44 protein-coding genes and 2 pseudogenes (2 of these 46 running past the window's edge) are annotated in these 57,671 nt (G+C 71.9%); 19 read left to right on the plus strand and 27 right to left on the minus strand.

The genetic code is table 11. The features are described 5' to 3' along the window. Positions 1-1,113, minus strand: partial view of a serine/threonine-protein kinase gene (locus tag AB0J97_RS30880; RefSeq protein WP_364094992.1) — the 5' end (the start) only. 2,181 nt of this gene lie to the left of the window's left edge; only the first 1,113 of its 3,294 coding nucleotides appear in the window; its start codon is at positions 1,111-1,113; the stop codon falls past the left edge of the window. 199 nt (positions 1,114-1,312) lie between these two features. Here AB0J97_RS30880 and AB0J97_RS30885 point away from each other — a divergent pair, with 199 nt between their 5' ends. Next, positions 1,313-1,636 (plus strand): hypothetical protein, encoded by a 324-nt coding sequence (locus tag AB0J97_RS30885; protein ID WP_364094995.1) that lies wholly within the window; start codon positions 1,313-1,315, stop codon positions 1,634-1,636. Between the two features lie 212 nt (positions 1,637-1,848). Here the strand turns inward: AB0J97_RS30885 and AB0J97_RS30890 are convergent, their stop codons facing one another. Both AB0J97_RS30890 and AB0J97_RS30895 read right to left on the minus strand, forming a co-directional pair. Continuing rightward, positions 1,849-2,379: a hypothetical protein gene (locus AB0J97_RS30890; RefSeq protein ID WP_364094998.1), complete on the minus strand. Its 531-nt coding sequence runs from the start codon at positions 2,377-2,379 to the stop codon at positions 1,849-1,851. A 129-nt stretch (positions 2,380-2,508) separates the two neighbouring features. After that, positions 2,509-3,243, minus strand: coding sequence for a helix-turn-helix transcriptional regulator (locus AB0J97_RS30895; protein WP_364095001.1), 735 nt, complete (start codon positions 3,241-3,243; stop codon positions 2,509-2,511). A 67-nt stretch (positions 3,244-3,310) separates the two neighbouring features. Here AB0J97_RS30895 and AB0J97_RS30900 point away from each other — a divergent pair, with 67 nt between their 5' ends. The 3 genes and pseudogenes from AB0J97_RS30900 to AB0J97_RS30910 form a co-directional block, all read left to right on the plus strand. Then, on the plus strand, positions 3,311-4,696 hold the full coding sequence (locus AB0J97_RS30900) for an MFS transporter (RefSeq protein ID WP_364095128.1): 1,386 nt from the start codon (positions 3,311-3,313) through the stop codon (positions 4,694-4,696). A gap of 231 nt (positions 4,697-4,927) precedes the next feature. Continuing rightward, positions 4,928-5,485, plus strand: a complete 558-nt coding sequence (locus tag AB0J97_RS30905) for a GNAT family protein (RefSeq protein ID WP_364095004.1) — start codon at positions 4,928-4,930, stop codon at positions 5,483-5,485. Positions 5,486-5,567: 82 nt separating this feature from the next. After that, positions 5,568-5,744: pseudogene (locus AB0J97_RS30910) on the plus strand (GntR family transcriptional regulator); the annotation flags it as partial. 128 nt (positions 5,745-5,872) lie between these two features. On the opposite strand, the gene AB0J97_RS30915 reads toward AB0J97_RS30910, so the two are convergent. The 3 genes from AB0J97_RS30915 to AB0J97_RS30925 all read right to left on the minus strand — a co-directional run bounded on the left by AB0J97_RS30915 (position 5,873) and on the right by AB0J97_RS30925 (position 8,446). Beyond that, positions 5,873-6,817 (minus strand): hypothetical protein, encoded by a 945-nt coding sequence (locus AB0J97_RS30915; protein ID WP_364095134.1) that lies wholly within the window; start codon positions 6,815-6,817, stop codon positions 5,873-5,875. After that, on the minus strand, positions 6,814-7,146 hold the full coding sequence (locus AB0J97_RS30920) for a helix-turn-helix transcriptional regulator (RefSeq protein ID WP_357701430.1): 333 nt from the start codon (positions 7,144-7,146) through the stop codon (positions 6,814-6,816). Before AB0J97_RS30920 ends, AB0J97_RS30915 begins: the two co-directional genes overlap by 4 nt. Positions 7,147-7,282: 136 nt before the next feature. Then, positions 7,283-8,446 carry an MFS transporter gene (locus tag AB0J97_RS30925; RefSeq protein WP_364095007.1) on the minus strand — a complete coding sequence of 388 codons (1,164 nt, stop codon included), beginning with the start codon at positions 8,444-8,446 and terminating at the stop codon, positions 7,283-7,285. A gap of 73 nt (positions 8,447-8,519) precedes the next feature. Between AB0J97_RS30925 and AB0J97_RS30930 the strand changes: the two genes are divergently transcribed. Beyond that, complete coding sequence (locus tag AB0J97_RS30930) at positions 8,520-9,110, plus strand: XRE family transcriptional regulator (RefSeq protein WP_364095011.1); 591 nt, start codon at positions 8,520-8,522, stop codon at positions 9,108-9,110. Here the strand turns inward: AB0J97_RS30930 and AB0J97_RS30935 are convergent. Further along, positions 9,086-9,454 carry a hypothetical protein gene (locus tag AB0J97_RS30935; protein WP_364095014.1) on the minus strand — a complete coding sequence of 123 codons (369 nt, stop codon included), beginning with the start codon at positions 9,452-9,454 and terminating at the stop codon, positions 9,086-9,088. The genes AB0J97_RS30930 and AB0J97_RS30935 overlap by 25 nt on opposite strands. Before the next feature lie 45 nt (positions 9,455-9,499). Here AB0J97_RS30935 and AB0J97_RS30940 point away from each other — a divergent pair, with 45 nt between their 5' ends. The 7 genes and pseudogenes from AB0J97_RS30940 (at position 9,500) to AB0J97_RS30970 (ending at position 15,929) form a co-directional block, all read left to right on the plus strand. After that, positions 9,500-10,285 carry a hypothetical protein gene (locus AB0J97_RS30940; protein WP_364095017.1) on the plus strand — a complete coding sequence of 262 codons (786 nt, stop codon included), beginning with the start codon at positions 9,500-9,502 and terminating at the stop codon, positions 10,283-10,285. Positions 10,286-10,354: 69 nt separating this feature from the next. Continuing rightward, entirely contained in the window at positions 10,355-11,131 is a 777-nt protein-coding gene (locus tag AB0J97_RS30945; RefSeq protein ID WP_364095020.1) for a hypothetical protein, read from the plus strand. After that, a pseudogene (locus AB0J97_RS30950) lies at positions 11,128-11,273 on the plus strand (serine dehydratase beta chain); the annotation flags it as partial. The gene AB0J97_RS30945 and the pseudogene AB0J97_RS30950, both read left to right, overlap by 4 nt. 44 nt (positions 11,274-11,317) lie before the next feature. After that, a complete protein-coding gene (locus tag AB0J97_RS30955) occupies positions 11,318-11,464 on the plus strand; it encodes a hypothetical protein (protein ID WP_364095023.1) in 147 nt (48 codons plus the stop codon). Positions 11,465-11,507: 43 nt separating this feature from the next. Then, entirely contained in the window at positions 11,508-13,964 is a 2,457-nt protein-coding gene (locus AB0J97_RS30960; RefSeq protein ID WP_364095026.1) for a cellulase family glycosylhydrolase, read from the plus strand. A gap of 325 nt (positions 13,965-14,289) precedes the next feature. Next, positions 14,290-15,210, plus strand: a complete 921-nt coding sequence (locus AB0J97_RS30965; protein WP_364095029.1) for a PmoA family protein — start codon at positions 14,290-14,292, stop codon at positions 15,208-15,210. After that, entirely contained in the window at positions 15,207-15,929 is a 723-nt protein-coding gene (locus AB0J97_RS30970) for a cupin (RefSeq protein ID WP_364095032.1), read from the plus strand. The genes AB0J97_RS30965 and AB0J97_RS30970 overlap by 4 nt, the downstream gene beginning before the upstream one ends. A 54-nt stretch (positions 15,930-15,983) precedes the next feature. Here the strand turns inward: AB0J97_RS30970 and AB0J97_RS30975 are convergent, their stop codons facing one another. The 5 genes from AB0J97_RS30975 to AB0J97_RS30995 form a co-directional block, all read right to left on the minus strand. Next, positions 15,984-16,985, minus strand: a complete 1,002-nt coding sequence (locus AB0J97_RS30975) for a LacI family DNA-binding transcriptional regulator (protein ID WP_364095035.1) — start codon at positions 16,983-16,985, stop codon at positions 15,984-15,986. Between the two features lie 119 nt (positions 16,986-17,104). Further along, complete coding sequence (locus AB0J97_RS30980; RefSeq protein WP_364095038.1) at positions 17,105-20,233, minus strand: glycosyl hydrolase; 3,129 nt, start codon at positions 20,231-20,233, stop codon at positions 17,105-17,107. Between the two features lie 4 nt (positions 20,234-20,237). Then, the gene (locus AB0J97_RS30985; RefSeq protein ID WP_357701414.1) at positions 20,238-21,116 is read right to left on the minus strand and encodes a carbohydrate ABC transporter permease; all 879 of its coding nucleotides are present in this window, start codon (positions 21,114-21,116) and stop codon (positions 20,238-20,240) included. Continuing rightward, positions 21,113-22,000, minus strand: coding sequence for a sugar ABC transporter permease (locus AB0J97_RS30990; RefSeq protein WP_357701412.1), 888 nt, complete (start codon positions 21,998-22,000; stop codon positions 21,113-21,115). Before AB0J97_RS30990 ends, AB0J97_RS30985 begins: the two co-directional genes overlap by 4 nt. Next, positions 21,984-23,363, minus strand: a complete 1,380-nt coding sequence (locus AB0J97_RS30995) for an extracellular solute-binding protein (RefSeq protein WP_364095042.1) — start codon at positions 23,361-23,363, stop codon at positions 21,984-21,986. Before AB0J97_RS30995 ends, AB0J97_RS30990 begins: the two co-directional genes overlap by 17 nt. Before the next feature lie 210 nt (positions 23,364-23,573). Between AB0J97_RS30995 and AB0J97_RS31000 the strand changes: the two genes are divergently transcribed. Beyond that, a complete protein-coding gene (locus AB0J97_RS31000) occupies positions 23,574-24,608 on the plus strand; it encodes a LacI family DNA-binding transcriptional regulator (protein ID WP_357701408.1) in 1,035 nt (344 codons plus the stop codon). Here the strand turns inward: AB0J97_RS31000 and AB0J97_RS31005 are convergent. Next, the gene (locus AB0J97_RS31005) at positions 24,589-27,558 is read right to left on the minus strand and encodes a glycoside hydrolase family 38 C-terminal domain-containing protein (RefSeq protein WP_364095046.1); all 2,970 of its coding nucleotides are present in this window, start codon (positions 27,556-27,558) and stop codon (positions 24,589-24,591) included. The two genes, AB0J97_RS31000 and AB0J97_RS31005, sit on opposite strands and share 20 nt — an antisense overlap. 18 nt (positions 27,559-27,576) lie before the next feature. Then, entirely contained in the window at positions 27,577-29,808 is a 2,232-nt protein-coding gene (locus AB0J97_RS31010; protein WP_364095049.1) for an FAD-dependent oxidoreductase, read from the minus strand. A 128-nt stretch (positions 29,809-29,936) separates the two neighbouring features. Between AB0J97_RS31010 and AB0J97_RS31015 the strand changes: the two genes are divergently transcribed. Further along, positions 29,937-31,226, plus strand: coding sequence for an ROK family transcriptional regulator (locus AB0J97_RS31015; protein ID WP_364095052.1), 1,290 nt, complete (start codon positions 29,937-29,939; stop codon positions 31,224-31,226). A gap of 3 nt (positions 31,227-31,229) precedes the next feature. Here AB0J97_RS31015 and AB0J97_RS31020 read toward each other — a convergent pair whose 3' ends face one another. The 3 genes from AB0J97_RS31020 to AB0J97_RS31030 are packed head-to-tail and all read right to left on the minus strand — an operon-like array spanning position 31,230 to position 38,224. Beyond that, entirely contained in the window at positions 31,230-33,089 is a 1,860-nt protein-coding gene (locus AB0J97_RS31020; protein WP_364095054.1) for a glycoside hydrolase family 97 catalytic domain-containing protein, read from the minus strand. Between the two features lie 42 nt (positions 33,090-33,131). Continuing rightward, on the minus strand, positions 33,132-36,743 hold the full coding sequence (locus AB0J97_RS31025) for a beta-galactosidase (protein ID WP_364095057.1): 3,612 nt from the start codon (positions 36,741-36,743) through the stop codon (positions 33,132-33,134). Continuing rightward, positions 36,740-38,224, minus strand: a complete 1,485-nt coding sequence (locus AB0J97_RS31030) for a twin-arginine translocation signal domain-containing protein (protein ID WP_364095061.1) — start codon at positions 38,222-38,224, stop codon at positions 36,740-36,742. Before AB0J97_RS31030 ends, AB0J97_RS31025 begins: the two co-directional genes overlap by 4 nt. Before the next feature lie 142 nt (positions 38,225-38,366). Between AB0J97_RS31030 and AB0J97_RS31035 the strand changes: the two genes are divergently transcribed. Next, complete coding sequence (locus AB0J97_RS31035) at positions 38,367-39,110, plus strand: polysaccharide deacetylase family protein (RefSeq protein WP_364095064.1); 744 nt, start codon at positions 38,367-38,369, stop codon at positions 39,108-39,110. A 107-nt stretch (positions 39,111-39,217) separates the two neighbouring features. Here AB0J97_RS31035 and AB0J97_RS31040 read toward each other — a convergent pair whose 3' ends face one another. The 9 genes from AB0J97_RS31040 to AB0J97_RS31080 form a co-directional block, all read right to left on the minus strand. Beyond that, positions 39,218-42,358, minus strand: coding sequence for a hypothetical protein (locus AB0J97_RS31040; RefSeq protein ID WP_364095067.1), 3,141 nt, complete (start codon positions 42,356-42,358; stop codon positions 39,218-39,220). Then, positions 42,358-43,065: an RraA family protein gene (locus AB0J97_RS31045; RefSeq protein WP_364095070.1), complete on the minus strand. Its 708-nt coding sequence runs from the start codon at positions 43,063-43,065 to the stop codon at positions 42,358-42,360. Before AB0J97_RS31045 ends, AB0J97_RS31040 begins: the two co-directional genes overlap by 1 nt. 70 nt (positions 43,066-43,135) lie before the next feature. Further along, complete coding sequence (locus AB0J97_RS31050) at positions 43,136-46,288, minus strand: sugar-binding protein (RefSeq protein ID WP_364095072.1); 3,153 nt, start codon at positions 46,286-46,288, stop codon at positions 43,136-43,138. 23 nt (positions 46,289-46,311) lie between these two features. Continuing rightward, positions 46,312-47,157, minus strand: coding sequence for an NAD(P)-dependent oxidoreductase (locus AB0J97_RS31055; RefSeq protein ID WP_364095075.1), 846 nt, complete (start codon positions 47,155-47,157; stop codon positions 46,312-46,314). Beyond that, positions 47,157-48,011 carry a carbohydrate ABC transporter permease gene (locus tag AB0J97_RS31060; RefSeq protein WP_357701386.1) on the minus strand — a complete coding sequence of 285 codons (855 nt, stop codon included), beginning with the start codon at positions 48,009-48,011 and terminating at the stop codon, positions 47,157-47,159. Before AB0J97_RS31060 ends, AB0J97_RS31055 begins: the two co-directional genes overlap by 1 nt. Continuing rightward, entirely contained in the window at positions 48,008-48,946 is a 939-nt protein-coding gene (locus AB0J97_RS31065) for a sugar ABC transporter permease (protein ID WP_357701385.1), read from the minus strand. The genes AB0J97_RS31060 and AB0J97_RS31065 overlap by 4 nt, the downstream gene beginning before the upstream one ends. Next, a complete protein-coding gene (locus tag AB0J97_RS31070; RefSeq protein ID WP_364095080.1) occupies positions 48,943-50,289 on the minus strand; it encodes an extracellular solute-binding protein in 1,347 nt (448 codons plus the stop codon). Before AB0J97_RS31070 ends, AB0J97_RS31065 begins: the two co-directional genes overlap by 4 nt. Before the next feature lie 127 nt (positions 50,290-50,416). Beyond that, positions 50,417-51,667 carry an enolase C-terminal domain-like protein gene (locus AB0J97_RS31075; protein WP_364095083.1) on the minus strand — a complete coding sequence of 417 codons (1,251 nt, stop codon included), beginning with the start codon at positions 51,665-51,667 and terminating at the stop codon, positions 50,417-50,419. Between the two features lie 15 nt (positions 51,668-51,682). Next, positions 51,683-53,287, minus strand: a complete 1,605-nt coding sequence (locus AB0J97_RS31080) for a hypothetical protein (protein WP_364095086.1) — start codon at positions 53,285-53,287, stop codon at positions 51,683-51,685. Between the two features lie 89 nt (positions 53,288-53,376). Between AB0J97_RS31080 and AB0J97_RS31085 the strand changes: the two genes are divergently transcribed. Genes AB0J97_RS31085 through dgoD form a run of 3 tightly spaced genes read left to right on the plus strand, consistent with a single transcriptional unit; the run spans position 53,377 to position 56,738 of the window. Then, positions 53,377-54,501: a GntR family transcriptional regulator gene (locus tag AB0J97_RS31085; protein ID WP_357701377.1), complete on the plus strand. Its 1,125-nt coding sequence runs from the start codon at positions 53,377-53,379 to the stop codon at positions 54,499-54,501. A gap of 18 nt (positions 54,502-54,519) precedes the next feature. Next, positions 54,520-55,599 (plus strand): Gfo/Idh/MocA family oxidoreductase, encoded by a 1,080-nt coding sequence (locus AB0J97_RS31090; RefSeq protein WP_364095090.1) that lies wholly within the window; start codon positions 54,520-54,522, stop codon positions 55,597-55,599. After that, positions 55,596-56,738 (plus strand): galactonate dehydratase, encoded by a 1,143-nt coding sequence (gene dgoD, locus AB0J97_RS31095; RefSeq protein ID WP_364095093.1) that lies wholly within the window; start codon positions 55,596-55,598, stop codon positions 56,736-56,738. The genes AB0J97_RS31090 and dgoD overlap by 4 nt, the downstream gene beginning before the upstream one ends. 192 nt (positions 56,739-56,930) lie before the next feature. Here the strand turns inward: dgoD and AB0J97_RS31100 are convergent, their stop codons facing one another. After that, positions 56,931-57,284, minus strand: a complete 354-nt coding sequence (locus AB0J97_RS31100) for a hypothetical protein (RefSeq protein WP_364095096.1) — start codon at positions 57,282-57,284, stop codon at positions 56,931-56,933. A gap of 32 nt (positions 57,285-57,316) precedes the next feature. Here AB0J97_RS31100 and AB0J97_RS31105 point away from each other — a divergent pair, with 32 nt between their 5' ends. After that, positions 57,317-57,671: the 5' portion of a hypothetical protein gene (locus AB0J97_RS31105; protein WP_357701369.1), read on the plus strand. Its footprint extends 116 nt past the window's final position; 355 of the gene's 471 nt are visible here — the first part of the coding sequence; the start codon lies at positions 57,317-57,319; its stop codon lies beyond the right edge, outside the window.

Raw genomic sequence — 57,671 nt, forward strand, 5'->3', positions numbered from 1 at the left:
ACGCGGCCAGGCCTGGGGCAGCGCCGGTCTGGCCAGCCGTACGCCGCCGTCCTGCCTGGCCAGGAGGTAGCCGAACACGGCGAGGATCCTCCGCACGGCGGCCACCTCGTGCGGCCCCCGCCCCTCGACGAGCTCGGCCAGCTCGGCGTGCCGGGCCGACAGCTCGCCCGCCTCGTCCACGGTCACCAGCCGCAGGAACACCTCGGGGACCAGCTCGCGCTCGGCCGGATCGAGCATCGTGTACGCCTGCTCGGCCAGCGTGCCGAGCGCGGGATCGTGCCCCTGCGCGCCGATCCCGGCGGCCCGGTGGCCGCCCTGGGCGAGCAGGCGGGCGGTGTCGAGGTCGCCGTCGCCGCTGACCAGCGCCAACAGCAGCTCGCGGGCGGTCGGCCGCTGGGCCGGCTCCTTGGACAGTGCCGAGGAGACCAGCCGGCGCAGCGTCCTGGGCAGCGCGGACAGGTCGGGGGTGGCGGACAACACCTGGTGCATGACGCTTCCCAGGTTCTCGGCGTGGAACGGATCACGGCCGGTGGCGGCGAAGACGATGACGGCTCCCCAGGCGAACACGTCCGCCGAGGCGTCCGCCCGCTGGCCGATGAACACCTCGGGGGCCATGTAGGTGGGCGTGCCGCTCACCACGCCGGTCGCGGTGAGCGACATCTCGGCGGTCCTGGCGATACCGAAGTCGATCACGCGGGGACCGTCCGGGCCCAGCAGCACGTTGTCGGGCTTGAGGTCGCGGTGGATCACCCCGGCGTCGTGGATGGCGGTCAGCGCCGTCGCGATGGCGGTGGCCAGGCGGTGCAGGTCGTCGCCCGCGAAGGTCCTGCCCGCCGTGCGCAGGCTCGGGCCTTCCACGTACTCGCTGACGATGTAGGGGCGCGGGCCCTCCAGTTTGGCCTCGATGATCGGCGCGGTGCAGAACGAGGCCACCCGCTGGGCGGCCGCCGCCTCCCGGCCGAGCTGGGCCACCTGATCACCGTGCAGCACCTTGATCGCCACCCGGCGGCCGTCCTCGGCGTAGGCCTCGTACACCACGCCCTGGCCGCCGGCGCCGAGCCGCCCGGCCAGCCAGTAACGACCGAGCCGCTGAGGGTCTCCTTCGATCAACACGCTGGGTTTGATGCGCTCATCACGGACGAAGTTCCGCCCAAAATACCTATTTGCGGAGCACCGGCTTGCCGGCTCTCTTTGAAGGGCGTCTTTCCGAGGGAGCCGGCCCCTTCCCGGGAAGCACGCCGGCCATGTCCAGGCTGGGAATCCTCTGGTCCTGCCTGAGAACCAACCCACGAACCTGATCATCACACCACGCATGAGGTCATTTCAACGCGCGAGCGCGTGGCTTGCCGCGTACGTCATGGGCCTGCCCGCGCTGGGCTTGGTCGCGCTGATCCTCGCGTTACGGGGGCGGTCGTGGTGGTATGTCGCAGTGCCCTACCTGGGGCTGTTCATGCTGGCCTACCTCATAGGCCTGATCCTGCTCGCCCTGCTGCACTTCCGGCCGGACTGGCTGCGCGCGCTGGTGGCGGCGGTGGTCGTGTATGCGATCGCCTCGGTCACGCCGTTGATCGACATTACCCGTACCACGTGGTCAGATGCGGCGGCCTGCCGGTCATCGGCGACGGCTTCGGCATGAGCTACGACGTCCCCGGCGATGAGTACTACTCGGTGACACCGTTCGATCACAGGTTCTACTGCAAGGAGAAGGAGGCCGAAGCCGCCGGCTACCATCACTTCGTCTGACCCGGATCCGGCCCGGCGAGGTCCGGGGAACGGCTGGTGCGAGGGCGCGAGCGCGCCAGTAGAGGCATCGCTGCTCAAGCCTTCAACCGAGGGCTGGGATGACCCTCATCGCCGGAGGCTCCCATCCCCTGGCTCCCTGGAAGCGCGGGCCATGTCGAGAGCCAGATGCGAGCGGCGCAGGCGGCCGGTCCTCACCAAGTGGCCCAGGTCAGCGCGAGTGTCATGCATGAGCTGCAGATGGAAGTAGTTCACGTGCTCAAGCAGCGCGAACACCACCAGCGCCACCCCCGGCCAGACCTGCGCGCCGGAACCGCCCATGACCAGGCCGGCACCCACCACGACGGCCCCCGCCACCAGCAGGCAGACATTGATCCGAGAGATCACGCGATACATCCCCATCCCTGCCGGAACGGGTGCTCGGGAAGAGAGCTGGGCGAACTTCAACCACCAGTACACACCGCCCTCAGCCAGGACGAGCAGGACCAGCACAAGCCCTGCCGAGTTGGCTACGGTCAGGGGCATGCCCAGCAAACCGGTCAGCACCCCGGCGATCAGCGGAATGTTGACGAACTCCAGAACTGCCAGAGTCCTCGTTCGGCGAAGCAGGGACGCACGGGGAGACAGCACGAAGGCCATTCTCTCCGACTTGCGCTGAGCACCGGGTCCAGGCCTCCCGGGCAGCGCGAATCCGCAGCACTTGGCAGACAGGCATGCAGCGATCCGCCCAAGTTCGCCAGACCGGGCCGGCGAGGAGGGAGATCAAGGTCAACGACTGAGCAGGTAGCGCCGGGGCGTGGTACCGACCGTACGGCGGAAGGCCGCCAGGAACGCGCTCGCCGTGGCGTATCCGACGTCGTGCGCCACCCGGGACACCGGCTGCCCCTCGGCCAGCAGCGGCAGGGCGGCGCGTAGCCGTACCTGCGTGCGCCATTGGTCGAAGCTCATGCCCGTGTCGCGCGCGAACAGCCGCGTCAACGTCCGCCTGCTGACGCCGGCCGCACGGGCGTGAGCCTCCAGGCTGCGCGGGTCGGCCGGGTGCGCCAGCAGGGCGGCCGCCACCACCTGGACGCGCTCGTCGGTGGGCTGCGGCACGTCGATGGGCCGGGTGGGCAGCGGGCGCAGCAGGTCGGGCAGCACCGCTTCGGCGCGCAGCCGCGCGTCGTCGGGGAGATCGGTGCGGGCCAGGTACCCGATCAGTTCGGCGAGCAAGCCGTCGACGCCGACCGCCGTCGGCTCGGGCCAGTCCAGCGGGCAGCGCTCCGGCGCCAGGTACAGGCTGCACAACACCGCGTCGCGGGTCGCACCGGTGGCATGGGTGACACCCGCGGGCAGCCACAGCGCCCTGGTGGGAGGCAGGACCCAGTACACCTCGCCCACGCCGACGCTCAGGACGCCGCGCCGGGTCCAGGCGAGCTGGTGGTGGGTGTGGCTGTGCGGGGGGATCCACTCCCCCGAGGCGAGCGGGAAGTGGCCGACGATGATCGCGCTCATGTCCTCCATGCGACATAGTCTGGCCTCATCGCGGATTGTGGCCAAATGTGGCGGGTCATAGCGTCGTCGGGTGCCGATGATTGTGTTGTGTCTTGTTCAGTTCATGCTCGTGCTCGATGACACCGTCGTGAACGTGGCCCTGCCCAGCATCCGCGATGAGCTGGGCTTCAGCGCGTCCGGTTTGCCCTGGGTCGTCAATGCCTACTTCCTGGCCTTCGGCGGGCTGCTGCTGCTGTGCGGCCGGCTGGCTGATCTGCTCGGCCGTCGCCGCGTCTTCCTCATCGGGGTGGCGCTGTTCGGGGTGGCCAGCCTGGCCTGCGGGCTCGCGCAGGAACCGTGGCAGCTCGTGATCGGGCGGTTCGTGCAGGGCGGCGGTGCTGCGATGGCCGGCCCGGCGGCGATGTCGATGATCACGTTGCTGTACCCGGGGCCGGCGGAGCGAACCAAGGCTCTGGGCATCTGGGGCGGTATCGCGGCCCTGGGCGGGACCTCGGGCCTGGTGCTGTCCGGGGCGCTGACCGATCTGGTGTCCTGGCGCGGGATCTTCCTGATCAACCTGCCCGTCGTCGCCGTGGCCCTGGCGCTGCTCCCCCGGCTGGTCCCCGAGTCCCGCGCGCCCGGCCGGCGCCGCCTCGACGTTCCCGGCGCGGTCCTGGTCACCGGCGCCGCGGTGTCGCTGGTGTACGGGCTGCTGCGGGCCGGAGAGACCGGCTGGAGCGACCCGATCGCCATCGGTGCCGTCGTGCTGTCCGCTGCCTTGGGGGCGGCGTTCCTGGTGGCCGAGTCGCGGGCGGCGGCACCGCTGGTGCCCGCATCGTTCCTGGCCTCGCGGACGCGGGCGGTCGCGGGCGGCGCGACCCTGCTGTTCTCGATGGCGATGTACGCGATGTCGTTCCTGCTGATGATCCAGGTGCAGACCGTTCTGGGCTACAGCCCGCTCCTGGCCGGCATCGCCTACCTGCCCTACGGCGCCGGCATCCTGGCGGGCATGTGGCTGTCCTCCCGCGTCTCACTCAGGATCGGGACACGCTGGGCGCTCCTGCTGGCGTTCCTGGTCAACATCGCCGGCCTGCTGCTGCTGTCCGGCGTGGCGGCGGGCGACTCCTACATCGCCCACGTCCTGCCCGGCATGCTCATACTGAGCGTGGGCAACGGGCTGAGCCTGCCCGTCATGGCGGTGGCCGCGGTCGACGGCACCACCGAGGAGGACGCCGGTCTCGGCTCGGCCCTGTTCACCTCCGTCCAGCAGATCGGCGGTGCCGTCGGGGTGGCCGCGTTGGCCGTCATGGGCTACTCAGGCGGGCTCATGGCGGGCGCGGTCTGCGTGGCGCTCGGCGCCGTACTCATCGCCGTGCTGCTGCCCTCGCGTGCCGGCGCCCCGCAGCAGCCAGCTGGTACGTCCGAGACGGAACGTTTCGGGGAAGCGCGTCCAGCGCTGAACCGGCTTGATCGGCCAAGGTGACCGCGACCAGGCAAGCCTGCAGCGGCGGGATGTTGCATTCCCCTTCGGTCTCCTCCTGCGGCTTGGATTGGGCGGCACGAAGCGGGGCGGCCGGATCCTCGCGGGCGGTGCGCTCCCGACCGCCTTCCTGCTCGGCAGCCTGCCTTGGTACGTTCGAGCGCCCGCGGGCATCCCCTGGCCCTGCCCGGCGCGGGCCTGCGCGGCGCAGGCCGGCCAGTAGGGTCGGCGTCCATGTACCCGGTAACGTTCTCCTCCCCGAGGCTCACCCTCCGGGAATTCGTCCCGACAGACGTTGACGGGCTTCTGGCCATCTACGGCGACCCGCGGGTCACCGAGCACATGAGCTTCGAGCCCCGGAACCGTGAGCAGGTCGAAGGCGCCATCGCCGGCGTGGTCGAGTCGGCCCGGAACGAACCGCGGACGGACTACTCCCTCGCCGCGGTGCTGCCGGACGGCGGCGAGCTGGTCGCGTTCGCACGCCTCTCGATCGACCTCGGCCATCCGCTCCAGAACAGCGCCCAGATCGGGTTCGCGCTGCGCTCGGACCGGTGGCGGCAGGGCCTGGGCGCCGAAGTCGTACGCCTGCTCCTGCGGCTCGGGTTCGAGCAGCTCGACGTCCACCGCATCTGGGGCGCACGAAGCCCGGTCAACGAGGCGTCCGGGCGGGTCATGAGCAAGCTGGGGATGGTCGAGGAGGGCGTCATCCGCGGGCACCTGAAACTCGCATCCGGTTGGCGGGACTCCGTCGTGCATTCGATTCTTGCCCCGGAATGGGAGCAGACCAGGTAGATGAGGTTGGTCCAGGAGGACTCACCCCAGCGGCGTTGTTCCCCCGGTGTCACGCCGGACTGTGCCCTGGGACCCTCGGGTCATGAGTGCAGGAGGGGCAGGTGCCCAGGATGTCGTGATCGACTTCGGGGCGGACCGGCCGCTTCACGGGCAGCCGGCCGACATCATCCGCGCCGACATCAAGGCCGGACGGTTGAAGCCCGGGGACAGGATCCCGTCGGAGACGCGGCTCCAGCAGATCCAGGGGGTCGGGCCGATGGCCGTACGGCAGGCCCTGCGCGGTGAAGGGCTGATCGTGACGATCGAGGGCAGCGGGGTGGCCGGCGGGCCGTACAAGGTGAGGGCCGTTCCAGGCTGCCTGGTCGTTGATGCGCTGGACGTTCTTCCTCAAGTGGCCGGGGCTCGTCTCTGGCCGCTCCGCCGCCGGGTCAGGGCAGCCGCGGCGGCGAAGGCCAGCACCGCACACCCGAGCTGGGCAAGGGCCGTGGAGGTGGGCACCGACGGCAGGTCCCCGAGGTCGCCCAGGGCCGCTGCGGGCAGGAACAGCAGCAGCGCCGCCCGCCGACCCACGGTCGACCGGCACGCGTACCCGGCCGCCAGCGCGACCACGATCAGCCACGGCACCGGCTTCCAGCTCGTGATCACATGGTCGGCGATCGCGTCCACCCAGCGCGCGCGCACGACGGCCTTGCCGGCGATGAGCCCCACCAGGGCGAGCGGCCCCCACAACAGGAAGGCGCCCCGGGGGATCAGCCCGACCGCACGGTAGGCCACCGGCATGAAGGCGATGACCAGCGCCATCACCTCGGCCACCAGAAGGGGACCGTGGTTCGGGAGGAACAGCAGGTCCAGATTCAGTTCAGGGCCCGGATGGCCGGCCTGACGCAGCGCGAACGCGACCACGGCGAGCACGGCGATCCACCGGCGGCCGAACAGCACGGCCAGCGCGGGCAGGGCCGCGACCAGGGCCGGCTCGGTCAGGAAACGGATCGAGCTTGGTTGCTCCAGAAAGGCCGCGCCATGACGCAGGGACTCGGCCGCCCGCAGTGACACGGTCGCCACCTCGGAGACCAGCATCAGGAACGGCCACAGCGCCACGGCGACGGCCGGCCCGTCACGCCAGGCGCCCGCCGAGACCGGCCCGAAGGCCCGCCGGGCGTGCACCAGCGCCGCGCCCCGCAGCAGGTCGGCCACGTCAGCCAGGTCCGGGCGGGTCTGTCCGGGCCGTGCCCCTGCCTGCAGCACGCCCATCATCTCCGCTTCGTGCCGCGCCCGGTGGTCGCGGGGATAACAGGCCAGCAGCCGCCGGTAGCGGGATTCGAGCGGGCTCATGCCGCGCCTCCCGAGCCGATCGCGCGCAGGCGTGCGGTGGCAGCTTTGGCGTGCCTGCGCATCCGCTCGGCCTCCGCCGCCAGTCTCGCCGCGCCGTCGCCGGTCAGCCGGTAGTAGCGGCGTACCCGGCCGTCGACGATCTCCTCTCGGTCCTCGGTGATCAGGCCCTCTTCCTGGAGCCGGTCGAAAGCGGCGTACAAGGTGCCGGCGCGCAGGCGAACCTGGCCCTCGGAGATGCGCTCCACGTCGGTGATGACGCCGTACCCGTGTTGTGGACCGGCGGCCAGCGCGGTCAGGATCAGGAAGGTCGGCTCCTGCATCTGCCTCATGTGATCAATATATGCCGGTCATCTATCTATGGGCGAGCGATCGTCGCAACCGTTCAGGGGGCAGGACGGATCACATGTCGACGTCTCCGCGAAAGGCATGGCCGGCCTGCCGGCCGTACGGCCGGGCAGAGATCGGTCAGCTTGCGGCCGACCGCGTTGCATCTGCGTACCTGATGGCCAGGGGTGCGATGATGCCTGCGGCGACGAAGAGCAGCGCCAGGACGCCCCAGGTCCAACCGCCCACCAGTTGGAGCATGCCGGTGATCAAGACGGGGCCGAGAACGTAGCGGCTGACCGAGCGACCCATGCCGAACGCCGCCAGGTACTCGCCTCTCTGATCATCCGGAGCGAAGGCGTACGACAATGTCCAGGACGCGGGGACAGCGATCAATTCCGCCGCGGTGAGCATCACCAGCGCAGCACAGAAGAGCGCAAGAGGTATCGACTGGGCCGCGTACCAGAACAACAGACAGGCAGCCGCGGCGAATGCCGCAGCGACGGGCTGACATCGCCGCGCAGCTCTGAGGCTTGTGATGTGGCGTGCAATGAGAGCTTGAAAGGCGAGCGCGAGGACTGTGTTGATGGCGTACAGCACCCCGAGTAAGCCGTCCGGCAATGTGGTCGCTTGGGCGAGCCACAGCGGAAAGGCGAGGTTGAGGATCGGTTGCCAGAGCTGCAGTACGCCATCCACACCAGCCAGCGAGAGTAGCCGCAGGTCACGTAGCACGCCCAAGCCTCGCCGGACCGGGGCGGGCTCTTCGGTTCGAACCGGTTGGGGCAGGGTGGCGAAGGCCGCGGTGACCAGAAGATAGGCTGCCGCGTTGGCCAGGATGATGGTCCGGAAGAGACCGGTGCCGGCCAGCAGCCCCCCGAGTGGACCGCCGACGCTGATCGCCAGATTGATCACAGTCCGATACGAGGCCAGCACCTTAACCCGGCTGTCTCCTTCGACGATCTCCGCCACGTACGCCTGGGTCAGCGCAGTCGCGATCTGGTCGGCGACCGTGATGATCGTGACGACCACGAGGTACCCCCACCAGTCTCCGACAAAGGCGTAAGCGGCGGTTCCGGCAGCGCGCAGGGCATGCACCAGCACCAGTGCCCGCCGGACACCGTAGCGGTCGGCCGCCCGGCCCAGTGGTATCGCGGCGGCTATGGCCGCGGCCCCCGCGATGCTCATGCCCAGCCCGACCTGGCCTGCGGCGAGCCCGACCACGCCGGTGAAGTAGACGGCCGAGAAGGCCAAGAAGAGCCCTGAGCCGAGGAAGTCCACGAAGCTGGCGCCGAGCAGCCGCCGCACCGCTCGACGCTCGGTGCGACCAGTATCTTGTGTCATAGTCGCACTATTTTGCACTCTAGGGGAGCATTGCGCCATGACCGATCCCGCCGAGGCCGTAGGCCACACCCTCGCCGCAAACCTGCGCGCCGCACGTCAAGACCGAGGCTGGCGGCTGGAAGAGCTGGCCACACGGTCCGGCGTCAGCCGCGGCATGCTCCAGCAGATCGAGACCATGCGCACCAACCCCAGCATCGCGACGCTCGCTCGGATCAGCGCCACGCTCGGTGTTTCGATCGGCGAGTTGGTGGAGCCCCCGGAGGAGCTCGGCCTCGTCTCCCGTGCCGCCGACGCCGTGGTTCGCTCCGAAGGCCGAACCAGGCTTTTGATCAACGACAGCCAGCCGCCTTTCACCGAGCTCTGGGAGTTCCGGCTGCCTGCCGGCGACAAGATCTCCACGCCCGCGCATCCGCCCGGCACCCGGGAACTGCTGCAGCTCCACTCGGGCAGCGTCGCGGTCACCGTCGGCGGGGCACTCTTTCAACTCGCCGCGGGAGACGCACTCCGGATGCGGGGCGACCGCCCGCACGCCTACAGCAGCCAAGGCCCGGAGCCGGCCCACTTGACGATGGTCGTTGTCTATGCGGGCGCCCGAGACCCTCGCTACGCGGGCCTCGTCCCCGGCTGATCCGACGGTCTGGCGTGCTCCCAGCGTTCGACGAGGAGGGCGGGAGGGGGCGTGGTCCCGGGCAGTTGGGGGTGGCCGGGGCGGAGGCCGTCGAGAGCGATGGCGATCGCACGCTTTCGGGCGTTGCGGGCCGCGTCGATCAGGTCGACACGGTCCTGCCGGTCGAGTTGTTCGATCAAGGGGGACTTGCCGAGTTGTTCGATCAGTAGCGAGATGTCCATGGCCGTGGCGTCCGGTCTGAGCACTCCGGCGGCGTGCGCGCGGGCCACCAGATCCCGCATCAGCTCGTCGGACCTGGTGAACTTGGCGGCCATCTCGTCGGTGACGGCGATCGTGCCGGCCAACGGCCCGAGGGAGCCGCCGCTGAACTCGATGCAGGCGCTGACGTAGTGAGCGAGCCCTTCCCAAGGGTCGTCGTGTTGCAGGCCGCGCTCGGCGCCGTCATCGTCGCCGACCGGGCGGGAAAGGGGCTGCGTACCGCGCCGCGCGACGCGCTCATCACCCTGTCGGCTCCCGAGCCGCTGCTCGGCCGGGCCTTCGGCATCCACCGGGCGATGGACAGCATGGGCGCGTTCGCGGGGCCGCTGGCCGCGCTCGGCGTCCTGACGGCCGTCGGGGCGGCCACCCCGGCCGCGTTCGACGCGCTGTTCCTGACCAGCTTCTGCGTCGCCGTCGCCGGGTTGCTGGTCCTGGCCGCCTTCGCCCGCGACCGCCGGGACAGGCGGCCCGCGGCCTCCGCCGTCACCCTCCGCGCCGCCGGCGGCCTGCTGCGGGCCGCCGGGGTCCGCAGGCTGCTCTACGCCGCCGGCCTGCTGGGACTGGCCACCATCGGCGACGGCTTCGTCTACCTGCTGCTGTGCAGCGCCCTGCCGGCCGCCCTCGTGACCGTGGCCGCGCTCTGCTGCTACGGCGCCTTCTACGCCGCCACCGACGGCGTGCTGATGGCGCTGGCCGGTCCCCTCCTGCCCGCGGACCTGCGTACCACCGGGCTGGCCTGCGTGCAGACCGTGCAGGCCCTGGCCTACCTCGGCTCCTCCCTCGCCTTCGGGCTCGCCTGGACGAGCTGGGGCAGCGCCGCGGCGACCGGCGCCGCGGCGGTCGCCGCCGCCGTGGCCGCCACCGCCACGGCCGCCCTCCTGACGGGCCGCCGCACGACCGTGGAGGACGCGCCGTGACCGGCCGCGTACGGCTCCTGATCGCCGGCATCGCCGGGCGACCCCGCCGGAGCGCGCGCGATCTCCACCTTGTCGTGCGCCAGGCTGTACGCGGCCGGCAGCACCGGGCTGTGCCTGCGCGTGGACCCCGGGCTGACGACGTACCAGCTCGCGGTCCTGGACGCGCACCTCCGGACGGTCAGGGAGATCCCCCTGGTCGGCGTGCCCAACCGGGCCAGGGTCTCGCCCAGCGGCCGGCTGGTGACCTGGACGGTCTTCGTCACCGGCGACTCCTGCAACGGCGGCCGCTTCTCCACCCGCGTCGGCATCCTCGACACCCGTACCCAGGAGCTGATCCCCACCCTGGAGGACTGGCCGGTCACCGTGGACGGGAGGCCGTACCGGGCCAGGGACCTCAACTTCTGGGGCGTCACCTTCACCTCCGACGACCGCCGCTTCTACGCGACCATGTCCACCGCCGGGCACCGCTACCTGGTGCTCGGCGACCTCGACGGCCACCGCCTGCGGGCCCTGACGGACAACGTCGAGTGCCCCTCGCTCTCCCCCGACGGCACCCGGATCGCCTTCAAGTCCGCGCTCGGCGGCGATCCGGCCCGTGGCTGGCGCCTGTCGGTGCTGGACCTGGCCACCCGCCGGATCACCCCGCTCGCCGAGCCCCGCAGCGTGGACGACCAGGCCGCCTGGATCGACCAGCGAACCGTCGCCTACGCCCTCCCCCGGGGACGGGAGCACGCCGACGTCTGGACGGTCCCCGCCGACGGCACCGGCACCCCGCGGATTCTCATCCCCGACGCCGCGTCCCCCGCCGCCCTCGGTGGCGGCGCCATCGGCCCGGAGGCCCAGTGATCAGCGCGTTCGAACTCTTCAGCATCGGCATCGGCCCCTCCAGCTCGCACACCGTGGGACCGATGCGCGCCGGCTCGGGCACGGCACCGGCAAGGCCGTGCTCCTCGGCCTGATGGGCGAAGAGCCCGCGACCGTGGACGTGACCACCGCCGACGAACGCGTCCGCGTCCTCTGCGAGGACCGGCGGTGACGGCCGCGCGGATGGCCGTCCGGGGAAACGGGCAGCACATCGTGTCACTCGACACGGCGATCAGGAGCATGCGCGAGACCGGCGCGGACATCACCGCCGAGCACGACCCGGTGCCGTCGTGGTTCTCAGCCCTTCTTTTATGAGCAATGCTCATGTATGGTCGCCGACACTATGAGGAACCGCTGGTTGTCACCGATCGCCGTCGTGGTGCTGGCCGCCGTCATCGCGGTGGGGGCGGCGTTCGATCCGTCAGGGCTGGCCGCGCCGTACACCTGGACCGGCGCCGATCTGCTGCCCGTCGCCGGGCTCTGGCAGGTGGCCGCGCCGGCCGTCTACGTGCCGCTGCTGCTGACGGGGGTCGGAGTGCTCGCGTGGACGGTCGCGCGCGGACGTGCCCCGCTACGTACGGCACTGCTGGTCTGGGGCGCGGTGGTGTGGTCGGCGATGGCGGCGAAGCTGGTGATGTCGCTGGTGATGGCCTTCGGCGATGTGGTCTACCTGGCGTGGTCGACCGGCTTCACCGGCGTCAAGGCGGCGATCTTCGGTCTGCCGGTGCTGGTGGCCGCCTGGCTCGCCCAGCTCCTGCACCGCCGCCTCGCCCCACCTCCTCCTGCGTCGGCCTCTTCACCGTCCCCGGGGCCGGAGGCCAACCCCGCCGCGGCCGCGGGGACGTTCTTCCCGCGGGCTTCCGGGCCCGGATGGGCGGCAGCGGGGGTGGCCGTGGTCCTGGCCGCGTCGGTCGGCCGGGTGTGGTGGGGCGGCTCACCCGTCGGGTACGCCATCGGCGACTCCCCGCTGGCCCCGGCGCCCGAGGCGGGACCGCTGGGCTGCCTGGCCGCCGTCACTCTGCTGGGCGTGCTGACCTGGGCACTGAACCGCGGGCTCGGTGCCACCACGTCGCCCCGGGCCGTCGTCGCCGGACTCTCCGCTCTGGGCGCGGCCGCGACGCTGGGCCTGGTCGAGGTGGCCATCGGGATTTCCGGCGACCTGGCGGGCGGCGACCTGTTCTGGGCCCCGGCGATCATGCTTCGCCTCGCCCCCGCGCTCTCCTTCGGCGCCCTCCTCGCCCTCGGGACGGCGACGATCGTCGCCCTCCTCCAGCCGGTGCGAAGAACCGGCCTTCTCCCGCCGCGCAAGGGCGTCGCCTCTTCCGTACCGGTCCGGACGGCGGTCGTCGTGGCCGCGGCGGCGCTCGCCTTACCGCTCCTGCAGCCCGGCGCCACCGCCGCACCGCCACCGCGCACCAAGGCTCTGGGGCTCTCGGCCGACCGCAGGATCGTCGACGCCGACGGCAACGAGGTGCTGCTGCGGGGCGTGAACGTCAACCAGCTCGAAGACTACTTCCAGAGGCGTCCGGACAAGGCGGTGACGCGACCGCTCACCGAGGCCGACTTCGCCGGCATGGAGCGGATGGGCTTCAACGTCATCCGCCTGGCTCTGTCCTGGTCGGCGCTGGAGCCCCGGCCCGGCCACTACGACCCGGCCTACCTCGCCAGGATCTCCTGGGCCGTCGAGACCGCGGCCCGGCATGGCATGCGCACGGTCATCGACATGCACCAGGACGCGTGGGGCAAAGGCGTCGACGCCGCCCCAGGAACCACCTGCCGGAACGGTTCCCCGATGCACGGCTGGGACGGCGCCCCCACCTGGGCCGACCGCTTCGACGGCGCCCCCAGGTGCGAGTTCACCGGACGCGACATCTCACCGGCCGTCGCCCGCGCCTTCACCAACTTCTACCAGGACAGGGACGGCATCCAGACCCGCCTGGTCGCCGCCTGGGGCATGCTGGCGGAGCGGTTCGCGAACGAGCCGATGGTCGCCGGATACGACCTGCTGAACGAGCCGGGCTTCGGCGAGGCCCCGCCGATCACCTCCGGCGTCCTGCTCGGCCGCTACTACGACCGGGCGATCAAGGCCATCAGGGCGGGCGAGCGGCGCGGATTTCCGCACCTGATCTTCTTCGAGCCGTCCGTGCTCTGGTCGGGTCTCGGCTTCGAGGTCTCGGTGCCCAAGGACTTCACCGACGACCGGCTGCTCGTCTTCGCTCCCCACCTCTACAACGAGTCCATCACCATCGACCAGGGCACCGGCGTCACCGTCACGAGCATCGAGCGCGGCTTCGAGCTGGCGAGCCGGGCGGCGCGGTACTACGGCGCCGGGCTCTGGTCAGGAGAGTGGGGTTGGTTCGGCGACCCCGCCTCGGCCCCGATCGCGAGATACACCGACCAGGAGGATCGGCACCGCATCGGGGGCGCGTTCTGGGTCTGGAAGCAGTCCTGCGGCGACGCCCACGCCGACACCGACTCCAGGACCGGCGGCAACCTCATGATCGAGGACTGTGCCACCGGGAAGGACCTGCCCCCGCCCGCCGAATACGTCACCGAGCTCTCGCGTCCCTACCCCCGCTCCGCCCCCGGCCGCCTGACCGGCCTGACGTCGGACCGGGCGAGCCTCACGGCCCGGGGCGAAGGCAGCGGGTGCGGCCTCGACGTCTGGTTCCCCGGCAACGCCCGGCCGTCCGTCCATGGCACCGGGCTCAAGGACGTCGCCGCCCGGCAGGCGCCGGGCGGCTGGCGCATCACCGGCTGCACCACGGGCCCCTACGACCTGACCGCCCAGGCCCCCGCCGAGGGCACCCGATGACGGCCACGCCGACTTCGGCGCCGTCGCGACCGGCGCGACGGTCGCCGGCGGCTCTGCGCCCGGCCTGCCTGACCGTCACGAACGCTTCCGCCGCAGTGCGCTGCCACCCGTGAGCGATCGGGACGAGAACGCAGAGATTTGACCCCGAGGGGCGGTCGGCATAGCTTGATCAAGCAAAAAGTGATCGATCACTCTTGGTCTCTCCCCCCGAGGCTTCGTGGCGCGGCCGACGGGAGACCGGGAGCGGCGGTCCGGCCATGCACTCCCCCGGGCGGCGGCCACGCGCCGGCCGCCGCCGCCCGCTCCCAGCAGAAGGACCCGCCCCATGCCCCACACCATGCCCGACACCACGCTCGCCGTTCGCGAAGAGGACGACTCCCTGGCCATCACCGCCGGCGACGTGCGGATCGCCCGGTACGTCCACCAGCCGGACGCTCCCGACGCCGAGTCCCCCAAGCCCTACCTCCACCCCATCCGCAGCCTGTCGGGCGCGCCCATGTCGGTCTACCGGCCGCACGACCACCGCTGGCACAAGGGCCTGCAGATGACCTGGGCGCACCTGTCGGGGCAGAACTTCTGGGGCGGCCCGACCTTCTCGGTGGAGCGCGACTACCACTGGGAGGACAACCACGGCCACATCAACCACCTCGCCTTCACCGACGTCACCTCCGACGGAACGCGGGTCGTGGTCGAGGAGAGCCTGCACTGGCTCTCGGCCCGGGGCGAGCACTGGATCACCGAGCAGCGCCGCCAGGTCTTCCACGGCGTGGACGGCGCGCGCGGCATCTGGGCCCTGGACTTCACCACGACGCTGCACAACGTCCGCGGCGCCACGCTCGACTTCGGCAGCCCCACCACACACGGCCGGCCGATGGCCGGGTACGCGGGCTACTTCTGGCGCGGCCCCAGGTCCTGGACCGGCGGCACGATCATCGGCGCCGGCGGTCTGGGCGGTGAGGAGATGATGGGCGTCGAGGCACCGTGGCTGGCCATGGTCGGGCAGCACGACGGGATCGACGGCGGCGGGACCGTGCTGGCCGTCGCCGGGCACTCCAGCGCGCCGGCGCCGATCAAGTGGTTCGTCCGCAACGAGGCGTTCGCCGTGATCAGCCCCTCCCCCTCCTTCGACGAGGAGATCGCTCTGGCCGACGGCGACACCCTCGAACTCGCGCACCGTTACGTCTTCGTCGACCACATGTGCGACCGGGCCGAGCTCGACGAACTCGGCACGGAGTTCGCGCTGTGACCCCGTTGTTCCCCGGCGGCACCTCGATCAGCGATCTGGCGGTCTACGACTGGGAGTGCGCCGACGGTGTGCACGGCGGCACGCCGCACCTGCACACGGTCTCGACCGAGGCGTATGTCGTGACCGCGGGCCGCGGGGAGGTGCACACCCTCAGTGCCGCCGGCTTCGCCCGCGACCGGCTCGAAGCGGGCACGGTCCTGTGGTTCTCGCCCGGGACGATTCACCGCCTGGTCAGCGAGGACGGGCTCCGGCTGCTGGTGATCATGCAGAACGCGGGCCTGCCCGAGGCCGGCGACGCCGTGCTCACCTTCCCCGCCGACGTCCTGCGCGACCGCGACGCCTACCTCGCCGCGGCGACGCTGCCGGTGGGGGTTTCGGAGGACGAACGGGCGGCGGCCGCACGGGTCCGCAGGGACCTGGCGGTCGCCGGGTTCCGGCGGCTGGTGGCGGACGCCGAGGAGCGCGGCGGGCAGGCGCTGGCGGACTTCCATCGGCTGGCGGCGGCGATCGTGCGCCCCCGGGTCGCGTCCTGGAAGGAGTTGTGGGACGGGACCGTCGCCGCCGAGACCGAGCGCACGGGGTCACAGCTCGACGCGCTCGCGGGTGGTGATGCCGCCCATCTCGGGCAGGCCGCCGTGGTGCGGACCACGCCCGGGCCGCCGGGCCCTCGCGCGTTCGGCATGTGCGGCCGGCTGCGCACGTGGGCGCCGCGTCCCTGATCGGGCGGCCGGCGGGTCCTGTGGCCGGATCGGCGCCGACGTGCGGGCCGGTCCTCAGGCGGGCGCCGGACCGGCCGTCTCTCGGACGATGACCCGGTTGATCGACCGGTCGGACGGAGGCGGCGCGGGCTCGCCGCGCACCGCCGCGATGAGCCGGGCCATCGCCTCCCGCCCCTGCACTTCCCGGTCGACCGCCACGGTGGACAGTGAGGGGGTGGCGAAACGTCCCAGTTCCTCATCGTCCCAGCCGAACACGCTGACATCGCCCGGGACCCGCCAGCCCCGTGACAGCGCCGCGCGTACGGCCCCCATCGCCACGTGGTCGTTCACGGCCACGATGGCGGTCACGCCGCAGCCGTCGGGCAGACCGCGAACGGCGTCGTAGCCGGACCGGGAGCTCCAGTCACCGAGCGCGACGCCGTACGAGATGAGCCCGCGGCGCTCGATCGTCTGCTCGAAGACGAGCTTGCGGTTGCGGGCCGAGGCCCAGCTCTGCGCGCCCGCGATGTGGAAGAAGACCCGGTGGCCGAGCGAGGCGAGACAGTCGATGATCTCCTCGACCGGGGAGGCGTCCGCCAGCTCGTTCGTCCCGCGCAGGTGGTCGTCGTAGTCGCCCGTGACGACGATGGGCACCGGCGAGGCGGCGAGATCGGTCTCCAGAGGCGTCAGCGACAGGACGCCCTCGACCTGCCCGGAACCGGCCAGCTCCAGCACCCGCTCCGCCCTGGCCCGCGGATCTCCCTCGACACTGAGAACCTCCAGCTGGAAGCCCTCGGCGTGCGCCGCGGCCGCGGCGGCGCGGAGCATGCGCGCGGGCCACAGGTAGTCGGAGGCGGGCAGGGTGACCGCCAGCCGGTTCGTGTGCCGCGTGCGCATGGAACGCGCGACGAGGTTCGGCCGGTAGTTGAGCTCCTGGACGACCAGGTCGATCTTGGCGCGGGTCGCCGGTCTCAGGGTCTCGTTCTTCCTGAAGTATCGGGAGACCGTCTGGTGCGACACGCCCGCGCGCCGGGCCACCTCGTGGATCGTGAGGCGCGGCGTCTCGGCCTCGTCCAAGGGCCCCCTCTCCTCGCGCTGCGCGTCACAGCCTAGCCGGTCGCCCGTTCGCCGGGCGACGACGAAGTGATCGATCACCTCGTCGTCATCCCGGGCCCTCCCGGAGGAAGGGGCGGCCCTCAGGAGCCGGACGACCCCTGGAGCCCGCTGGTGAGTCGTACGGGGAAGTGCCGCCCGGTGTCCTTGCTGTGGCCGATGCCGGACGACCACTCCAGATAGCCCTTCCTGCCGGGGCCGTCGTCGTCGTTGACCAGCAAGGACAGCGCGAACACCCCGGCCGGAGGGCCGTTGAGTCCCAGGCTCTGCCAGGGCAGCACCACGTCGTAGGTCGTGGTGCTGCCCGTCCGGGTCACCGCGAGCCGGTCCGTCGGGGTCGGGCCGGTGATCGCGATGCCGAAGGCGGCGAAGGTGTAGGCGGCCGGCCCGTCGGGCGTCAGCGCCAGGCCGATCTCGGTGCGTTCGGTGGAGGCGCCGGGGAGCGCGGGCGACAGGGAGAGCTGGATGGAGTCGCCGTTGTACAGGTTGCCCGCCGGGTTCTTCTGGGTGAACACGTCGTCCTGGACCGTCGCCTGCACGCGCAGCCCCGTCGGGGTCTGGGTGATCCGCACGGGACCACCGAGGTCGGCGGCCCCGCCCCAGTCGGCGGTGTAGCGGAACCAGGTCGCGTCGGCCGCCAGGTCGATCGGCGCGGCCGTGGTGGCGGTGTCGGGCTCGATGGGTCCCGCGCCGACGGACTGCCGCAACCAGAGGGCGTCACGGCCGCGCAGCCCGATGGACACCTCCAGGTAGCCCTGCTCCCACACCCGCAGCGACGGGAGCGGGATGGTGTGCGCGACCTGCTCGCCGGGCTGCAGCATGGTGGTGTCGGCGATCGTGCCCGACTGCTCGCCGAGGGTCCAGGTGAGGCCGTCGAGGGTCACCGGGGTCCTGCGGGAGGTGTTGGCCAGCGAGACGGACGCCCGCGCCCGGTAGCCGCCGTCGCGGACGAGGTCGACCCCCACGGCGGCGACCACGGGGGTGGTGACCCTGATCGTCGGTGTCGCCAGCCGTGCCACCTTCTCGTGCCCGGTCGCGGCCCAGCCGGTGACCCAGCTCGCCTTGCCGCCCGCGGGGGCGGGGAGGTCGAAGACGGTCTCGGCGGTGCCGCACCCCTTGACCTTGACGTCGTGGCGCCGCCCGTCCAGGGTGATCGTCACCTTGGCGGGGACGGCGCGGCAGTTGCGGCCGGTGCGGTCGACGACCGCGCGCACCTCGATGCCCTCGCCGTCGGCGACGGTCGGCGACGTCCTCAGTGTGATCGCGGGCGCGGGGTCGAGGACGAGGGAGTCGACCTGGCCCCTGACGTAGACCGGGTGCTCGGTCAGGGTCACCTGGATGGCTCCGGCGTGCGGGGTGAGGGTGGCGGGCACGCCGTACTGGTCGGTGAGGGTGAGCGGCTGGGCGGTCCGCAGCGTCACGGTCCTCGGGCCGTCCGACGCCCACATGACGCGGACGAGGTCGCCCGCGGCGCTCCTGAAGGGGAAGGAGTACGTGGTCGCGTCCAGCGTGTCCCGCTGGGTGATCGTGCGCCCGGCGAGTTCGGCCGCCATCACCGCCTGCGCGACCGCGGCCGGCTTGGGCTCGGCGGCGTAGCGGGCGGTCGCCCGCCGGACCTCGAAGACGCCGAAGTTGTGCTCCTGGTTGTTCGGATCGGTGCCGTCGTCGCGGGCGTCGTACCAGTAGAGGCGGTCGGCGCCGCCGGCCAGGGAGAGCACCGCCGAGCGGACCAGGTAGTCGGCCTGCATGGCGTCGGTCGTGCCGCCCGCGGTGTGGGTCGGCCAGCCGTACTCGGTGAGCCACAGCGGGAGCGAGCGGCCGGCGGCGGCGTCGACGGTCTGGCTCAGCGACGCCATCTGCGTGTCCATGCCTTCGGGCGGCGTGGGGTGGCGGTAGGGGTGGACGGACACCGCGTCCAGCGCGTCCGCGCCGCCCTGTTCGAGCACCTGGCGCACGTAGTCGGCCGAGGCGCCGGAGATCGCCGGGCCCACCAGCCGCGCTCCTTGCGGCTTGACCGCGGCGGCCGCCTGGAGGAGCTGGGCGTAGCAGGCGGGCGTCCGGCCGCACAGGCCGTCGTTGAAGTTGATGTTGAACTCGTTGTAGACCTCGGTCGCCCGGGTGTAGCTCGCGAAGTGCTGGTTGACGGCGGCCGTGAAGCGTCCGTAGGCGGCCAGGCCCTCGGACGAGCTCGGCGTACGGTTGCCGTCGTAGAGCGGGTTGCGGTAGGCCGAGATCGGCAGCGGCTCGATCCCGGCGGCGTCCAGCGCGGCGAACCCGGCGTCGTAGCGGTCGAAGGCGTAGACGCCCGCCTGCTTCTCGACCGCGGACCAGCCCACGTCATTGCGCGAGTGGGTGTAGCCGATGCGCGCGATGCCGTCGATGAGCTCCTGCTCGTAGCCGTGCAGCCCGACCCCGAACGGCGAGTCGGCCGCGGCGGCGGGCATCGACGGGACGATGCCGAAGCTCGTGCTCAGCGTGCCCGAGGTGAAGGTGTAGAAGCCGTTGGGCAGCGAGGCGAGGTTCACCACGCTGTTCCCACCGGTGAAGGCGGCCGTGCCGCTCGCGACCTGCGTCCCCCGGGCGTCCTGGACGGTCCAGGGGGCGGGGGCCGGGTCCCGGGCGTCGGTGAACAGTTCCAGCGCGGCCTGGCCGGGGTCGAAGAGCAGGGAGTCGTTCATGACCCCGAAGTAGGTGGAGTGCTCCTCGAAGCCGGGGTTGGCCAGCAGGTTCTGCGCGGTGCCGTCCTCGGTCATGGTCAGGTCGTCCAGCCGTACGCCGGGGGTCACGTCCTGGGAGATGATGCGCAGGGAGAAGCTGGTCTGGGTGGCCAGGGTGGTGTAGGTCCAGGAGACCTGGCGCCAGTCGTAGGCGCCCATCGGGAAGTTGAAGCGCCGGCTGCTGTCCGGGCTCAGCACCGCCTGCAGCGCGGCCGCCTTCGACAGCCCCTCCGAGGCGACCCAGGCGGTGAACCGGTAGAGCGTGCCCGGCTTGACCGGCACGGTCTGGGCGAGCTGCCCGTAGGTGTTCGGGCTGCTCGGAGTCTGGTTGACGATGCGTACCGCGGACCCGGTGTGGCCCTGGGCGGTGGCGGTGAAGGCGACCTCGGCCGAGCCGCTCCTGCTGATGGCCCACGGGTCGAAGGTGTTGGAGTACGGGAGTTTCGGGGCGGCTAACGCGGTGGCGAGGAGGAGGAGCGCGGACAGTGTTTTCATCGGGTCACCCCTTGACCGCGCCGGCTCGGCCGGCGCTCCGGAGGAACTGCTTCTGGAACAGCAGGAAGAAGACCAGCGGGAGGATCACCGCGATGAACATGGCGGCGACGAGCGTGCTGGTCTCCGCGGTGGCCGAGATCTTGTAGAGGACGACGGACAGCGGCTGCAGATCGGGCGAGGGCAGCACCAGGAGCGGCCACAGGAACTCCTTCCAGGCCGACACCAGCGTGAGCAGCGAGACGACGGCGATGATCGGCCGCGACATCGGCAGCACGATGCGCCGGAACACCTCGAAGGAGTTGGCCCCGTCGACCTTGGCCGCCTCGAAGACCTCCTTCGGCAGCTCGGCGAAGAAGTTCTTCACCAGCAGCACATTGAAGGCGTGCGCGGCGGCGGGCAGCCAGACGGCCCAGTAGCTGTCGATCAGGTTGGCCCCGACGCCCGGCACGTCGATCACGGTCAGGTACAGCGACACGAGGGAGACGACGCCCGGGATGAACAGGGTGGCCATCACCGCGGCCGAGACGACCCCGGCGTACCTCGGCCGCAGGATGGCGAGGGAGTAGCCGCCGGTCAGCGCGACCAGCAGGCCGAAGAACCAGTTGCCGGCCGCGATCCAGACCGTGTTGGCCAGGGCCCGGCCGATGTCCATGCCGTTCCACGCCCTGACGAGGTTGTCCCACCGGATCCCGCTCGGCCACCAGCCGAACGGGTCGCGCAGGATGTCCTGCGAGGTCGACACCGCCGACTTGGCCAGCCAGAGGATCGGCCCGGCCGCGACGACCGCGAGGCAGGCGAGCACGGCCACGATCAGCCCGGTGAACACCACGCGGGTCGCCGGCCTGCGGCGTTCGCCGCTGGACAGGATGCCACGCTCGTTCATGAACGCTTCCACCCCCTCGTGGCTCGCAGGTACACCGCGGACAGGGCGGTGAGGAAGACGGCGAGCATCAGGCTCAGGGCCGTCGCCTTGCCGAAGTCGCCGGCGACGAAGGCGTACTTGAAGATCAGCATGAGCAGCGTGACCGTGCTGTTGTCCGGCCCGCCGCCGGTCATGACGTAGGGCTCGGTGAACACCTGGAACGTGCCGATCACCTGGAGGATCAGCATGAGCAGGATGACCGGGCGCAACTGCGGCAGCGTGATGTGCCACACCCGGCGCAGCACCCCGGCGCCGTCGAGCTCGGCCGCCTCGTAGAGCTCGGGCGGCACCGACATCAGCGCGGCGACGTAGATGATCGTCGTCGTGCCGAAGCCCGCCCACGTCGCCTGCACGACGATGCTGGGCATCGCCGTCTCGGCGCTCTGCAGCCAGGGGAAGGGCCCCAGCCCGGCCCAGCCCGCCACGGTGTTGAGCAGGCCGTGCTCGCTCGGATCGTAGAGCTGCTTCCACAGCAGCACCGCCACGACCGGCGGGATGATGATCGGCACGTAGACGAGCACGCTGGCGATCGTCCTGGTCCGGCGCAGCTCCCCGATGAACACGGCGAGCAGCACCGGCACGGGGAAGCCGACGACCAGGGCCAGCACGGTGAACCACACGGTGTTCCAGGCCGCGGTGGCCAGCAGCGGGTCGGCGAGCACCCTGCTGAAGTTGCGCAGCCCGACCCAGGTCGGGTCGGTGACCAGGTTGGTGCGCTGGAAGCTGAGGACCAGGCTGCGCAGGATCGGCCACCACGAGAACAGCCCGAACACGATGAGCATGGGCGCGGTGAACAGAAGTTTGCCGAGGCCACCGCGCTGGGTCCACCTACTGAGCGGCGGCATCGATCAGCGCCTGCGCGTCCGTCCGGGCCTGGGTGAGCGCCGCCGGGATGTCGGCGTCCTGCTTGGTGAGGACCTGCTGGGTGACGGCGTCGAGAAGCGCGTACGTCTCCTGCGCGGCCACGGGCGGCTCGCCGAGTATGGGCAGCTTGCCCAGGCTGTCGAAGTAGGCCCGGTAGTTGTCCCGCTTGACGTTGACGTAGGCGGAGACCCAGGTCAGGTAGCGGTCGTAGATCTCCGGCGAGAACAGCGGCACCTCGGGCGCGCCCACGGGCAGGCCGCCCGCCTTGGACGTCTCGGCCCATTCAACCGCGGCCCGCTGGTCGAGGAAGCGGTTCAGGTACCGGAACTTCACCCACTCCAGCGCGGCGGCCGCCTCACTCGGGGCGGCCTTGGGGCTGACGACGGCGATGTCGCCGCCGCCCAGCGTGCCGATGCCGGTGGCCGACTGCGGGAGCGGCGCGATGCCCAGGTCGTCGCCGGGCATGTCGCGGTTGCCGACGAGGTCGCGGTAGAGGTCGGCGCCGAGGACGGTCTGCCCGATCCGGCCGGCGGCGATGGAGTTGCGCATGTCGTCCTGGCTCAGCAGGAAGTTCTTGCCCGCCGCCTGGTCGGTCCACCGGACGTCGTGCAGGAGGGTCAGCGCGTCCTTCACGCCGACCGCGTCGATCGTGGATGTGACGGTGTCGCCCTCGCGCCGCTGGATGGCGCTGCCGTTGGCGTAGGCCATCGTGGTGAGGATCCAGCCGCCGGAGTTGGTCGTGGTCGCGATCGTGAAGCCGGCCGCGTCGCTCGACCTGCCGATCGCCCTGGCGTTGGCGCGCACCTCGTCCCAGGTCTTCGGCGGGGCGTCGGGGTCGAGGCCCGCCTTCTCGTACAGCGCCCTGTTGTAGATGAAGGCCATCGTGTACGCCGCCGAGACGACGCCGAAGGTGTGGCCTTCCGCGTTCTGCGTCTGCTTGGCGACGGCCGGGTTGAGCTTGGAGAGCACCGCGTCGCCCTTGACGAGGTCGGTGATGTCGCGTACCTGGCCGTTGAGCGCGAGCTGCTGGATGTTGGTGTACGGCACCTGCATCGTGGTGGGCATCGAGCCGCCGGCGACGAGGGCGGCGAACGTCTGCGGGTCGAACTTGGTCTCCTCGCCCACCACGGTGATGTTCGGGTGGAGCTTCTGGAAGGCCGCGACCTGCTTGTTGAACAGGGCGAGATTGTCGGCGTTGTCCTTGGTGGGCATGTTGCCGACGTGGATCGTCACCTTGGCGTCCGGGTCCGCCCCGGCCTCGGGACGTCCGGACGAACAGGCGGTGAGAGCTATGATTCCGGTCATCGCGATACCGGCGAGCCGCCAGTTCTTGTGATGCAGCATGACGAATCCCTCTTTGCGGGCATGGTGGCGATCGAGCTCGGGCGGTGTCGTGACCGCTGGGGGCTCACGCGGGCAGCAGTGGCGTGCCGGCGGATTTCATGGCGATGGTCAACCGGTTGACCATCGCCATGGTCTTGCTGATCCTGGTACTTTGTCAAGAGTCCGGAGAAACGTGGAAGTAACCTGTTGTCACCGGGAGGGAAGGAACTGATGGCGCGCAAGGCCACAACCCTCGCGGACGTCGCCGCTGCCGCCGGGGTCTCGGTGTCGCTGGTGTCGAAGGTGCTCAACAACACCGGACGCGCCTCCGAGGAGACCCGCAGGCGCATCCACGACGCCGTCGAACGCCTCGACTTCCGGCCCAACGCCCTGGCCAAGTCCTTCGCCAGAGGGCGGAGCGAGCTGGTCGGGATCATCATCGAGGACGCCTCGGAGATCTTCAGCAGCATGGTGCTGCGCGGCGCCGAGCGCAGGCTGGCCGCGGCCGGGCTGGCCACGCTCGTGTGCGACGCCGCCGAGAGCGACCAGCGGCGCTCCCAGTTCGTCCGGGCGCTGGAGGCCCGCCACGTCGACGCCGTGCTGGTCATCGGGTCCGGGCCGTCGGGCCTCTACCCGTCCGTCTCCGACCGGCTGTCCTGCCCCGTCGCCTACGCCTTCTGCGAGTCCGACGACCCGGCCGACGTCTCGTTCCTGCCCGACGACCACGGCGCGGGGCGGCTGGCCGCCGAGCACCTGCTGTCACTCGGCAGGACGAGGATCGCGCACATCGGGGAGGGCAGCGAGAGGGGCGCCGAGCTGCGCACACGCGGGTTCGTCGAGACCCTCGCCGCCGCCGGGCACCCGGTCGAGCCGATCTTCGGCGACTGGTCCAAGGCGTGGGGCCTCCAGGCCGTCAACCGGCTGATCGAGGCGGGCACCGACGTCGACGCCATCTTCTGCGCCAACGACTTCATCGCCTACGGCGCCTACGTCGGCCTGCGCGCCCACGGCCTGCGGATCCCCGAGGACGTCGCGCTGGTCGGCCACGACCACTTCTCCATGGACCCGCCGCAGCGCAGGTCGGGGTTCCTGACGACCATCGACCCCAACCTGCCCGCGCTCGGCGACGCGGCGGCGCGACACCTGATCGCGCCCGGCACGGCGGCCGACTTCGCGCCGAAGCTCGTCGTCGGCCGCACGACCGCGGGCGGTCAGGCCGCCCCCGACCTCGCCACCCTCCTGGAGTTCATCGACCAGCTGCTGTGAAGCGCAGGGTGACGAGCTGGAACGGGCGCAGCGTCAGCGACACGGCCCCCGGCTCGAACTCGGCGCCCGCGGGCGGCTCGACGTCGCGTTCGATCAGGTCCACGAAGCGCGCGTCCCCGACGCACTCGACGCGCACGGACGCCCTGGTCCCCTCCGACTCGTACAGGCGGACGATCACGTCGCCGCTGCGGTCCTCGGCGAGCTTGACCGCCTCCACCATCACGGCCGGGTGCGAGACCCGTACCAGCGGCTCGACCTCCCGCGCCCCGCGCACGGCACGCGCCGGCACGTTCGCGCGGTACCCCTCGGCGACGGCCTCGCGGATGCCGGCGTTCGGCCTGATGGAGTAGGCGAGCGTGTGCCTGCCGAGGTCGGATCCGGGATCGGGGAACATCGGCCCGCGCAGCATGGACAGGCCGACCGTCGTGGTCGTGCCGCCGTCCTGGCGGGTGTGCCGCACCACGTCGTGGCCGTACGTCGACTCGTTGGCGATGGCCACGCCGTACCCGGGCTCGCCGACGTGGATCCAGCGGTGCGCGCACACCTCGAAGCGGGCGGCGTCCCAGGAGGTGTTGGTGTGCGTGGGCCGGTACACGTGGCCGAACTGGGTCTCGGCGGCGAACCTGTCGGCGTGCACGTCCAGCGGGAAGACGAGCTTGAGCAGCGCGTGGCGCTCGTGCCAGTCGACCTCGCAGGCCAGGTCGAGCGCGGCCGATCCGGGGCGCAGCCGCAGCGTCTGCCTGATCGTCGAGTCGCCGAAGCGGCGGGTGACGACGACCTCCCCGTCGCCGGTCTCCAGGCTCTCGACCTCGTCGACGTCGCGGGAGACGCGGCGGTAGTGCTCGTCGATGTCCCAGGCGTCCCACTCGTTGGGGATGTCGCGGTGCAGCACCAGCCGGTGGCCCGCCGCTCCCGGCGCGATCGCCTCGCGGCCGGTCGCGGCGTCGCGCAGCGACACCAGGTGGCCCCGGCGGTCGATCACGGCCCGGACGAGCCCGTTGTCGAGCACGAATCCGGCGTCCTCCTCGGTGAGGGAGACGTCCGCCGGGTGCGCGGCGGGCTCCCGGATGCCGAGCCCGTCCGTGGCGAGCTCCAGGTCGCCTTCGCCGACGAGGGTGCGTACGCTCTCGTCGATGACGCGGCCCAGGCTCTCCCGCAGGCGGGCGTCGTTCTGCTCGACCTCGTCGTGCACCCAGGCGATCGAGGTGCCGGGCAGCACGTCGTGGAACTGCTGCAGCAGCACGGTGTGCCAGCTGCCGGTCAGCTCGTCGTAGGGGTAGGCGGCCCCCTCGCGGACGGCGGCGGTCGCGGCCCACAGCTCGGCCTCGCGCAGCAGGTGCTCGTTGCGGCGGTTGCCCTGCTTGGTCAGGTGCTGGCTGGTCAGGGTCCCGCGGTGCAGTTCGAGGTAGAGCTCGCCCGACCACACCGGCGGGCTCTCGTACTCGGCCTCGGCGCGTTCGAAGAAGGCCTGGGGCGAGTCGATCGTCACCACCGGCGAGCCTTCCAGTGACCCGAGCCGCTCGGCGGCGGCGAGCATCTCGCGGGTCGGGCCGCCGCCGCCGTCACCCCAGCCGAACGGCACGAGCGAGGTTCCGGCCACGCCCTTCTCCTTGTAGCTGCGCGCGGCGTGGGCGAGCTCGGCGCCGGACAGCTCGGAGATGTAGGTGTCGGCGGGCGGGAAGTGGGTGAAGATCCGGGTGCCGTCGATGCCCTCCCACAGGAAGGTGCTGTGCGGGATCTGGTTGACCTGGTTCCAGGAGATCTTCTGGGTGAGGAACCAGCGGCTGCCGGAGGCGGCGATGATCTGCGGCAGCGCGGCCGAGTAGCCGAAGGTGTCCGGCACCCACGCCTCCAGCGTGTCCACGCCGAACTCCTTCAGGAAGAACTGCTTGCCGTACAGGAACTGGCGGGCCAGCGACTCGCCGCCGGGCATGTTGATGTCGGGTTCGACCCACATGCCGCCGACCGGGATGAACTGCCCGGCGGCCACCTTCTTCCTGATGCGCTCGAACAGCGCTGGATAATACTGCTTCACCCAGGCCAGCTGCTGGGCGGAGGAGCAGGCGAAGCGGTACTCGGGGTGCTCGTCCATGAGCGTCACCGCGCTGGCGAACGTGCGCGCGCACTTGCGGATCGTCTCGCGCACCGGCCACAGCCAGGCCGAGTCGATGTGGGCGTGCCCGACGGCGACGATCCGGTGGCTGCTGGCCGCGGCCGGGCTGGCCAGCACCCCGGCCAGCGCCGCGCGTCCGGCCGCCGCGGTCGCCGAGACGGCGGCGGGGTCGACGGCGTCGAGCATCCGCTCCAGCGCCCGCAGGATCTCCCAGCGGCGCGCCGAGTCCGGGCTCAGCTCGCGCATCAGCCCGTCCAGCGTCCAGATGTCCTGCGCCAGCTCCCACACCCCGACGTCCAGCAGCGCCACGTCGAACGCCCTGGCCGTGTAGAGCGGCCCGCTGCCCGCCGTCGCCCGGTCGCCCAGCGGCGTCGGCTCGTAGGTGTTCTCGCCGGCGAGCTCCGGGTTCGCCGCCGCCTCCACGTACAGGTCGATGGACGGCCGGGCCGGGTCCCACGGCAGGTGGGAGCTGCGCGGCGCCACGGCCTTGATGAGCGTGCCGTCGGGCAGGTACGCGAGCCCCTCGGCCTGGAACCCGGGACGCGGCCCGGAGAAGCCCAGGTCGACGACGAGCTCCAGCCGGGTGCCCGGGGGAATCTCCTCCGGCACGCGGCCGGTCACGTGGAACCAGGTCGTGCCCCATGGGTCGCCCCAGGGGTGCGGCAGCGTGACCGGCTGGTAGCCGGCCGCGAACGCCACCGGTGCGGGCACCGGCTCGCCCGGCACGTTCCACGCCTCGACGGCGAGGGGCCGCCGTTCCCGGTAGAGGGCGCCGGGCAGGAACTGCTGGACGAAACGCTCCAGCCGTCCCTCGACGATCAAACGGTTGTCATGCACGATGCACTCTCTCCAAAGTCAGGTTTCGAAGACCCGCACGGCGACGATCATGGTTCGTTCGTCGCCGTTGGTCGCCGTGACGACGACCCGCAGGGCGCCCGCCCGCGTGGCGGGGTCAAGCACGTGGACCCGGCGCCGCATCCGGTTGCCGGTGACGGACAAGGCCGTCTCCCGGCCGCCCGTGCGCTCCACCTCGATCCGGTAGTCCTTCACCAGCTCCGGCGGCACGAGGTACGGCGTACGGTGGTGATGCAGGTTGATCAGGTCCTCGTCGACGTCGTCGTTGAAGATCAGCTCCACCCGGCCGATCGTCCGCTCCTCGCTCCAGCGCAGCTCGACGTGCTGCTCGCCGCCGCCTTCGGAGACCCACAGGTTGGGCCCGTCGTACGGCCTGGCCGGCCCGCCCGCGACCTGCTCGGGCCGGTAGGCGGCGGTCGCGGGTTCGACCTCGAACCGCGGCGTGCGCCTGCGCAGCTCGAAGGCCGACCACGCGTTGCTCTGCGGCTTGCCGGTGTCGAGCGCCGGTTCCCTGCTGAGCAGCCCGAGGACGCCGTACGGCGGGCGGCCCGCGCCGGCCAGGACGGCGAGGTCGGCGTTCCGCCGGACGACCACGACCACCTCGCCCCCGCCGGGGGGCACGTCGTCGAAGCGGGCCTCCAGCAGGCCGCGCCCGGCCTCGACCGGGACCTCGCGCCGGGCGAGCGGTTCCACGGGGATGTGGTTCAGCCCGCCGCCCGTGCCCCACAGCTCGACCGTCGCGGTGGTGGCGCGGGCGGCGTCGACGCCGATCCGCACGACGTCGATCCGCGGGTCGGCGGGCAGCAGCAGCCCGAAGTCGGCCTCGCCGATCGGGAACGGTTCCGGCTCGCCGTCTGCGCCGCCCGCCAGGCGGGTGAGCGTGGACGACGCCGTCACCACGGCCTTGAGCGCCAGGTCGGACGGGTCCTGCCAGGGCACGCCCAGCAGGGAGGCGTCCTGCCGCAGGAGCATCGACTGCAACTCGTCCATGTGCGAGGCGGTGATCTCGCGCGGCGTCACGCCCCTGCGTACGGCGAGCGCGGCCCCCGCGCCCGCGGCCTCTCCCACGACGGCGCAGGTGGCCATCACCCGGGTGCTGCCGAAGGCGACGTGGCTGGCGGAGATGTCGCGGCCGGCCAGCAGCAGGTTGCGCACGTTGGCGGAGTACAGGCAGCGGAACGGGATGTCGTACAGGCCGGGGCCGAACAGGTGCTTGGAGGGGCTGTCGTCGGCGTAGATACCGCCGGGCGGGTGCAGGTCGATGGACCAGCCGCCGAAGCCGACCGCGTCGGGGAAGCGGGTCTGGCCGGTGATGTCCTGCTGGGTCAGGACGTGGTCGCCGAGGAAGCGGCGGTACTCGCGCTTGCCCGGCAGGCTGCCCACCCACTCCAGCGTCAGGTTGTCGGCCTCGAAGCGGCCGGAGTTCTTGATGTGGTCCCAGATGCCGAAGACGATGCCCCACAGCTCGTCCCGGATGCGCTCGTTGTCGGCGACCGCGTCGAGCTCGCCGCCCCACTCGATCCACCAGTAGTCGCAGCCGTTCATGCCGGGGTCGATGTGGCGGCGCAGCGGCAGGTCGAACGCCTCGATGTCCTTGGTGATGCCCGGCGGGACGAAACGGACCGGGTGGCCGGTGTCCTTGGTGTAGAAGAGGATCGTGCTGCCGAGCATGTCGTCGTCGGCCACCTCGGGGGCCCACTCCTCGCCGTACGCGCCGCGGTCCTCCCTGCCGGTGGCGAACCTGGCGCCGGCGAGCAGGCCCACCAGGCCGTCGCCGGTGCAGTCGAGGAAGATCGGCGACTCGAACGTGATCAGCTTCTCGGAGCCGGACTGCCAGCCGGTGACCGAGCGGATCACCCGGTCATGCTCTTCGCCGTCGGCCTCGACCTCGCGGACCTCGGTGTTGAGGAAGAGGGTGATGTTCGGCTCGGCGCGTACCAGGTCGAGGACGACGTGGTCCCAAAGGATCGGGTTGCCCTCCGGGTTGCGCCACTGGTTCTCCGCGAACAGCTCGCCCATCAGGCCGGTCTCGCGGGCGAACTTCTGCGCGCCGTGCGCGGTGGCGCCCACCACCCACACCCGGATCTCGCTGCTGGAGTTGCCGCCCAGCACTCCCCTGTTGTTGATCAGGGCCACCTTCGCGCCGTTGCGCGCGGCGCTCACCGCGGCCGTGACTCCGGCCAGGCCGCCGCCGACCACGGTGACATCGGCGGCGTGTGCGAGCTGCATCATGGATGCCGACTTTCTGGGGTCGAATCAAGCAAAGCGGATCTACAATATTTCCGACGTCTTGAATAAGTCAACGACGGGTTGGCTAAGGTAGGCGCAGAGCGCGACGACAGCGAGGGGAACGGGGATCAGTGGCAGCAGCCAGGCGGGAGTCGACCACGGTCGGGAAGGCAGCCAGGCGCGAGGGCGGGCCGCCCGGCCGCTCCTCCGGGCTCCGGCGCGGCTCCAACCTCGAACACGTCGCGGACTTCAACGACTCCGTCGTCCTCGACGCGATCAGGCGCGCGCGGACCGGGAGCTCGCGGGCGGAGCTGGTCGTCGAGACGGGCCTCGCCGCGCAGACCGTGTCGGACGTCTGCCAGCGGCTGCTCGACCAGGGGCTCATCGCGGAGACCGGCACGTCCACGACCGGGTTCGGCCGGCCCCGCCGCACCCTTGAGCTGGTGCCCGCCAGCCGCTACGCGCTCGGCGTGCACATCGACCCGGCCACGATCACGTACGTGCTGCTCGACCTCGGCGGCAACCTCGTGGCCCACTTCAGCAGGCAGACCTCCAGCCCCCAGGACGCCGACGCCATCATGACCGGCATGGCCTCGGCCCTCGACGTCCTGCTCGCCGGATCCGGCGTCGAGCGCGAGCGGGTGCTCGGCCTCGGCATCGCGGCGCCCGGCCCCCTGGACATCGCGGGCGGGGCCATGGTCGACCCGCCCCACCTGCCCGGCTGGCACCGCGTCGAGCTCGTCGACCGGCTGCACCGGGCCACCGGGCTGCCCATCGTGCTCGACAAGGACGTCACCGCAGCCGCGGTGGCCGAACGCTGGGCCGGCGGCGCGACGGGCAACAGCGACTTCGCCTTCCTCTACCTGGGCACCGGCGTCGGGGTGGGGCTGGTCAGCGGCGACATCGTCGTACGCGGCCGGTCCAGCAACGCCGGCGACATCGGACACCTGATCGTCGACGCCGACGGGCCGCCCTGCGAGTGCGGGCAGCGCGGCTGCCTGGGCACCGCCTGCTCGCCGCTGTTCCTCATCCAGGAGGCCGTCGCGGCGGGCGTCCTGCCCGCCACGCCGGAGGACGGGCAGCTCGTCCAGGCGGTCAGGCGGCTCGGCGCGCTGTGCCGGGCGGCCGACGACGGCGACGCGCGGGCCGTGGAGATCCTGCGCCGGTCCGGGCGGCGGCTCGCCCGCGCGATCCTCACCATCGGCAACCTGCTCGACACCGAGCTCGTGGTGTGCGGCGGGCCCGCCTGGGCTCCGGCCGCACACCACTACCTGCCGCTGCTCCGGTCGGCGGTGGCCGAGCGGTTCGTGATGCGCGAGATCCACGACCTCGGCGTCGTGGGCACCGCGCTGGGCGCCGACGTGGCCGCGATCGGCGCCGCCTGCCTGATCCTCGACGAACGCTTCTCGGCCCGCCCGTAGCCCCTACCGCGGGAGCAGGCGGGCGACGAAGCCGCCGCCCGGGGGCATGGCGGGCACCTGGAACGCCTCGCCCGCCGCGACGTCGGAGACCGCCACCGCGTCGCGGTCCGCGCCGTCGCCGACCAGGCGCCAGGTGCCGCTCAGCGGCCCGAGGCGCCCGAGGCCGAGGGTGGCCGCCGGCCGCGCGACCGGGCCGTTGACGCCCGCCAGCCACCAGGTCCCTCCCGTACGGCGGGCCAGCACGACATGGTCGCCCGGCTCCCCCGCCAGCCCGACCGTGTCGTCCCAGGCGGCCGGCACGGCCCGCAGCACCTCGCGCACCTCCGCCGGCTGCGCCCGGTAGGACTCGGGCGAGTCCGCGAAGTGCAGCAGCCCCGACTCGTAGACCACCGCGAGCGCCAGCTCGTGGGCCGCCGTGGTCCTGCGGGGCCTCAGCGCGTCGCCGAAGGTGACCGGCGTGTAGTCCATCGGGCCGATCACGTTGCGGGTGAACGGGAGCACGGTGTTGTGCCACACGGCCTCCTCCGCGAACGTCGGCCCGAACAGGTACCACTCGGCCCCGCGTACGGCCTCCATCGTCATCAGGTGCGGCCACGTCCGCTCCCAGCCGCGCGGGACGGTGCTGCCATGGAAGTTGACCATCAGCCTGGCCTCGGCCGCGTCCCGCAGGATGCCGAGGTAGTGCGCGATCCCGGCCTGCTTGTCGGAGTGGAAGAAGTCGACCTTGATCCCGGCGATCCCCCAGTCCGCGATCCTGGCCAGTTCCGCCCGCCGCGCCTCGGCCAGGTGCATGAGGTCGCGCGGCCCCTCGGTCGAGTCGTTGTTCGGCCCGGCGGAGTTGTACCAGAGGAACAGGCGCACGTCCCGTTCTGCGGCGTAGCGGACCAGGTCGCGGATCTCCTGCTCCGCGTGGACCGTCCAGTTCGCGTCGACGAGCGAGTACTCCCAGCCCATCTCGCCCGCGAGGTCCACGAAGCGCCGCAGCGCGGCCAGGTCGCGCGGGCTGCCGTTCTCCGACCACCAGCTCCACGAGACGCGTCCCGGCCTGACCCACGAGGTGTCGGTGATCGTGGAGGTCTCGGCCAGGTGCCACACGGTCGTGGACTCGACCAGCTCGGCCGCAGTGTCCGCGATCGCGACGAACCGCCACGGGAGCGTCCACGGCAGCGCCGACGTGGCCAGGACGTCGCCGTGCCCGAGGCCCTCGTCCGGGTCGGGGCCCAGCACGCCGTACTCCCGGTCGGCCGGGACGGGGGCCAGCCGGGTGCCGTGGAAGGTCTCGTCGAGCCCGGCCTCGGAGACGAGCAGCCACTGCCCGTTCACCTCGAACGTGGCCGGCAGGTCGTACGAGCGCGCGCCGGTCGGGGTGCCGATGGGCACGCCGTTGGTGTAGAGGTTCTCGTGGGCGGGTCCGCCACCGTCGGAGGGCGAGGTCGGCTGCGCCCAGGCCCGCCCTTCCGCCGCGAACGCGAAGGTCGTCAGCTCCCTGGTGACCGTGGCCGTGCCGGAGCCCTCGGGGAAGCGGTAGCGGAACGCGACGGCGTCGTCCAGGACGCGGAGGTCGAGATCGAGACGCGCGCCGTTGCGTCCACGCAGCGACAGCGTGGCCGCCGTGAACCGCTCGCGCAGCACGGCGCGCTTGCCGTGTGCCGCGGTGTGACCGTCGTCCCGGACCTCGGCCACGGGTTCGGCGACCGGCGTGAGCCCATCGTGGAACGACGCGTCCTGCCGCTCGACGCCGAGCCTGGAGCGCCGGAGGAGTACGACGCCGCGCCGTCGCACGTCGTAGAAGAGCCGGCCCCGGTCGTCCAGTGAGACGTCGAGCTCGACCGCGCCCTCGGGCGACTTCACGGTCCACAACACGTTGGGTTTCCTTTAGTCCGCTGGTTGGAATAAAAACGGCATTTACCGGAGCGTCAGGAGGCGCGGCGTCAGCGGGGCCAGCTCCGTCCTCGACCGGTCGAGTCGTTCGCCGGTGAGCAGGTCCTGGAGTTCGAGCGGCCCGCGGCCGTGGAGCCTGATCGTCACCACTTCCGTGCGCTTGCCGTAGTTCGTCACGCCGACCAGCCAGCGCCTGCCGTCGTGCACCGGCCGCCACTCGACGTCCGCGGGCGTGCCGCCGGACGTACGCTCCAGCGTCACCACGTCGAGCCGGCTCCGCCGCGCCAGGCCGAGCGCGGCGGCCCCGAGGCCGGCCGGGCCGTCGGCCGGCAGGACGGTCGCCTTCCTGAGCACCTGCGCGCGCTCACCGGCCGGAAGGGCCTGGTTCCGCTCGTCGCGCGTCAGGGCGTCGGCGCCCGCGACGACGAGCCGGGCCTTGCCGGCCAGGTCCCGCAGCCCCCGCAGGCAGGCGGACGGCAGATGCGTCACCCCGGGTGCGATCACCATCTTCACCCCTTCGGTGGCCTGCCGCCCGGACAGGCCGGACTCGGTGACGAAGTGCACGGGGACGCCGTTCATCGTCAGGGCCTTGTACACCTCGCGCACCGCGGCCAGGTGCCGCGCGGAGTACACCGACGAGGTGCGCGAGTACAGGATGCCGACACCGGCCCCGGCGCCCTGCAGCAGGGCCACCTCGGCGGCGAACCGGTTCAGGTCCAGGCTGGTCCGGCCGGCCGCGGCGATCACGTCCGGCCGGTGCAGCATGCTGCCCGCCAGCGTGGACGCCGCCTCGGTGGTCCGCGCCCACACCCAGAAGGCGGTGGCGGAACGGCCGTGCAGGGCGCCCTGCCACAGGTCCGCCGCGACGTGGGCCGCCTCCACCTTCGAGTACGACGTGCTGCGGTCGGGGATCACGTGGTCCTCGGAGTCGAACACCGGGGTCCGCGTGATGCCGGCCTGGAGGTCGTAGAACGCGAACTTGCCCAGGAAGCCGTCGACGCCCTGTCCCGGGTAGTTCGACGCGTCGTTGCCCGAGAGCTGGGAGAAGGTGGCCCACTGCTCGGGATCGGGGCCCCACAGCAGGTAGTTGCGGTCCTTCAGGGTGCTGCCCACCATCTTGGAGTGCACCGGGACGTCCGGGGCGAGGTCGTGGACCACCTCGGCCATCCACGCGTGCCACGAGGCGAACGCCCTGGTGTTGAAGGTGATCCAGTCGTGGCAGGGCACGGTCGGCTCGACCACCCGCACGCCGGGGACGGGCACCTCGTCGAAGGTCCGGTGCGCGGTGCCGTACACCTTGTTGAGCGCGGCGATGTCGCGGTACTCCGCGGTGAGGAAGCGCGCCCAGCCGCGCCTGGTCGACGGGCTCGCCGTGTCGACGTAGCGGGGCTCGTTGCTGAGGATCAGGCTGTGCAGCGCGGGCGACTTCGCGATCCTGGGGATGATCGCACGCAGGAACGCCTCGATCACCTCCCGTGCCAGCGGGTGGTGGACGTCGTACCCTTCGGCCAGCTTGAGGTCGGGGTGCCTGGCCGTCAGGAAGGCCGGGAAGTACTGCGGCGCCAGCAGCAGGCTCAGGGCGACGTCCGCCTCGGCCGCCGCCGCGAGCCAGCGCACCGGGCCGCGGTCGATCTCGTACGGCGACACCGCGTACTCGCCGCTCGCCGCGACCGTCACGGCTTCGTCGAACCCGCCGTTGCCCGCGATGTTCTCCGGCCCCGTCCCGTCGGCGCGCGTGATGGTCAGGTCGTCGATCCACAGCGCCCCGACCTGGCCCTCGCAGATGATCGAGAAGCGGTAGGACGACACGTTGCCGGGGGTGAGGGTGAACTCGACCGGCTGCCAGTCGTAGGAGCCCTCCGGCGGGTAGTAGCGGGTGGTCCAGGTGGCGGTGGGGATCGACACCGCGCGAAGGGTGACGTCCTGCCCCTTGATCCACGCGCGGACCCGGTAGGCGGCCCCCGGCTCCACGGTCAGCAACTGGGAGAACTGGCGGTAGTTGTTCGGCCTCCTCGGACCGGCGAACGACACGCGCAGGGACGCGGCGGAGCCGTGCGAGACCGACGCGTCGCGGGCGAAGGTCACCGCCGCGTCGCCGACGCCCGTCGTGCCCCAGCCCGGGATCGCGTCCGGCGGGACGATCGCGCTCTGCGGCCCCATCTCCAGGGCGCAGGCGTTGAAGCCCAGATCGGCCAGCCTGGGGATGTCGGCGACCACCTCGGCCCATCCCATCGGGCCGCTGAACACGACCGGGCGGCCCTTCCTGGTCGTCGTGCCGTCGGAGACCGTGCCGGTGAACATCCAGTCCTCGCGGCCGATCGGCCCGGTGACGTAGCGCGGCACCCGCGTCCCCTCCGCCTTCCCGGCGGCCAGGGCGCGCAGGCGGGTGAGGAGGTGGTCGGCCATCACCGTCATGGTGACCGTGTTGTAGGTGGCGCGCCACCTTTGACCTGCCGTGACGTCGTCGCGGGTGTAGCCGGTGAACTTCTCCAAGGTGGTCGCGTCGACGCGTTCGTAGTGGGTGGGGATCCCCCGGTCCGCGCACTGTGCCAGCAGGTCCCCGGCCGTCCTGACGGAGGCGGCGAGCTCGGCGAGGTCCCGCGCGATCGCCTCCGCCGACATCGTCACCCGGCCGGTCACCGCCAGATCGGTGGTGGCGCCGCCGGTCAGGTCCTTCACCGAGGCGGTGATCGCGAGCTCGCCCGCGGTCGTCGCGGTGATGGGGATCGTGAGCCGCAGGGTGGTGCGAGCCGGGATCGTCGCGGGCGTCGCGGCGCCGTCCGGGCCGGTCACCTCGACGCGGCGGTCGGCGTCGTCCCAGTTCAGGACGAAGATCGACGCCTCGATCGTGGACCCCGCCTCGACCTCGTCCTCGTCGAGGGTGATCCACGCCTGGCACGCGCCCGACTCGGGCAGGGCCGCCAGCCGGACGAACTCCTGCGCGGACTTGCCGGTGGCGATGCCGGGACGCCACTGGATCCAGCCCCGCCGGTTCGCGCCGTCGTTGTCGTTGACGATCGCGTTGAACAGCACCGAGCCGCCCGGAGCCGGAGCGTCGACGCCGGTCGAGGCCCACGGGAACGCCGCCAGGTAGTGCGTCTTCGTCCCCTCTCGCCGGGCGGTCAGGGTGACGTCGCCGACCGGCGAGGTGACCGGGCCGTCGCTGAACCGGTAGACCTCGGGGCCGCCGTCGAGCAGCGCGAGGCCGTACTCCGGGCCGTATCCGCCGCCGCTGTCGCCGAAGGCGATCTGGAGCCCGTCGCCCTGCCACTGGTTGGTGCCGCCGATCGGGTGGTGGACGTCGTCGGTCACCGTCGCGGCGACGTACAGCCGTTCGGCGTCGTAGCCGAGCACGAGGTCGGCCGACAGGTCGTCCGCGCCGGCCCAGCCCGTGACGGACACCTGGCCGTCGCGGCTCGGCAGGTGGGCGCCGAACGCGCCGCCGAGGTCCCCCGCCGCGGCGAGTCTCACGAGCGGGAGGTGCGCGCCCCGTCCGAGCAGCGCCGTCAGCTGTTCGCGGGTCAGCAGGGCGGAGCGCGGATCGGCGGCCGCCCACTGGGCGGTGACGGCGGGGAGCACGGCGGCGGTGGCGGAGACGCCGACGCCGCGCAGGAAGGTACGGCGGGAGATTGTCACGAGGAGACCTCTAGATAGCAGGTGCGGATGCTGGAAGCGGCGTTGTGGGAGGCGGCGGCCGACCCCGGCGCGTCAGCCAGCGGGACGGTGACCGTGCCGCCGGTGAGGGCCAGCGGCGTGCGCTGACCGGTCAGGTCCACGCGGGCCGCGACGGCCGTGGGCGGCGGCGACGCCAGGGTGAAGGTCACGTGCGTGCCCGCCCAGCCTGCCGGGGTGTGGACGGCGATGACGATCTTGCTGCCGCCGACCAGGAACCCTTCGACGGAACCGGAGGCCCAGTCCCGGGCCGTCGTCAGCCCGGCGTCGTTGGTGTGGGTGTCGTAGGTCTCGGGCACCACGCCGTCGAAGAGGTCGGCGACGATGCCGAGGCAGACGCCGTGGGAGGTCGGCGTCCCGTCGGCTTTGCGCAGGTAGCGGCCGGCGTCGGCCGCGGACGCCGAGGCGGGCGCCTGCCAGGCGTACCAGAGCAGCTTGAAGCCGTCCGGCCGCTGCGCGAGGCCGCGGGTGATCGCCCAGTGCAGCAGTCCCGGGTACACCAGGGCGGCCGCTGCCGGGCTGGTCGAGTAGCCGATCTCGGTCTGCCAGATCGGCAGCGACGTCCCCAGCGCGGCGACGCACGCGACCCGCAGCGACTCCAGGTCGGACGGCTTGTAGTAGTGCACGTCGAGCACGTCGATGCTGGACCAGGCGCCTGTCTCGGTCAGCAGGGCGGTGAAGCGGGCGATCGCCGCCACCGAGGGCCAGCCGCCGTAGACGACCTTGCCGCCGTGGCCGCGGATCACCGTGGACGCGGGCTTGTGGATCTGGTCGACGTACTCGTACGGGCTGCCGTACCAGAACCCCGCCGACCAGTACGCCTCGTTCCACACCTGGAAGTACTCGACCCCGTACGTGCCGCGCAGGATCCCCACGACGTGGTCGACGAACGCGCTCCACCTCGCCGGGTCCGCCGGCGGCGTCCTGTCCTTGGGCAGGACGACGACCTCGTCCTGGAGGACTTCACCGGTGCTGATCCGGGTCCGGGTCACCCGGCGCTGCCAGCCCGAGCCGACGGCGGCCTGGGCGGCGCCGACCTCGTACCGCACGTCCCAGTGCGTCCAGCCGTACGCGGTCGTCCGGGCGGCCCACGGGGCGGAGTAGGCCAGCACCGGGAGCAGGGTCACGCCGTTGGCCGCGGCGGCGGCGAACCGGGCGCCGAAGGCGTGGACGGCGCTGTCGTCGTACGTCCCCTGGGTGGGTTCGACGGCGGCCCAGAGGACGTCGGCGCGATCCCATGACATGCCCGCCAGGGCGCCGATCCCGGGACCGGCGGTGCCGGCGTGGTTCGTCCCGAGCAGCGCCCCCAGCGGCACGGGGGTCACGGCGGCGTTCGCCGGCCCGGGGAGCCCGAGTACGGCGGCGGCCGCGCCGAGACCCGCGCCCGCGAGGACGGCACGGCGGGAGAGGGCACGAGGAACGTCGGGCGGATCGGCTGCGGTCACGGGTTCTCCTTCGCGAACGGCGACTAAATCCATACCCCGGATTAAGTGGAGACTAGAGATCCGGACCACCTCCCGTCAACGGACGCGTACGGGTGACCTGTACGCCTTCAAGTTGACGCGTTAACACGTTACGATCACCGCCATGAGCGGCATCCTGGTGATGACCTTCGACGACTTCTTCGTCCCCGAGTGGAGCGCGATGCGCGGCCTGTTCAGGGAGTTCGGCGCGCGGGTGACGTTCTTCGTCAGCGAGCCGTACCGGATCGACGACGACGGATGGAGACGGCTGCGCGAGCTGGCGGACGACGGGCACACCGTGGGGGCGCACGGCTACCGGCACCTGTGGGCGCCCGACCGGATCGCGGCCCTCGGCGGCGACGGCTACCTGGCCGAGGACGTCACCCCGTGCCTGGCGGCGCTGCGCGCGCACGGGTTCGAGGCCGCCTGCTTCGCCTATCCGGTGAGCCGCCGCGACGAACGGTCGGACGCGGTGCTGGGCGGGGTGTTCCACCGGTTGCGCGGCGGCGCCCGGCACCCGGCCGAGGGCGGCCTGGACACCGTGGACGAGATCTTCACCCCGGCCGCCGAGCTCGCCGGGCGCCGCGTGCTGATCGGGGCGGGGATCGACACGGGCAAGCTGTTCAGGCCCGCCGGGGTCGACGACGCCTCGGTGCGTTCGGCCCTGGTGCGCGCCGCCGAGCGGGAGGAGGCGGTGACGTTCTACGCGCACGCGGTCGCGGACTCGCACGAGTGCAACCACGTGTCACCGGCGCGGCTGGAGACGGTGCTGGCCCAGGCCGCCGAGCTGGGACTCGACGTCCTGGGCTTCGACGACCTGGACCGGACCTCGACGGCTCCGGCCCGCTGGCATCCTGGACCCTCCTAGAGGGCGGGCCGGTGGTGTCGGGCCAGGCGGGACGGGCTGCGCCGTCCCACCTGGGCGCGATCGCCGCCACGAGATGCTCGTCCCGCCCGCCGGGGGTGCGGGCCCTCTCAGACGAGCTGGGCGGAGCGGAACAGGGCGGGGTTCTTGGGCGCGGCGCCGACGCCGCTCCCCCATTCGAGGTAGCCGTCGCGGGCGTCGCCGCCCGTTCCGGCGTCGGCGTCGTTGACGAGGAACGAGATGCCGATCACGCCGGTCGGCGGCTGGTCGTAGCCGAGCGACGCCCACGGCACGGCCAGCCGGTACGTGGTGGTCTTGGCAGTCTCGTCCCGGGTGATGGCGACATCGGCGCCCGGGGTCGGACCGGCCGGGCCGGTCCAGGTGTAGGCGGCGGGCCCCGAGGGCAGCAGGGCCGCGCCGACCTCGACCCGTTCACCGGTGAGCTCGCCGGGGAAGGCTGAGTACAGGCTGAACTGCACGGAGTCGACCTGCCAGTTCAGCGACGGGTCGGTGCGGGCGGCGTTGTGCACGTCGTCCTTGATGACCGCGTCCAGGATCAGCGCGTCCGGGCTGTGCGTGAAGCGGACCGTCCCGGACAGGTCGTCGGGGCCGGTCCGCGTGCCGCCGCGGAGCCCGGCCCAGCGGCCCAGGCCGTCCAGGTCGATCGGGTCCAGGGTGGTCGCCCCGGCCTTCTCGATCGGGCTGAAGCTGAGCGACCCGGTGTCGCTCGCGGTGCCGGCCGTGACCGCGTAGCTGTAGTTCACGTACGGCAGGGCGTCCGGCACCGGGGCCTCCACGGAGACCGACCCCAGCGCGGGCACCTCGGCCGGATCGGCGACCACCCCGCGCCAGGAACCCACCTGCCAGCCGACGGAACCCAGCTTGACCGGTGTGGCGGGGCTGTTGTTGGTCACGGTGATCCGCAGCTTCCTCCCGACGATGATCGGCCGCCCCTCGACCGTGTACGGCTTGACCACCTGGCTGCCCGAGCGCAGCCGGGCGATGGGACCGTGGTCGTCGGCGACCGTGGCGGTGACCGCCCGGCGGCCGGTGGCCGGGGTGGCGGGCAACTCCAGCGTGACCGACGTCTTCCGCCCCTTGCGGGTGACCAGATCGGCCTTGACCCCGCCGGCGGCCACGGCCAGCCTGCCCGGCAGCTTCGCGCCGCCGGTACGGTCGGCGGTGACGGTCACGGCCAGCTTCTCGCCGGTGACCGACTGCTCGGGGGCGCTGACCGACAGCGGCGAGGCGCCGGCCTTGACCGAGGCGATGAGGCCGGAGACGAAGACCGGGCTGCCGTCCAGGTCGAGCCGCACCTTGCCGGCCTGCGGCTTGAGCGTGCTGACCGCGCCGAACTGGTCGGACAGCGTGACATCGCCGAGCGCGCCGAGCGTGACCGAGCGGGGCTGGGTGGCCCACAGCAGCCGGGTGCCGCCGCTGATCGGGTAGGAGTAGACGTCGGCGTCGCCGGTGTCCTGGCGGGCGCCGAGCGTGCGGCCGGCGAGCTTGCGGATCAGCACGGCCTGGGAGATCGCGGCCGGCTTGGGCGAGGGGGCGGCGACGCCGGAGACCGGGCGGCGGAACAGGCCGAAGCGGTGCTCGCGCTCGCCGGCGTTGTCGCCGTCGTCGATGAGGTCGTACCAGAAGTACTTGTCCGCGCCCGCGCTCCTGGCCAGCGTCTGCGCCCTGATCAGGTAGTCGGCCTGCTGAGCCTCGGTCGAGCCGGCGGTGTGGGTGGGCCAGCCGTTTTCGCTGATCCAGATCGGCAGGTTCTTCTTGGCCTTGACCTTCGCCACGAGCTGCGGGAACTCGGTCGTCATCACGGTCCGCTCGGGCGGCGTGCCGGCCCCGGCGTCGGCGTAGCCGTAGAAGTTGACGCTCAGCGTGTCGAGATAGTCCAGGCCGCCGAGGGCGAAGAACTGGTCGTGCCAGGCGAGCTGGGTGCCGGCCGAGGTCGGGCCGACCACGTTGGCCGTGGGCACCGCCTGATGGATGGCCGGGTAGAGGGCCTTGACGACATCGAGGTAGCACTGCGGGGTGATGCCGCAGGCGCCGTCGTTGAACCCGGTGGAGTTGTACTCGTTGTAGACCGAGAAGTCCTTGGTGAACGGGGCGTACTCGGCCGCCGTGGCCGCGCCGAAGCGGGCGAACGCGGCCAGGCCGGCCGGGGTGCTGGGCGTCTTGCCGCCGTCGTACAACGGGTTGCGATAGCCGAGGATCGGCATCGTGGTGATGCCGTTCTCGTACGCCTTGCGCAGGCCGGCGTCGAGGGCGCCGGTGAAGTCGTAGACGCCCGCCTGCTTCTCGATGCCGGACCAGTTGGCGTCGGAGCGCACCTCGGTCCACCCGATCCGGGCGGCCGTCCTGAGCAGCTGCTCCTCGGTGTCCTTCTGCCAGCCGTAGTGGATGGCGGCCGCGAAGTACGGATCCTTCGTGGCGAGCGGGGTGATGACCCCGAACGAGGTGGAACGGGTGGCGAACCCGGTCGAGACGGTCAGCCGGTAATAGCCTGGGCCGAGATCGGAAATGTCTATCTTCGTCGTGCCGTTGGCCACCGCCAGCGTGCCCGACTCCAGCGGAACCCCGTTCGGGTCACCGATGGTCCACTCGACGTTGTCGGCCGCCGCGGCGACGTCGATCGTGTTGCTCCCCTGGGTGAAGACCAGCGACGGGTTGGTGATCGTGAGTTGCGACGGGTCGGTGAAGTGCACCTCGACCTTGCTGAAGCACACGCCGGGGATCGAGGCGGCGTCGCCCTTGACGTTGAGCCGGAAGTCGGCGCCGTTGGCCCGGTTCTTGAAGTTGATGTCGCCGAGCCCGATGACCGAGCTCTTCCACGTGCCGGTGCCGGTCAGCGCCACGTTGGCGCTGCCGGTGAAGGCGCCCGCCTTGCCGTCGTAGTGGACGTCGAGGCCGACCGGTCCCGCGTCGAAGTAGCGGACCACGACCCACGCGCGGGTCGCCCCGGCCGGGATCGAGGCGTCGGCCACGTCCACGTAGACGTAGCGGTTGTACGGCGTGCCGGACGTCTGCCAGCACGACTCGCCGCCGCGCTCGCTGACGGCGTGGGCCGGGTCCTTGTCGCCGTCGCCCGGCCACGCCTTGACGACGCCGGTGTAGACGGGGTCGGCGCCGAGCACGGCCGTGGCCGCCGCCGCGGCGCTCGCGCTCCGGGCGGGCATGGCCGTCAGCAGCCCGGCCGCCAGGGTGACCGCGCAGGCGGCGGCCACCTTCCGTAAGGTGATCTTCATCAGCGGGATTCTCCTTGCCGTCCGTAGCGCTCTGCGGCCGCGCGGGCGAAGTCCTCGCCCGCCGCGCCGAGGTCGGCGATCACCTGCTCGTGGGAGCGGCCCGCCGCCTGCGCGGCGGGGATGACGGTGTCGCACTCGTTGGCGTCCATGAAGGCCGCCGCTTCCAGCAGCCCGTCCTCGTCCTCGGCCGGGATCGCCAGGAAGCCGTGCTGGTCGGCGTGCACGAGCTGCCCCGGCTCGACGACCTGCCCGAACACCTCGACCGGTACGCCCCAGCGCACCGGGCGGACATGGGCGTGCCCGACGCACAGCCGCCTGGCGAGGGCCTTGAACCCGGCGCCGGTCATCTCGTCCAGGTCACGGATCGCACCGTCGGTGATGGTGCCGACGCAGCCCAGCGCGCGGTGCGCGCTGCTGTTGACCTCGCCCCAGAACGAGCCGACGGTCCTGGGCTTGTCGAGGTCCTGCACGACGACGATCTTCGGCCCGTCGACCGAGGCCACGTAGCGCCGGTAGTCGTCCCACACGTCAGCGGGGTGCTCCGGGTTGCCCGGCTCGATGACGACGGTGACCGCCCGGCCGACCATGGGGCCCATCTGGGGCATGAAGTCGCGCGATTCCTCCTGGTGGAAGGTGATGTCGTGTTGGGTGATCTGTTCCCAGCCGTTGTAGACGGTGGGGGTGTTCCAGCGTTTCAGCCGATGCATGCCACTCCTGGGTGACGCTCGTGATCGGGCCCGGCGGGCAGGGTGAGGTGCGGGGCAGGGGGGTTCTCGGCTACTGCCCGACGAAGCGTGCGGGGCGGAAGAGGGCGGGGTTCTTGGTCCCGGCGACGCCGGAACCCCATTCGATCCAGCCCTCGCGACCGGTTCCGTCGTTGTCGTTGGCCACGACGGACAGGCTGAACAGGCCGTCCTCCGGGGTGAGCGGGGCGAGTGCCGCCCAGGGCAGTGACAGCTCGTAGACGGTCTCCTCGGCGGTCTCGTCCCGGGTGACGGCGACCTTGGCGTCGGGTTCCGGTCCGTCGCCGAGCCAGCGGTGGAACTGCGGGCCCTGGGCGGTCAGCGCGAGGCCGAGCTCGGACCAGGTGCGCGTCTCGCCGGGCAGTCCGGCGGCGACGGCGAACTGCAGGGAGTCGCCCTGCCAGATGTCCGCTCCGGTGCTGGTCTGGGTGTGGACGTCGTCGTGGATCCTGGCGCTGAGGTAGAAGCGGTCGGCGTCCCAGGTGACGTGGAGGGTGCCGCTGAGGTCGTCCGCCCCGCCGTACGAGGGGATCTTGACGGTGCCGTCGGCGAGGTCGACGGCCGGGCGGCCGGTCAGGTCGTCGGGCACGCCGTCGACGGTGATCGTGGCGCGGTCGGCCCGGTTGAGCGCGCCGTCGGCGACGCGGGCCACCCGGCCGGTGACGCCGACGCCCGCGACGGCGCCCAGCCGCAGCTCGTACGGCCCGGCGGGCAGGTCCGCCAGCGGAAGGCGCTCGGTGCGCGAGCCGCCCGCGGGCACGGTCCCGGCGATCGGGAGGGTGCCGGCGCGAGCGCCGAAGGCCCAGCCGAGGTCGCCGGGGGCCAGCTCCTTGGCCGACAGGTTGCGCACGGTGATCGCCAGGTCGTCCGGGAGCACGTGCCTGGCGGTGATCGCGAACGGCTGCGTCACCTCGATCCGCGAGCCGAGCCTGGCGACCGGCCTCCCGTGGATCTTCAGGCGGCCGACCAGGTCGAGCGGGCCGGTGCGGGTCACGGCGGGCAGCGACACCGGGATCTCAGCCCTGCGCCCGCCGCGCACCGACACCGGCACGTCGACGTCGCCGACGGCGAAGCTGCCGCGTACGGCGGGGCCGCGCGTGGCGTCCACGGCCAGTTTCAGCTCGATCCCCTCGCCGACCACGGCGCCGCCGCCGGTGATCGTGTAGCGGGCGGCGTCCTCCAGCACGGCGTCGCCGCGCACGTAGACGGGGTCGCCGGACAGCGAGAGCGTGACGCGGCCGCCCAGCGGGCGCAGCACCTCGCTCGCGCCGGTCAGGTCGGTGACGGTGAGCGGGGCGTCGGTGCGCAGCGAGACGGTCGCGGGCCGGGCCGACCACAGGACGCGCAGGTCGTGGCCGTCCTTCCGGAAGAGCTGACGGCCCTCGGCCTCCTGCCTGACGTAGGCGGCCCCGGTGAGCTGCCTGGTCATGGCGGCGTAGGCGACGTAGCCGGGCTTGGGCGTCCACCGGCCGGAGGCGTCGGCGGTGTTGCGCACCAGGCCGAAGTTGTCCTCGTTGAGCACCGGGTCGGTGCCGTCGTTCATGAAGTCGTACCAGAAGAACCGCTGCACGCCCTTGGCCAGCGCCGCCACGTGGGTGCGGACCACGTAGGCGGCCTGGGTGGCCTCGGTGACGCCGCGCGCGTCGGTGTGGGTGGGCCAGCCCTGCTCGGTGATCCAGATGGGCTTGGACCTGCCGTGGTTGTACTTCCTGATCAGGGCGTCGAGGTCGTCGATGCTCTTGGCGGCCGACTCGGGGGTGCCCGGGTAGACGTAGGGGTGGATGGAGACCACGTCGAGGTAGTCGAGGGCGCCGAGCTTGAACAGCTCCTCCAGCCAGGCGAGCGGCACGCCGGCGGAGGCCGGGCCGACGACCGTGACCTGCGGGTGGTCGGCCTTGACCTTCTCGTAGGTGGCCTTCAGCAGCGGGAAGTAGTAGTCGGCGCGCGAGTCTGCGGGCCCGTTGCCCCGGTCGCCGAAGCCGATGTTGAACTCGTTGTAGACCTCGATCCACGGCAGGTCGTACGTGCCGATCAACGCCGAGGCGTAGGCGGCGTAGGCGGCGCGGCCCGCGTCGGTGTACGGTGTGGCGTTCCCGTCGTGGTGGGGGTTGGTGTAGGCGGCGATCGCCAGCCAGCGCATGTCCTCGGCGTCGAGCGTGGCGTGCAGCGGGTCGTAGCGCCCGTACTCGTAGACGCCCTCGGTCTTCTCGATCGACTCCCAGACCGCGTCGTCGCGCACGGTGCGCACCCCGGCCTTGGCGGCCAGTTCCAGCAGGTCGCCGCCGGGAGCGCCCCAGTCGGCCCGGGTGAAGTGCCCGGCCACGCCGAACGGGGAGTCGCCCGTCGCGGTGAAGGGCGTGAGCACGGCGAACGCGGTCTCCTTGGTGGCGATCGCCTGCCCGGCCGAGGTCGCGGTCACGCTGAGCCGGTAGTGCCCCGGCTCGGCGACCGGTACGGCCAGCGTCCCGGCGGTTCCGCTGCCCGCGGCCACCTGCACGCCGGACAGGTCACGTACGCTCCAGGTCAGCGCGTCACCCCGGCTCGTCACGTCGAACGAGGGCTGGGCGGGCTGCACGAACACGTTGCCCACGGCGCGCTGCCCCAGGGCGAGGTCGGGAGCGGGCGCGGTGATCGTGACCCCGTCGAGCCTGAGCTGCCCGGTGCGCTCGACGAGGAACGCCACCCGCTTGGCCGGCCCGTGCCACACGCCGTCGCCGGCCCCGCCGAAGTGCTGGTAGGACTGCCCGGCGGCGAAGGCGGCGACGGTGAGCCGCTGCCAGTCGCCGCCCGCGGCCAGTGGCAGCCGCTGCTGGTGGGTCTGCCCGGTGCTGTCCACCAGCCGCAGCGTCACCGTGGGCAGTGCGGGCGAGCGCGCCCAGAGCGACAGCGCCTTCAGGTCGGCGGCCATGGCGTACCCGGCCTCCACGTACTTGCCGCCGGCGGTGAGGTCGGCGGTCAGCAGGGCCGAGCGCGCTCCGGTCTTCGCGTCGGCCGCGTCGCTGGTGAGGGTGCCCTTGGCGCCGGGGAACTCCGGGCCGAGCCCCAGGGCCCAGCCCTGCGTGCCGTACTCGAAGTCGCCGACGACCTCGTCGATGTCCGTGGCCGCGTGGGACGGCACGGCCAGAAGTGGAACGATCAGTAGTGAGGTGATGACGGTTCGTAACCAGAGATGGATGCGGGATCTCATGGGGGGTGGATCCTCTCCGTTCGTCAGAGCCGGTACAGGTGCTCCGCCTCGAAGCCGAGGACTCGGCGGGCCTTGGTCACGTCGATCGGCACGGCCCGGCCGGGCAGGGCCGCGCGCAGCGGGGAACGAGGCAGGAAGTGGTGGAGGAGTTCCTCGGTGGGCAGCGGGACGATGGTGTCGGGGGCGGCCACGAACAGCACGTGGGAGCCGTCGATCGGCCGGGTGACGCCGAGCCAGCAGGCGGTGGCCGCGTCCCGCGAGTCCAGGTAGGCCCACAGGTCGACGGCTCCCCTGGCCGGCTCGGCGGCGAACTCGGCGGCCCGCTCGGGCAGCCGGTCCTCGGGGCCGCCGACGAACGGGAAGCGCAGCGCCACCACCGTCATGCCGTGCAGCCGGTGCATCATGCGCGCGGTGGACTCGTCGGCCTCCTTCGACAGCGCGTAGGGGTCGGCGGCCAGCAGCGGGTGCGCCTCGTCGACGGGCAGGTAGGCCGGTTCCAGGCCGTGCGGGGAGAACGGCATGCCGAGCACGCTGAGGCTGCTGGCGATGACCGCCCGGCGCACCCCGGCCCGGCCCGCCTCGTCGAGCACCGCGAACGTGGCGCCGGTGTTGTTGAGATAGACCTCCTGCGGGGGGTTGTGGTTGGGGCTGGGGATGGCCGCGAGATGGATCACGGCCTCGGCGCCTTCCAGCGCCTGCCGTACGACCTCGGGGTCGCCCGCGTCGCCCACGACGACGCGGTCGGCCTTGAGGTCGCCCGGATCCTCCAGGACCAGCGCGGTCACCGGCACGTCCTCGGCCGCGCAGCGCGCGAGGACGGCCCGGCCGATCAACCCGGCCGCGCCGGTGACGAGCACTCTGCTGAGCATCAACCCTTGACCCCCGTGAACCCCACGCCGCGCACGATGTACTTCTGGAAGACGATGAAGACGAGCACGGGCGGCATCAACGCCATGAACATGCCGGCGATGACCATGTTCTCCTCGGCGAACTCCGCCAGCCTGGGCAGGGCCACCGAGATCGGGTGCATCTCGCCGTCGGAGATGGCCACCATGGGCCACAGGAAGTCCTTCCAGGCGCCCATGATCGTCAGCAGGGACGTCACGGCCAGGACGGGCTTCGACATGGGCAGCACGATGTACCAGAACATCCGCCACGGTCCGGCGCCGTCGACCTGGGCCGCGCCGAACAGCTCGCGCGGGATCCCGTCGAAGAACCGCTTCATCAGCAGGACGGTGAAGGCGTGCGCGGCGTGCGGCAGCCACACCGCCCACGTGGTGTTGGCGATGCCCACGTCGAGCACCGTCAGGTAGAGCGCGACGAGCGACACGCTGCCCGGCAGGAACAGGGTCGCCAGGATCGCGCCGTAGACGTACTTGCCGTAGCGCGGCCGGAGCACCGACAGCGCGTACGCGCCCATGACCGACACGACGATCTGCGCCAGCCACGACCCTCCGGCCAGGACGACCGTGTTGAGCATGAAGTGGCCGATGCGCAGCCTGCTCCACGCCTCGGCGAGCAGCGACCAGTCGGGGGCGGCCGGGTAGAGGCGCAGCGGGTCGGTGAGCAGTTCCCGGGTCGGGGAGATCGCCCCCTTGACCGTCCACAGGATCGGGCCGAGCCCGGCGACGAGCACGCCGAGGAAGACGGCGAACTGGGTCGAGCCGAGCACCGCGCGTACGCCGCGCTTCTTCCGGTCGGAATCGGAGATCAGTCCGCTCATGTCGTGCTCCAAGCCTTCGTCATGCGCAGGTACACCGCCGACAGCAGGCCGAGCACGACCGCCAGCAGCACCGACAGCGCGCCGGCCATGCCGTAGTCGCCGTAGACGAAGGCGTACCGGTAGATGAGCAGCAGCACCGTGACCGTCGCGTCCTCCGGGCCGCCGTCGGTCATGACGAACGGCTCGGTGAAGACCTGGAAGGTGCCGATGACCTGCAACAGCAGCATGAGCAGCAGCACGCCGCGCAACTGGGGCAGCGTGATGTGCCACACGCGCCGCCGGATCGACGCGCCGTCGCTCTCGGCCGCCTCGTACAGCTCCCTGGGGACGCTGGTCAGCGCCGCGATGTAGATCAGCACGGTGCCGCCCGCGCCCGCCCAGGTGGCCTCCAGCACCAGCGAGGGCATCGCCCACTGCGTGTCCTGCAGCCACGGGAACGGGCCCAGGCCGACCAGCCCGAGCAGGCCGTTGAGCAGGCCGTAGTCGCTGTTGTAGAAGAACTTCCACATCATGATCGCCACGACCGGCGGCACCGCCACCGGCAGGTAGACCAGCACGCGGAACAGGCCGCCGCCCTTGCGCAGCTCCGACATGACCACCGCGAGGAAGACCGGCATGGGGAAGCCGAGGACCAGGGCGAGGACGGTGAACCAGAGCGTGTTCAGCGCGGCCTTGCCGAGCAGCGGATCGGCGAACAGGTTGGTGAAGTTCTGCCAGCCGACCCAGCTCGCCGCCTCGACCAGGTTGGTGCGCTGGAAGGCGAGCATGGCGCTCTGCAGGATCGGCCACCAGGAGAACACGGCGAACACGAGCACCAGCGGCGCGAGGAACAACACCGAGGCCACCGCGTAGGGGTGCCTGGTCCCGCGCCGCCGGGGCGGACGCGGCGTGGTGGCCGTCGTGTCCGCGCCCGCCTTCTCGGCCAGCGCCGTCACTGCTGCGACCTGTCCAGGATCGGCTTCACCTTCTCGACGGCCTTGGTGATCTCGGCCGCCGGGTCGGCGTCCTGGCGGGTCAGCACCGCCTGGACGACCGTGTCGAGCGCGGCGTAGAGCTCCTGGCCGGCGACGGCCGGCTCGGAGATGAACTCCTGCGCCTTCACGCCCTCGTTGTAGGTGGCGAAGTGCTCCCAGTCGACGTTGGAGGCGGCCTTCTCCGCGGCCATCACCGGGTCGGAGACCGCGGGGGCGAAGAACGGCAGCTGCGGCACGGCGGCCACGAGACCGTCGGCCTTCTTCTTCTCGGCCCGCTCGGTGGCCAGGGCCGCGTCGTACTTGGGCCGCAGGTAGACGGCGTCGATCCACTTGACCGCCGCCCGGCGCTGCTCGGGCGTGGCCTTCGGGCTGACGACGGCGACCGTGCCGCCCAGCAGCGTGCCCTTGCCCGACCCGGACGGCAGCGTGGTCTGGCCGTACACCTCGGGCTTGCCGTTGAACTTGGCGACGTAACTGCCGTAGAGGTTGGGCGCGCCCATCATCATCGCGACCTTGCCGGCGGCGAAGTCGCGCAGCAGGTCGTCCTGGTTGCGCAGGTGCTGGGTGCCCATCGAGCGGTCGTCCCAGCGCATCGCCTTGAGCAGGCCGAGGGCCTGCCTGGTTGGGGCGTCGTCGAAGGCGGGGACGACCTTGCCGCCCTCCTCCTTCTCCATCCGGCCGCCGTAGGAGTAGGTCATGGTCGTGAGCATCCAGCCGCCGGTGTTGGCGGTGGCGTGCATGCCGAAGCCGGGCACCCCGGTCCTGTCGCTGATCGTCTTGGCGGCGGCCCGCACTTCGTCCCACGTGGCGGGGGGCTTGTCGGGGTCGAGCCCGGCCTTGGTGAACAGCTCACGGTTGTAGACGAGGCCGGCGGCGTACGCCTCGGTGGGCAGGCCGTAGATCTTGCCGTCGGGGGTGCTGCTCGGGGCCAGGATGCGCTTGTCGAAGTCGGACTTGGCGAGCAGCTTCATGTCGGCGGTGAGGTCGGCGACCTGGCCGCGCTTGATCATGGCCTGCGGGTCGGTCAGCGGGACGCGGAAGACCGTCTCCAGCTGGCCCGCGGCCAGGCGCGCCGCGAACGTCTTGACGTCGTACTGCGTCTCGGTCGGCTTGACCTTGATGGTCGGGTTGGCCTTCTCGAACTCGGCGACCTGGGCCAGGAAGTTCTTCTGGCTCTCCGGCTGGGTGCTGGGCGGCATGCCGGAGACGGTGATCTCGGTCTTGCCGCCGGACGTGCCGTCCTGCCCGCCGCCGCACGCCGCGACCGCGGCCAGGAGCAGCAGACCCGCGGCTCCTCTAGCCATGTACGTGTTCATCGGGACTCCAGTTCATGCCGGGGGGGGCGAGTCGAGTCGAACGCTATATATGACGCGTTAACGTGTAAAGCACGGGATGGTAACGCGGGCGAAATACAACGAGTTAACGCGTCAACTAAGGTGCTTCTATGCCGCCGTCGGGGCGGCGGACCCGTGCGGCCCACCGCTCGTGCAGGTGCGTGACCGGCGGGTACGCGGCGGCCAGCCGCTCGTCCAGCTCGATCCCCCAGCCCGGCAGGTCGGCGGGACGGAGGTGGCCGCGAACGGGATTGAGCGTGCCGGGGAACACCTCGCACACGCTGTCGGGGTAGACATGGCCCTCCTGGATGCCGAACGCGGGCGTGGTGACGTCCAGCGCCAGGTTCGCCGCCACGCCGACGGGCGAGACGTCGCCCGGGGAGTGCCAGGCCGTGCGCACCCCGGTCAGCTCGCAGAGCGCGGCCAGCTTGCGCGCCGGGGTCAGCCCGCCGATGGCCGAGACGTGGCAGCGCAGCAGGTCGACGCCGCCGCCCAGGACCAGCCTGGCCGCGTCGGGCACCGAGACGAGCAGCTCGCCTACCGCGATCGGCGCGGGCGAGGCCGTCCGCACCTCGGGCAGCCGGTCGTAATGCTCGGGCGCGACCACGTCCTCCAGGAAGAACAGCCGGTACGGCTCCAGCGACCTGGCCAGCAGGATCGCCTCCTTGGGCGTGAGCCGGCTGTGCACGTCGTGCAGCAGCTCGACGTCCTCGCCCAGGACCTCGCGGGCCCGTTCGAACAGGGCGGGGGTGGTGCGCAGATAGTGCCTGACGTCCCAGCCGTCGGGATGCGGCGAGTCCGGGTAGGCGTTCGCCCTGCCGGGCGCGCCGTAGCCGCCCAGCCCCGGTTGCCCGGTCTGCAGCCTGACGTGGTGATATCCGGCGGCCATGAGCCGCTGGGCGTGCTCCAGCGTGCCCTCGACGGTGGCGCCCTCGGCGTGCAGGTAGACGGGCGCCGCCGCGCGCACCCGGCCGCCGAGCAGCTCGTACACGGGCATGCCGGCGCGCTTGCCCGCGATGTCCCACAGCGCCATGTCGACGCCGGACAGCGCGTTGTTCAGCACCGGCCCGCCACGCCAGTAGGACGACAGGTGGACCATGCGGGTGATGTCCTCGATGTCGGCCGGATGGCGGCCGATCAGCATCGGGCCCACGTGCTCGTCCACGGCCGCGGCGACGGCGTGGAAGCGCTGGGTGAAGGTGGCGCAGCCGAGGCCGTACAGACCGTCGTCGGAGGTGTCGATCCTGACCACGACCAGCGGGATGCCCTCGGGCGCCGTGACGACGGCACGCACGCGCGTGATCGTCAGCCCGTCCCTGGACGGCCAGGGGGCCTGGGTTTCCTGCATGCGGGAACGCGCCTTTCAGAAGCGGGTGGGACGGGCGGGCACGGCGACCTCCAGGCCGCCCCACGACCAGCGGACCTCCTCCTCCCCCACGGCGCTGAGCACCGGCTGCGCGGCGGGTTCCGCGCCCGCCCTGAGCAGTTCCACGGCGAACCCGGCACGCAGGATCGCGTGGTGGAAGTCGACCGGTTCGCGCGGCCCGTCGTACAGCACCGCCTCGACGGCGACCTCGTCCTCACCGGTGGCCAGGGCCCAGGTGGCGGGCTCGCCGAGGAAGCCGGCCTCGCCCGTGTGCACGACCGCCCGGCGCGTCCCGGCGGCGAGCTCGAAGACGCCGTCGCCCAGCTCGCGGCCCCGCACGCCCCGGCCGCGCAACGTGACGCGCAGCCGCAGGTCGCCCACGTCGAAGATGCTGCCTTCTGGCTTGTCGAGGTTCGGGTGGAAGTCGCCGGAGTCGTAGGTGAGCCACCATCCGGCCAGCACTCTGGGGCCGTCCTGCGCCTGGCGGCACCAGGCGGCGGTCAGGTCGTGGCCGTTGTGCATGATCCGGGCGCGCAGCACCACGGCCGGGTCCTCGGGCGTGCGCCAGTAGCCGAGCAGCGGCCTGCGCTGCACCCAGGCGAACTCCTCGTTGACCGTGCCCAGCGTGGCGTCCTCGCTGAGCCAGGTGGTGCCGGTGGTCCGGCCGTCGAAGACGGTCCTGACCTGTACCTCGGACTCGGGGAGCCGGGCGAAGCGCTCGGCCAGGTGCGGTGGGCAGGGCAGGGTGGGCACCATGCGCGGGGTGTCGTCGCGGGTCCCGACGCCGGGGCGCGCCTCGATCGGCGCTCCGGTCTGGGCGGCGAGATAACACGTCAACTCCTCGCTGAGCCAGTCGGTGTACGCGCGGGCGTGCGGGCCGGCGAGCTGCCCGGTGCCCGGGTGGAAGCGTTCGGCGAGCGCCGCCCACACGCGTTCGCGCATGACCTCGATCTGCTCCAGGAACTCCCGGTCGCGGACCAGCGCGTGAGCGCGTTCGCAGATCTCCAGCAGGAACGGGCTGTAGGCGGGCGAGTTGTACTCGGCGAAGGCGTCGCGTTCCAGCATCGCGGCGAGCTTGCGCCTGCCGTAGTCGAGGAACCCGGGGGTGTCGAGCAGCTCGCCGGCGCTCGCGCAGGTGACGGAGCCGAGCAGGGCGATGTTCGTGTAGCGCGGGCCGACGTTGCGCCGGAAGATGGACAGGGCCGCGTGGCGCAGCGCCTCGGCGATCCGGCCGTCGAGGACGTCCCCGTGCGCGGCCAGCACCTGGGCCAGCCGTACGCCGATGAAGTCGGCCCAGTTCCAGTCGGCGGGCGCCATGGCCTGGGGCGGCTCCTCCATGAAGTAGCCCCAGATGCCGTAGTGATCGTCGAGCGGGTCGCGCTCCTGCAGGTCGACGATCGCGCCGAGCACGTCCTTGGCGCGGTCGAGGCGGCCGGCCTGCAGCAACGCGATCGCGTAGTCGGTGGAGGTTCGGGTGTCGTGCACGCGGGTGCCGGCCGGGATCGTCGTGTGGTATCCGTTGCTGCGTGACAGCTGCCACGGCAGCCGGTGTTCGGGGTCGTAGCGCTCGTCCTGAACCTTCAGGAACTCCTCGGGTGTCACCGCTGGGTGTCCTTTCGCCGAATGCGGCCCGACGTTAGTCTTAGCGTGTTAACGTGTCAACGATCACGAATGGGACAGATGGGGGCAGGATGAACGAATCGTCCGACAGCCAGGAGCCGCTCTACCAGCAGGTCAAGCGGGATCTGGTCGCGGCGATCTCGCGCGGTGAGTACGTGCAGGACGAGCCGTTCATCAGCCAGCGCGAGGTCTGCGAACGGTTCGGAGTGAGCACCACCACCGCGGTGCGCGCGCTCAACGAACTGGTCACCGAGGGCTACCTGGTACGGCGGCGCGGACGCGGCACGTTCGTGGCCGATCGGCCCGTCCCGGCCGAGTCGACGCGGGAGCGCTCCATCGCCTACATCATGCACGGGCACGGGCCGCACAACTCCGACGTGATCGACGGCATCGAATCGGTCTGCGCCGAACTCGGCTACCGGATGTTCCTGTCCAACACCAAGGGCTCACCGGCCGCCCAGGAGAAGGCGCTGCGTCAGGCGCTCGACACCCAGGCCAGCGGCGTCGCGCTGTACTCGGTCGACGCCCACCACGACTCCCCCGCCCTGGCCGAGCTGCGGCGGCGGCACGTCCCGCTGGTCATGGTCGACCGCTACCATCCCGAGTCCCCCACCGACGCGGTGCTCTTCGACAACTTCGCCATCGGCTACCGGCTGACCGAATATCTCATCGGGCAGGGGCACCGGCGCATCACCGCGCTGTGGGACGCCACCGAGTGCACCTCCGTGCAGGAGCGCCTCACCGGGCACGTGCAGTCGCTGCGCGAGCACGGGCTGCCGGTCTCGCCGGAGCTGACCGCGCTCAAGACCTACCTGCGGCTGCCGGAGGACCGGCGGCGGGAGATGCTGGCCGGGCTGCTCGACCGGCGCGAGCCGCCGACGGTGCTGCTGTGCGCCAACGGGTTCGTGCTGGCGCACGCGGCCTCCGACCTCACCGCGATGGGCGTCGAGGTGCCCGGCCAGGTCGAGCTGGCCGGCATGGACGACGCGGGCCCGTTCGACCTGCTGCCGCTGACCGTCGCCGCCGCCCGCCTGCCGTCGCGGGAGATGGGCGAGCGGGCGATGCGGCTGCTGGCCGAGCGCATCGACCACCCGGAGACGGCGTCGGAGGTCGAGCACGTGGTGTTGCCGATCGAGATCCGCACCCGCGAGTCGGCTCGTGCCTATCTGCGCGTGGTCTCCGCCCAAACCGCCTGAACCCCCGAGGTACCCCCCATGCCTTCCCCTCTTCGCGTCGCCCTGGTGGGCGGCGGCCAGATCGCCAACTCCACCCACATGCCGACTTTTCGCGAAATGTCGGCCGATATCGAGGTTGTGGCGGTCGTCGACGCCACCGTCGAGGCGGCCGAGTCGTTCGCCGATCGGTGGGCCGTGCCGTACGCCTCGGACGACCTCGCCACGACGCTGCGGGACGTGCGCCCCGACCTGGTCGACATCGCCAGCCCGCCCGCGCTCCACCGCGACCAGGTGATCGCGTCGCTGCGCGCGGGCGCGTGGGCGTGGTGCGAGAAGCCGCCGTGCCTGTCGCTGGCGGAGTACGACGAGATCACCGCGGCCGAGCGGGACGGCGGCCCGTACGCCGCGATCATCTACCAGCAGCGCTTCGGCTCGGCCGCGCGGCACGCCCGCGCGCTGATCTCCGGCGGCGCGCTCGGCCGGCCGTACGTCGCGCACTGCCAGACCACCTGGTTCCGCGACCCCGCCTACTACGCGGTCCCGTGGCGCGGCCGGTGGGACACCGAGGGCGGCGGCCCCGCCATGGGCCTCGGCATCCACCAGATCGACCTCATGCTCGAACTGCTCGGCGACTGGAGCGAGGTGCGCGGCATGGCCGCCAGGCTCGCCCGCGACGTGCAGACCGACGACGTGACGACCGCGCTGGTGCGCTTCGACTCCGGCGCGCTGGCCACGGTCGTCAGCACGTCGCTCGCGCCGCGCCAGGTCAGCCACCTGCGCATCGACCTCGCCGCCGCCACCCTGGAACTCACCCACCTGTACGGCTACGCCAACGAGAACTGGACGATCACCCCCGCCCCCGGCGTGACCGGCCTCGACTGGCCCCCGCCCGACGACGTGCCCAGCTCCCACCTGGCCCAGCTCCGGGGCCTGATCGCCGACCTGCGGGCCGGACGGCGGCCACGCGGCAGCGGCCAGGACGGCCGCAGGGCGCTGGAGCTGATCACGGCGATGTACAAGTCGGCGCTCACCGGGCGGCCGGTGCGTTCCGGCGAGATCGGTCCGGGCGACCCGTTCCACCGGAACCTGCACGGCGACAACCCCGAGGTGTTCCAGTGAAGATCATCGGCTTCGAGCTCTTCATCGTCACCCCGCGCTGGATGTTCCTGCGCGTCGACACCGACGAGGGCGTCAGCGGCTGGGGCGAGCCCATCGTCGAGGGCCGCGCCGAGACGGTCGCCGCCTGCGTGAACACGCTGATGGAGGCGCTGGTCGGGGCCGACCCCGGCCGCATCGAGGACCACTGGCAGGTGATGTCGAAGGGCGGCTTCTACCGGGGCGGCCCGATGCTGTCCAGCGCGGTCGCCGGGATCGACCAGGCGTTGTGGGACATCAAGGGCAAGGCTCTCGGCGTGCCGGTCTACGACCTGCTCGGCGGCCCGGTGCGCGATCAGGCCAAGGTCTACACCTGGGCGCACGGCGACACGGACGCGGAACTGGCCGAGAACGCCATGGCCAGGGTGGAGGCGGGCTTCGACACGCTGAAGTTCGCCGCCTGGGAGGGCCGGCTGCCGCCGATCCCGTCACCGGCCCTCACCAGCCGGATCGTGGCCCGCTTCGCGGCGGTGCGCGATGCGGTGGGCGACGGCGTCGACCTGGCCGTCGACCTGCACGGCCGCTTCACGTCGGCGGCCGCGCGCAAGGTGCTGCCGCTGCTTGAGCCGCTGTCCCCCTTGTTCGCCGAAGAACCGGTGCTTCCCGAGTTCTCCCGCGACCTGCGACGAGTGGTGGAATCCACGACGATCCCCATCGCGACCGGCGAGCGCCTGTTCTCCCGCTGGGACTTCCGCGACGTGCTCCCCACGGGCGTGGCGGTGATCCAGCCGGACCTGTCGCACGCCGGCGGCATCTCCGAGGTCCGCCGGATCGCCGCGATGGCCGAGACCTGGGACGTCACCCTCGCTCCCCACTGCCCCCTCGGCCCGATCGCCCTGGCCGCCTGCCTGCAGATCGACTTCGCGACCCCGAACTTCCTCATCCAGGAACAGTCGCTGGGCATCGGCTACCACGACGGCAGCGAACTCCTCGACTACCTGGTGGACCGCTCGGTCTTCACCTTCACCGACGGCCACCTCGATCGCCCGACGGCCTCCGGCCTGGGCATCGAGGTCGACGAGAAGGCGGTGCGCCAGGCGTCGTCGCACGCCTGGCGCAACCCGATCTGGCGGCACCGGGACGGCTCGTTCGCCGAGTGGTAGCCGTCCCTGGAGCCGCCCGTCGCCGCCCTGTGCGGGCACCCGCCGCTCAAGGGCACCGACCCGAACCGGGGGAGCCGGGCGCCCCCTCCTGAACGCGGGCGAGAAGAAGCTGGCGCACGCCTTTCTCACCGTCGTGGGACGGATGACGGGCCGCTTCCTTGACGAGGACTGGTTCCCAACCGAGGGCCGCGCCTACGGCGTCACGTCCCATTCGGCCTGGTCCAGCGCGTACAGCCCGCCCAGCCGCGCCGGAGCCCGGTCTCCGCCGAGTTGCTCGACGGCCTTGGTGAAGCGGTTGGTGCCAGGGCCGCGCTCAACAAGCCGGGTCCCGTTCGTCATGGAGATCGCGACCCGCAGCATCCGCCTACTGAGCTTCACCTCCACCCCGAAGGGGGCCTTCTTCTCGAACGAGAACTCCGCACGGTTCAGGGCGCGCCCAAGCGGCGGCAAGGCGATCGTCGGGCAAGAGCCCCCGAAGGTCACCGACGGCGGCGGTTCGGCGCCGTCGTCGAACCGCTGCTGCACCACCTGTGCCAGGAAGTCCACAGGCTGCCGCCGGTAGGCTCCGACGTGTTGGGATGCAGCCGGGAAGGGATCCGATCATCAGCAGCGACTTTGCCTCTCCGCCGGAGGACCGGTCACGGCCGGCGCGCCGCCGCGTCACCGAAGCAGCCGTCCTGAGCGCCCACGACCAGAGCCCCGCCGAGGTCGCCCAGTGGACCTGCCCGCATGGACGGCATGCCGGCCATGGCTGCGTCGACTGCTACCACGCCTGTGCCGACGCCGATCCGGCACTTCTGCAATGGGAGGTGGCGGCGTGGTTCACCACCGAGCGGCCGATCCCCATCAGGGCGTTGCAGGACGTGCACCGCCACGACCGCGGGCTCACGCTGACCCAGCCGTCGACGCCCCTGGTCTACCTTCTGAGTGCAC

Source organism: Nonomuraea sp. NPDC049607 (assembly GCF_040675375.1).
Classification (GTDB): domain Bacteria; phylum Actinomycetota; class Actinomycetes; order Streptosporangiales; family Streptosporangiaceae; genus Nonomuraea.

What these genes read in the sequence shown, in the direction of transcription:
- AB0J97_RS31010 (WP_364095049.1), bottom strand. Translation starts at nt 29,808, where the DNA reads ATGATGCAGCTCGCACACGCCGCCGATGTCACCGTGGTCGGCGGCGGC.
- AB0J97_RS30915 (WP_364095134.1), bottom strand. Translation starts at nt 6,817, where the DNA reads ATGAGCCCGCTCGAATCCCGCTACCGGCGGCTGCTGGCCTGTTATCCC.
- AB0J97_RS31035 (WP_364095064.1), top strand. Translation starts at nt 38,367, where the DNA reads ATGAGCGGCATCCTGGTGATGACCTTCGACGACTTCTTCGTCCCCGAG.
- AB0J97_RS30965 (WP_364095029.1), top strand. Translation starts at nt 14,290, where the DNA reads ATGCCCCACACCATGCCCGACACCACGCTCGCCGTTCGCGAAGAGGAC.
- AB0J97_RS31085 (WP_357701377.1), top strand. Translation starts at nt 53,377, where the DNA reads ATGAACGAATCGTCCGACAGCCAGGAGCCGCTCTACCAGCAGGTCAAG.
- AB0J97_RS30900 (WP_364095128.1), top strand. Translation starts at nt 3,311, where the DNA reads ATGATTGTGTTGTGTCTTGTTCAGTTCATGCTCGTGCTCGATGACACC.
- AB0J97_RS31070 (WP_364095080.1), bottom strand. Translation starts at nt 50,289, where the DNA reads ATGGCTAGAGGAGCCGCGGGTCTGCTGCTCCTGGCCGCGGTCGCGGCG.
- AB0J97_RS30890 (WP_364094998.1), bottom strand. Translation starts at nt 2,379, where the DNA reads ATGGCCTTCGTGCTGTCTCCCCGTGCGTCCCTGCTTCGCCGAACGAGG.
- AB0J97_RS30980 (WP_364095038.1), bottom strand. Translation starts at nt 20,233, where the DNA reads ATGAAAACACTGTCCGCGCTCCTCCTCCTCGCCACCGCGTTAGCCGCC.
- AB0J97_RS30990 (WP_357701412.1), bottom strand. Translation starts at nt 22,000, where the DNA reads ATGCCGCCGCTCAGTAGGTGGACCCAGCGCGGTGGCCTCGGCAAACTT.
- AB0J97_RS30905 (WP_364095004.1), top strand. Translation starts at nt 4,928, where the DNA reads ATGTACCCGGTAACGTTCTCCTCCCCGAGGCTCACCCTCCGGGAATTC.
- AB0J97_RS30985 (WP_357701414.1), bottom strand. Translation starts at nt 21,116, where the DNA reads ATGAACGAGCGTGGCATCCTGTCCAGCGGCGAACGCCGCAGGCCGGCG.
- AB0J97_RS30920 (WP_357701430.1), bottom strand. Translation starts at nt 7,146, where the DNA reads ATGAGGCAGATGCAGGAGCCGACCTTCCTGATCCTGACCGCGCTGGCC.
- AB0J97_RS31055 (WP_364095075.1), bottom strand. Translation starts at nt 47,157, where the DNA reads ATGCTCAGCAGAGTGCTCGTCACCGGCGCGGCCGGGTTGATCGGCCGG.
- AB0J97_RS30895 (WP_364095001.1), bottom strand. Translation starts at nt 3,243, where the DNA reads ATGGAGGACATGAGCGCGATCATCGTCGGCCACTTCCCGCTCGCCTCG.
- AB0J97_RS31090 (WP_364095090.1), top strand. Translation starts at nt 54,520, where the DNA reads ATGCCTTCCCCTCTTCGCGTCGCCCTGGTGGGCGGCGGCCAGATCGCC.
- AB0J97_RS31000 (WP_357701408.1), top strand. Translation starts at nt 23,574, where the DNA reads ATGGCGCGCAAGGCCACAACCCTCGCGGACGTCGCCGCTGCCGCCGGG.
- AB0J97_RS31045 (WP_364095070.1), bottom strand. Translation starts at nt 43,065, where the DNA reads ATGCATCGGCTGAAACGCTGGAACACCCCCACCGTCTACAACGGCTGG.
- AB0J97_RS30995 (WP_364095042.1), bottom strand. Translation starts at nt 23,363, where the DNA reads ATGCTGCATCACAAGAACTGGCGGCTCGCCGGTATCGCGATGACCGGA.
- AB0J97_RS31060 (WP_357701386.1), bottom strand. Translation starts at nt 48,011, where the DNA reads ATGAGCGGACTGATCTCCGATTCCGACCGGAAGAAGCGCGGCGTACGC.
- AB0J97_RS30885 (WP_364094995.1), top strand. Translation starts at nt 1,313, where the DNA reads ATGAGGTCATTTCAACGCGCGAGCGCGTGGCTTGCCGCGTACGTCATG.
- AB0J97_RS31075 (WP_364095083.1), bottom strand. Translation starts at nt 51,667, where the DNA reads ATGCAGGAAACCCAGGCCCCCTGGCCGTCCAGGGACGGGCTGACGATC.
- AB0J97_RS31040 (WP_364095067.1), bottom strand. Translation starts at nt 42,358, where the DNA reads ATGAAGATCACCTTACGGAAGGTGGCCGCCGCCTGCGCGGTCACCCTG.
- AB0J97_RS31050 (WP_364095072.1), bottom strand. Translation starts at nt 46,288, where the DNA reads ATGAGATCCCGCATCCATCTCTGGTTACGAACCGTCATCACCTCACTA.
- AB0J97_RS30930 (WP_364095011.1), top strand. Translation starts at nt 8,520, where the DNA reads ATGACCGATCCCGCCGAGGCCGTAGGCCACACCCTCGCCGCAAACCTG.